Source organism: Pseudomonas sp. NPDC087342 (assembly GCF_044744265.1).
Classification (GTDB): Bacteria; Pseudomonadota; Gammaproteobacteria; order Pseudomonadales; family Pseudomonadaceae; genus Aquipseudomonas; species Aquipseudomonas nunensis.
In genome coordinates, this window is record NZ_JBIUXZ010000001.1 from 666,310 (window position 1) to 723,980 (window position 57,671).

Annotated in this window: 45 protein-coding genes, 1 pseudogene and 2 riboswitches (1 of these 48 running past the window's edge); of the genes and pseudogenes, 21 read left to right on the top strand and 25 right to left on the bottom strand. The window is 59.8% G+C overall.

Annotated elements, in window-relative coordinates; translation table 11 throughout:
- Positions 1-1,594, bottom strand: a pseudogene (locus ACIOYV_RS03080) (homocysteine S-methyltransferase family protein); the annotation flags it as partial.
- A gap of 155 nt (positions 1,595-1,749) precedes the next feature.
- Here ACIOYV_RS03080 and ACIOYV_RS03085 point away from each other — a divergent pair.
- The 3 genes from ACIOYV_RS03085 to nfuA all read left to right on the top strand — a co-directional run bounded on the left by ACIOYV_RS03085 (position 1,750) and on the right by nfuA (position 5,887).
- The gene (locus ACIOYV_RS03085) at positions 1,750-4,032 is read left to right on the top strand and encodes a fatty acid cis/trans isomerase (RefSeq protein ID WP_401320723.1); all 2,283 of its coding nucleotides are present in this window, start codon (positions 1,750-1,752) and stop codon (positions 4,030-4,032) included.
- A 178-nt stretch (positions 4,033-4,210) separates the two neighbouring features.
- Complete coding sequence (locus tag ACIOYV_RS03090; protein ID WP_401320724.1) at positions 4,211-5,245, top strand: acyltransferase family protein; 1,035 nt, start codon at positions 4,211-4,213, stop codon at positions 5,243-5,245.
- A 57-nt stretch (positions 5,246-5,302) separates the two neighbouring features.
- Positions 5,303-5,887, top strand: coding sequence for a Fe-S biogenesis protein NfuA (gene nfuA, locus ACIOYV_RS03095; RefSeq protein ID WP_054050953.1), 585 nt, complete (start codon positions 5,303-5,305; stop codon positions 5,885-5,887).
- Positions 5,888-6,089: 202 nt separating this feature from the next.
- Here nfuA and cobM read toward each other — a convergent pair whose 3' ends face one another.
- The 4 genes from cobM to ACIOYV_RS03115 all read right to left on the bottom strand — a co-directional run bounded on the left by cobM (position 6,090) and on the right by ACIOYV_RS03115 (position 8,251).
- Positions 6,090-6,836, bottom strand: a complete 747-nt coding sequence (cobM, locus tag ACIOYV_RS03100; RefSeq protein WP_401320728.1) for a precorrin-4 C(11)-methyltransferase — start codon at positions 6,834-6,836, stop codon at positions 6,090-6,092.
- A gap of 82 nt (positions 6,837-6,918) precedes the next feature.
- Positions 6,919-7,332 carry a cobalamin biosynthesis protein gene (locus ACIOYV_RS03105; RefSeq protein WP_163909836.1) on the bottom strand — a complete coding sequence of 138 codons (414 nt, stop codon included), beginning with the start codon at positions 7,330-7,332 and terminating at the stop codon, positions 6,919-6,921.
- Positions 7,329-8,036: a CbtA family protein gene (locus tag ACIOYV_RS03110; protein ID WP_163909837.1), complete on the bottom strand. Its 708-nt coding sequence runs from the start codon at positions 8,034-8,036 to the stop codon at positions 7,329-7,331. Before ACIOYV_RS03110 ends, ACIOYV_RS03105 begins: the two co-directional genes overlap by 4 nt.
- An 11-nt stretch (positions 8,037-8,047) precedes the next feature.
- Positions 8,048-8,251, bottom strand: a complete 204-nt coding sequence (locus ACIOYV_RS03115; RefSeq protein WP_054050945.1) for a CbtB-domain containing protein — start codon at positions 8,249-8,251, stop codon at positions 8,048-8,050.
- Positions 8,252-8,368: 117 nt separating this feature from the next.
- A riboswitch (cobalamin riboswitch) is annotated at positions 8,369-8,598 on the bottom strand.
- Positions 8,599-8,792: 194 nt separating this feature from the next.
- Positions 8,793-9,005, top strand: a riboswitch (cobalamin riboswitch).
- Between the two features lie 95 nt (positions 9,006-9,100).
- On the opposite strand from ACIOYV_RS03115, the gene cobW reads away from it, so the two are divergent.
- The 5 genes from cobW (at position 9,101) to ACIOYV_RS03140 (ending at position 17,671) form a co-directional block, all read left to right on the top strand.
- Positions 9,101-10,162, top strand: a complete 1,062-nt coding sequence (cobW, locus tag ACIOYV_RS03120; RefSeq protein ID WP_401320731.1) for a cobalamin biosynthesis protein CobW — start codon at positions 9,101-9,103, stop codon at positions 10,160-10,162.
- A gap of 3 nt (positions 10,163-10,165) precedes the next feature.
- A complete protein-coding gene (gene cobN / locus ACIOYV_RS03125; protein ID WP_401320733.1) occupies positions 10,166-14,032 on the top strand; it encodes a cobaltochelatase subunit CobN in 3,867 nt (1,288 codons plus the stop codon).
- A 142-nt stretch (positions 14,033-14,174) separates the two neighbouring features.
- The gene (locus tag ACIOYV_RS03130) at positions 14,175-15,176 is read left to right on the top strand and encodes an ATP-binding protein (protein ID WP_401320735.1); all 1,002 of its coding nucleotides are present in this window, start codon (positions 14,175-14,177) and stop codon (positions 15,174-15,176) included.
- A gap of 53 nt (positions 15,177-15,229) precedes the next feature.
- Positions 15,230-15,841 carry a VWA domain-containing protein gene (locus tag ACIOYV_RS03135; protein WP_401322575.1) on the top strand — a complete coding sequence of 204 codons (612 nt, stop codon included), beginning with the start codon at positions 15,230-15,232 and terminating at the stop codon, positions 15,839-15,841.
- Between the two features lie 186 nt (positions 15,842-16,027).
- Positions 16,028-17,671, top strand: a complete 1,644-nt coding sequence (locus tag ACIOYV_RS03140; RefSeq protein WP_401320738.1) for a phospholipase D-like domain-containing protein — start codon at positions 16,028-16,030, stop codon at positions 17,669-17,671.
- Positions 17,672-17,808: 137 nt separating this feature from the next.
- Here ACIOYV_RS03140 and poxB read toward each other — a convergent pair whose 3' ends face one another.
- Positions 17,809-19,533: a ubiquinone-dependent pyruvate dehydrogenase gene (gene poxB, locus ACIOYV_RS03145; protein WP_401320740.1), complete on the bottom strand. Its 1,725-nt coding sequence runs from the start codon at positions 19,531-19,533 to the stop codon at positions 17,809-17,811.
- Positions 19,534-20,032: 499 nt separating this feature from the next.
- A complete protein-coding gene (locus tag ACIOYV_RS03150; protein ID WP_401320741.1) occupies positions 20,033-21,256 on the bottom strand; it encodes an NADH:flavin oxidoreductase/NADH oxidase family protein in 1,224 nt (407 codons plus the stop codon).
- 78 nt (positions 21,257-21,334) lie between these two features.
- On the opposite strand from ACIOYV_RS03150, the gene ACIOYV_RS03155 reads away from it, so the two are divergent.
- A complete protein-coding gene (locus ACIOYV_RS03155) occupies positions 21,335-21,745 on the top strand; it encodes a MerR family transcriptional regulator (RefSeq protein WP_163909844.1) in 411 nt (136 codons plus the stop codon).
- A 254-nt stretch (positions 21,746-21,999) separates the two neighbouring features.
- On the opposite strand, the gene ACIOYV_RS03160 is transcribed toward ACIOYV_RS03155, so the two are convergent.
- The 4 genes from ACIOYV_RS03160 to ACIOYV_RS03175 form a co-directional block, all read right to left on the bottom strand.
- On the bottom strand, positions 22,000-23,199 hold the full coding sequence (locus ACIOYV_RS03160; protein WP_401320743.1) for a hypothetical protein: 1,200 nt from the start codon (positions 23,197-23,199) through the stop codon (positions 22,000-22,002).
- Between the two features lie 138 nt (positions 23,200-23,337).
- Positions 23,338-23,670 (bottom strand): short-chain dehydrogenase, encoded by a 333-nt coding sequence (locus tag ACIOYV_RS03165; RefSeq protein ID WP_401320746.1) that lies wholly within the window; start codon positions 23,668-23,670, stop codon positions 23,338-23,340.
- Complete coding sequence (locus ACIOYV_RS03170) at positions 23,667-23,951, bottom strand: DUF3077 domain-containing protein (RefSeq protein WP_401320749.1); 285 nt, start codon at positions 23,949-23,951, stop codon at positions 23,667-23,669. The genes ACIOYV_RS03165 and ACIOYV_RS03170 overlap by 4 nt, the downstream gene beginning before the upstream one ends.
- A 361-nt stretch (positions 23,952-24,312) precedes the next feature.
- Positions 24,313-25,854 (bottom strand): MFS transporter, encoded by a 1,542-nt coding sequence (locus ACIOYV_RS03175; protein WP_401320751.1) that lies wholly within the window; start codon positions 25,852-25,854, stop codon positions 24,313-24,315.
- Positions 25,855-25,995: 141 nt separating this feature from the next.
- Here ACIOYV_RS03175 and ACIOYV_RS03180 point away from each other — a divergent pair, with 141 nt between their 5' ends.
- Positions 25,996-26,862, top strand: coding sequence for a LysR family transcriptional regulator (locus tag ACIOYV_RS03180; RefSeq protein WP_401320753.1), 867 nt, complete (start codon positions 25,996-25,998; stop codon positions 26,860-26,862).
- A 373-nt stretch (positions 26,863-27,235) separates the two neighbouring features.
- Positions 27,236-28,792 (top strand): transporter associated domain-containing protein, encoded by a 1,557-nt coding sequence (locus tag ACIOYV_RS03185; protein ID WP_401320754.1) that lies wholly within the window; start codon positions 27,236-27,238, stop codon positions 28,790-28,792.
- A 144-nt stretch (positions 28,793-28,936) separates the two neighbouring features.
- Here ACIOYV_RS03185 and ACIOYV_RS03190 read toward each other — a convergent pair whose 3' ends face one another.
- Together ACIOYV_RS03190 and ACIOYV_RS03195 are read right to left on the bottom strand one after the other, a co-directional pair.
- Positions 28,937-29,359, bottom strand: coding sequence for a thioredoxin family protein (locus ACIOYV_RS03190; RefSeq protein ID WP_401320755.1), 423 nt, complete (start codon positions 29,357-29,359; stop codon positions 28,937-28,939).
- A 78-nt stretch (positions 29,360-29,437) separates the two neighbouring features.
- Positions 29,438-29,848: a hypothetical protein gene (locus tag ACIOYV_RS03195; protein ID WP_401320757.1), complete on the bottom strand. Its 411-nt coding sequence runs from the start codon at positions 29,846-29,848 to the stop codon at positions 29,438-29,440.
- Positions 29,849-30,298: 450 nt separating this feature from the next.
- Here ACIOYV_RS03195 and ACIOYV_RS03200 point away from each other — a divergent pair, with 450 nt between their 5' ends.
- The 8 genes from ACIOYV_RS03200 to ACIOYV_RS03235 all read left to right on the top strand — a co-directional run bounded on the left by ACIOYV_RS03200 (position 30,299) and on the right by ACIOYV_RS03235 (position 37,129).
- A complete protein-coding gene (locus tag ACIOYV_RS03200) occupies positions 30,299-31,147 on the top strand; it encodes a transporter substrate-binding domain-containing protein (RefSeq protein WP_054615007.1) in 849 nt (282 codons plus the stop codon).
- A 173-nt stretch (positions 31,148-31,320) separates the two neighbouring features.
- Entirely contained in the window at positions 31,321-31,983 is a 663-nt protein-coding gene (locus ACIOYV_RS03205; RefSeq protein ID WP_054046642.1) for an amino acid ABC transporter permease, read from the top strand.
- Between the two features lie 9 nt (positions 31,984-31,992).
- Positions 31,993-32,655: an amino acid ABC transporter permease gene (locus tag ACIOYV_RS03210; RefSeq protein WP_054046640.1), complete on the top strand. Its 663-nt coding sequence runs from the start codon at positions 31,993-31,995 to the stop codon at positions 32,653-32,655.
- A complete protein-coding gene (locus ACIOYV_RS03215) occupies positions 32,652-33,443 on the top strand; it encodes an amino acid ABC transporter ATP-binding protein (RefSeq protein WP_054615006.1) in 792 nt (263 codons plus the stop codon). The genes ACIOYV_RS03210 and ACIOYV_RS03215 overlap by 4 nt, the downstream gene beginning before the upstream one ends.
- A 36-nt stretch (positions 33,444-33,479) precedes the next feature.
- Positions 33,480-33,869, top strand: a complete 390-nt coding sequence (locus tag ACIOYV_RS03220) for a RidA family protein (protein ID WP_401320760.1) — start codon at positions 33,480-33,482, stop codon at positions 33,867-33,869.
- Between the two features lie 146 nt (positions 33,870-34,015).
- Positions 34,016-34,780 (top strand): IclR family transcriptional regulator, encoded by a 765-nt coding sequence (locus tag ACIOYV_RS03225; RefSeq protein ID WP_163909852.1) that lies wholly within the window; start codon positions 34,016-34,018, stop codon positions 34,778-34,780.
- A 39-nt stretch (positions 34,781-34,819) separates the two neighbouring features.
- Positions 34,820-36,037: an amino acid deaminase gene (locus tag ACIOYV_RS03230; RefSeq protein ID WP_401320762.1), complete on the top strand. Its 1,218-nt coding sequence runs from the start codon at positions 34,820-34,822 to the stop codon at positions 36,035-36,037.
- Positions 36,038-36,193: 156 nt separating this feature from the next.
- On the top strand, positions 36,194-37,129 hold the full coding sequence (locus ACIOYV_RS03235) for a sugar kinase (protein ID WP_401320764.1): 936 nt from the start codon (positions 36,194-36,196) through the stop codon (positions 37,127-37,129).
- A gap of 163 nt (positions 37,130-37,292) precedes the next feature.
- On the opposite strand, the gene ACIOYV_RS03240 is transcribed toward ACIOYV_RS03235, so the two are convergent.
- Together ACIOYV_RS03240 and ACIOYV_RS03245 are read right to left on the bottom strand one after the other, a co-directional pair.
- Positions 37,293-37,568 carry a peptidylprolyl isomerase gene (locus ACIOYV_RS03240; protein ID WP_007898282.1) on the bottom strand — a complete coding sequence of 92 codons (276 nt, stop codon included), beginning with the start codon at positions 37,566-37,568 and terminating at the stop codon, positions 37,293-37,295.
- 65 nt (positions 37,569-37,633) lie between these two features.
- Positions 37,634-40,171, bottom strand: a complete 2,538-nt coding sequence (locus tag ACIOYV_RS03245; RefSeq protein ID WP_401320765.1) for a PAS domain S-box protein — start codon at positions 40,169-40,171, stop codon at positions 37,634-37,636.
- 131 nt (positions 40,172-40,302) lie between these two features.
- On the opposite strand from ACIOYV_RS03245, the gene ACIOYV_RS03250 reads away from it, so the two are divergent.
- Both ACIOYV_RS03250 and ACIOYV_RS03255 read left to right on the top strand, forming a co-directional pair.
- A complete protein-coding gene (locus tag ACIOYV_RS03250; protein ID WP_401320768.1) occupies positions 40,303-41,412 on the top strand; it encodes a PilT/PilU family type 4a pilus ATPase in 1,110 nt (369 codons plus the stop codon).
- A 183-nt stretch (positions 41,413-41,595) separates the two neighbouring features.
- Positions 41,596-45,402, top strand: a complete 3,807-nt coding sequence (locus tag ACIOYV_RS03255; protein ID WP_401320769.1) for a hypothetical protein — start codon at positions 41,596-41,598, stop codon at positions 45,400-45,402.
- A 16-nt stretch (positions 45,403-45,418) separates the two neighbouring features.
- Here ACIOYV_RS03255 and ACIOYV_RS03260 read toward each other — a convergent pair whose 3' ends face one another.
- The 10 genes from ACIOYV_RS03260 to ACIOYV_RS03305 form a co-directional block, all read right to left on the bottom strand.
- On the bottom strand, positions 45,419-47,374 hold the full coding sequence (locus tag ACIOYV_RS03260) for an acetoacetate--CoA ligase (protein WP_401320771.1): 1,956 nt from the start codon (positions 47,372-47,374) through the stop codon (positions 45,419-45,421).
- A 122-nt stretch (positions 47,375-47,496) separates the two neighbouring features.
- Positions 47,497-48,270 (bottom strand): 3-hydroxybutyrate dehydrogenase, encoded by a 774-nt coding sequence (gene hbdH, locus ACIOYV_RS03265; protein WP_401320773.1) that lies wholly within the window; start codon positions 48,268-48,270, stop codon positions 47,497-47,499.
- A gap of 7 nt (positions 48,271-48,277) precedes the next feature.
- Positions 48,278-49,669, bottom strand: a complete 1,392-nt coding sequence (locus ACIOYV_RS03270; RefSeq protein ID WP_265045338.1) for a GntP family permease — start codon at positions 49,667-49,669, stop codon at positions 48,278-48,280.
- Positions 49,670-49,969: 300 nt separating this feature from the next.
- On the bottom strand, positions 49,970-51,385 hold the full coding sequence (locus tag ACIOYV_RS03275) for a sigma-54 interaction domain-containing protein (RefSeq protein ID WP_401320776.1): 1,416 nt from the start codon (positions 51,383-51,385) through the stop codon (positions 49,970-49,972).
- A 153-nt stretch (positions 51,386-51,538) separates the two neighbouring features.
- Complete coding sequence (locus ACIOYV_RS03280) at positions 51,539-53,113, bottom strand: ABC transporter ATP-binding protein (protein ID WP_054614996.1); 1,575 nt, start codon at positions 53,111-53,113, stop codon at positions 51,539-51,541.
- A 14-nt stretch (positions 53,114-53,127) separates the two neighbouring features.
- A complete protein-coding gene (locus ACIOYV_RS03285) occupies positions 53,128-54,150 on the bottom strand; it encodes an ABC transporter permease (RefSeq protein ID WP_163909861.1) in 1,023 nt (340 codons plus the stop codon).
- On the bottom strand, positions 54,150-55,211 hold the full coding sequence (locus ACIOYV_RS03290; RefSeq protein ID WP_054046607.1) for a microcin C ABC transporter permease YejB: 1,062 nt from the start codon (positions 55,209-55,211) through the stop codon (positions 54,150-54,152). The genes ACIOYV_RS03285 and ACIOYV_RS03290 overlap by 1 nt, the downstream gene beginning before the upstream one ends.
- The gene (locus ACIOYV_RS03295) at positions 55,211-57,079 is read right to left on the bottom strand and encodes an extracellular solute-binding protein (protein ID WP_401320779.1); all 1,869 of its coding nucleotides are present in this window, start codon (positions 57,077-57,079) and stop codon (positions 55,211-55,213) included. Before ACIOYV_RS03295 ends, ACIOYV_RS03290 begins: the two co-directional genes overlap by 1 nt.
- A gap of 137 nt (positions 57,080-57,216) precedes the next feature.
- A complete protein-coding gene (locus tag ACIOYV_RS03300) occupies positions 57,217-57,498 on the bottom strand; it encodes a peptidylprolyl isomerase (protein ID WP_003445034.1) in 282 nt (93 codons plus the stop codon).
- A gap of 121 nt (positions 57,499-57,619) precedes the next feature.
- Positions 57,620-57,671, bottom strand: the final stretch of a protein-coding gene (locus ACIOYV_RS03305) for an esterase/lipase family protein (protein ID WP_401320781.1). 830 nt of this gene lie beyond the right edge of the window; 52 of the gene's 882 nt are visible here — the last part of the coding sequence; its start codon lies off the right edge, out of view; its stop codon occupies positions 57,620-57,622.

Here is a 57,671-nt window from a genome sequence, read left to right on the forward strand (position 1 = left end):
ACGCTCCTACGACATTCGGGTCGAAGATGATGTCTTCCGGCGGGAAGCCGACTTCGTTGACCAGAATGTCGTAGGAGCGTTTGCAGATTTCTTTCTTGCGCGCTTCGGTGTCGGCCTGGCCGGCTTCGTCGAACGCCATTACCACGACTGCGGCGCCGTAGCGCTTGCACAGTTTGGCGTGGTGAATGAACTGCTCGACGCCTTCTTTCATGCTGATCGAGTTGACGATGCCCTTGCCCTGGATGCACTTCAGGCCGGCTTCGATCACTTCCCACTTCGAGGAGTCGATCATGATTGGCACGCGGGAGATGTCCGGTTCACCGGCAATCAGATTGAGGAAGGTCACCATGGCCTTCTTCGAATCGAGCATCCCCTCGTCCATGTTGATGTCGATGATCTGGGCGCCGGCTTCAACCTGTTGCAGCGCGACTTCCAGGGCTTCGGTGTAGTTGTCTTCGCGGATCAGGCGGGCGAATTTGGCCGAACCGGTGATGTTGGTGCGCTCGCCGACGTTGACGAACAACGAGCTGCGATCGATGGTGAACGGTTCCAGGCCGGACAGGCGGCACGCCTTCGGAATCTCTGGAATCTCACGCGGCGCGTAACCGGCCACGGCTTTGGCGATGGCTTCGATGTGCCCCGGCGTGGTGCCGCAGCAACCGCCGACGATGTTCAAGAAACCGCTCTGGGCGAATTCTTCGATGACCTTGGCGGTTTCCGCCGGCAGTTCGTCGTACTCGCCGAATTCGTTCGGCAGGCCGGCGTTCGGGTGCGCGGAAACGTGGGTGCTGGCCTTGTTCGACAGCTCTTCCAGGTACGGACGCAGCTCGCTGGCGCCGAGGGCGCAGTTCAAGCCGACCGAAATTGGCTTGGCGTGGGCCACGGAGTTCCAGAACGCTTCGGTGGTCTGGCCCGACAGGGTACGGCCGGAGGCGTCGGTGATGGTGCCGGAGATCATGATCGGCAACTCGACGCCCAATTCCTCGAACACCCCTTGCACGGCGAAGATCGCGGCTTTGGCGTTCAAGGTGTCGAAAATGGTTTCGATCAGGATCAGGTCGGCGCCGCCCTCGATCAGGCCTTTGGTGGCCTCGGTGTAGTTTTCCACCAGCTCATCGAAGGTCACGTTGCGGTAGCCGGGGTTGTTCACGTCCGGCGACAGCGAGCAGGTGCGACTGGTCGGGCCGAGCACGCCGGCGACGAAGCGCGGCTTGTCTGGGTTCTCGAGGGTTTTCGCGTCGGCAACCTTGCGCGCCAGGCGAGCGCCTTCTACGTTCAGTTCGTAGGCCAGTTCTTCCATGCCGTAGTCGGCCATGGAAATCCGGGTGGCGTTGAAGGTGTTGGTTTCCAGAATGTCGGCGCCGGCGTCCAAGTAGGCTTTCTCGATGCCACCAATCACGTCCGGACGGGTCAGGATCAGCAGGTCGTTGTTGCCCTTGACATCGCTCGGCCAGTCGGCGAAGCGTTTGCCACGGTAATCCTGTTCTTCGAGCTTGTAGCTCTGGATCATCGTGCCCATGCCGCCGTCGAGAATCAGGATGCGCTCTTTGAGGGCGTGCTTGAGAGCTTGAAGGCGAACACTGCGATCGGACATTTGGACTACTCGGAAAGACCATGACGAAGGGCCGGGATAATAGCAAACCTGTGCGCTTTTAGAGCATGCCAAGGTTTTGCATGAATATCGCTCATGTTGGTGGCGATGGCAGACCGGTAGAATCGCGGCGATTTTTCATGATCGGGACCAGGGATATGTCGTATCGCGTCATCAGCATTGTTTTGCTGTTTCTAAGCTGGGGCGCCGTTGCGCAGGAACCGGCCATTTCCTACACCCGCGACATTCAACCGATCTTCACCGAAAAGTGCGTGGCCTGCCATGCCTGCTACGACTCCGCCTGTCAGCTCAACCTCGGCAGTGGCGAAGGCGCGGCCCGTGGCGCGACCAAGACGCCGGTCTACGATGGTGAGCGCAGCGTAGCCGCCGCGCCGACCCGGCTGTTTTATGATGCCTTCGGCAAACTTGCCTGGCAGCACAAGGACTTCTATTCAGTGCTCGACGCCCAGGGCAGCCAGGCAGCGCTGATGGCGCGGATGCTAGAACTCGGCCACAAAACCCCGCTGACGCCCAACGCCAAGCTGCCAGAAGACATCGTGCTGGGCCTGAACCGGGAAAACATGTGCGCGATGCCGGCAGAGTTCGATGGTTATGCCGGCGCCCACCCGAAAGAAGGCATGCCGCTGGCGGTCACCGGCCTGACCGATCAGCAATACCAGACGTTGCAGCGCTGGCTCGCGTCCGGTGCGCCGATTGACGAACAAGGCCTGGTGCCTTCCGCGAAGGAAGCCTTGCAGGTGGTGCAGTGGGAAAACCTGCTCAACACCAACGGTTCGCGCGGCAGCCTAGTGGGCCGCTGGTTGTTCGAACACTGGTTTTTGGCGCACATCTACTTCAAGGATGGCGAACCGGGGCATTTCTTCCAGTGGGTGCGTTCGCGCACGCCGACCGGTCAGCCGATTGACCTGATCAACACGCGCCGGCCAAACGACGATCCGGGCACTCAGGTTTATTACCGCTTGTGGCCGGTGCAGGGCGTGATCGTGCAGAAAACCCACATCACCTATCCGCTGAGCGCGGCGAAGCTGTCGCGGGTCAAAAGCCTGTTTTTCAGTGGCAACTGGCAAGTCAACGCCTTGCCGGGCTACGGCCCGGAACGTCGGGCCAATCCGTTCACTACGTTCGAAGCGATCCCGGCCCAGGCGCGCTATCAGTTCATGCTCGATAACGCCGAGTACTTCGTGCGCACCTTTATACGCGGCCCAGTGTGTCGCGGGCAGATCGCCACCGACGTGATTCGTGACAACTTCTGGGCGCTGTTCCAGGCCCCGGAACACGATCTGTACATCACCGACCCGAACTATCGCGGCCAGGCCACGCCGTTGCTGGCGATGCCGGGGCAGAACGACGATGTCGGCAGCGTCCTGAGCCTGTGGCACAACTACCGCGACAAACGTAATGAATACGAAGCCCTGCGCCGGGACAGTTATGCCGATGCGCCGGCGCCGAGCTGGTCAACATTGTGGGCCGGAAATGACAACGCGCTGCTTTCGATCTTCCGCCACTTCGACAGCGCTTCGGTGAACAAAGGCCTGATCGGTGATGTGCCGCAAACCATCTGGTTGTTCGATTACCCGTTACTGGAGCGCACCTATTACCAGTTGGCAGTCAACTTCGACGTGTTCGGCAACGTCTCTCATCAGGCCCAGACGCGCCTGTATTTCGACCTGATCCGCAACGGCGCCGAGCAAAATTTCCTGCGCCTGATGCCCGCTGATTCCCGCGATGACTACCTCGACGATTGGTACCAGAGCAGCGGCAAATTCAAGATGTGGCTGGATTACGAAGCCATCGACAACGACAAGCCAACCGCGCTGAAGCTCGACGAAAAAGACCCAAAACGGGATTTCGCCATGCAGTTGCTGGCCCGTTACGGCGACCTGAACGCCAAGCCTGACCCGATCAACCGCTGCGACGGCGCGTATTGCTCGCGGCCGAACATTGATCCGGCGTTGCAGAATGCCGAACAGGCCCTGAGTCGCCTGACCTCAAGGCCGGCTGCCGGGTTGAAAGTCATCGACCAGTTGCCCGAAGCGACCATGCTGCGCATCGAAACTGCCAGCGGCAAACGCGAGATCTATAGCCTGCTGCGCAATCGCGCCCACAGCAACGTGGCGTTCCTGCTCGGTGAGTCCCTGCGTTATCAGCCGGGGCTCGACACGTTGACCATTTATCCGGGCGTGCTCAGTAGCTATCCGAACTTCATGTTCAACATTCCGGTCGAGCAAGTGCCTGATTTTGTGGATGCGATGGAGAACGCCAAGGACGCCCATCGCTTCGAGAAAATCGTCGAGCGCTGGGGGATTCGCCGTAGCCATCCGCAGTTCTGGTTTTACTTCCATGACCTGAGTACCTACGTCCACGAAACCGATCCGGTGGAAGAGGGCGTGCTGGACATGAATCGGTACGAGAATCTTTGATCGACTTTTGAAGATCGCTCGGTGTCCCACCTTTAATGCACCGCCAATCCCCTGTAGGAGCGAAGCTTGCTCGCGAAGAGGCCGTCACATTCAACATTGATGTCGACGGTCAGACCGCCTTCGCGAGCAAGCTTCGCTCCTACAAGGGCTATGAGGTGCTTGGAGGAGAGGGCGATTGATGTTGATTTCAGTACAAGCCCTGCGCGCCATCGCAGCCTGGGCGGTGGTCTGCCACCATTTCATGCAGATTTTCTTCGACTTCCAGGCCCGTGGGCCGGTGGGGCAGGCGTTCATCGACAAGGGCGCAGTGGGCGTCGACATCTTCTTCGTCATCAGTGGCCTGGTGATTTTCCTCTCCACTGAAGGCAAATCCCTGCCGCCTGCGCGATTCCTGTTGTATCGGCTGTTTCGGATCGTCCCGGCGTACTGGCTGTACACCGCGCTGATGGCGTTGGTGGTGTTATTTGCTCGACCGGTATTTCCCGATCAAACCGTCGACTGGTCGCATTTCCTGCTGTCGCTGTTGTTTATTCCTACGGAGAACCCCGGCGGTTACGGGATTTATCCGACCCTCAACGTCGGCTGGACCCTCAACTACGAAATGCTCTTTTATCTGTTGTTCGGCTGGGCGCTGCTGTTCCGCCTGCATTTCAGGCTGCTGATCGTTGCGGCGTTGCTGTTCGCGGTCTGCCAGGCGTGGACCGGTTATGGCTGGGTCAGCGAGTTTTACCGTTCGGACATCGTTTATGAGTTTCTGCTGGGGATCGCGATCGGCATGCTGTACCGGCGCGGCTGGATCAAACCAGGATTGTGGCTACCGCTGCTGGGGATAGGCGGCGCGTTGCTGGCGATTTATCACTGGGCGCCAGCGCCGCGTTTCCTGACCTGGGGCTTGCCGAGCGCGGTGCTGGTGATAGCGTGCATCGCGCTGGAGCGTTTTTTCGAGAACAATCGGGTGTTCGAGCTGCTGGGCAATTGTTCCTACTCGGTGTACCTGATGCATGTGCTGGTGCTGTCCGCCGGGGGATTTGTCGCACAGCGCTATGGCGTGAATCCCTACGTGATGTTCGTCGTTTGCGCGGCGACTATCGGTCTGGCGTCCTGGGCCAGTTACGAATGGGTGGAAAAACGCAGCTATCGGTGGCTTAAAGCCCGGATTGACGGCGAAACGGTTGCTCAACCCGCGCTGGCGCTTTCCCGACAAAAATACTAGGACTTTGTGCGGCGCGATGATTGGCGTAAACTGCGCCCAAGCCTGCGAGGAGTTTCCATGACCGCTATTACCATCACTGACGCCGCCCACGATTATCTGGCTGATCTGCTCTCCAAGCAGAACACCCCAGGCATCGGCATCCGCGTCTTCATTACCCAGCCTGGCACCCAGTACGCCGAAACCTGCATTGCCTACTGCAAGCCGGGCGAAGAAAAACCTGAAGACACCGCGTTGGGGCTCAAAAGCTTCACCGCGTACATCGATTCGTTCAGCGAAGCTTTCCTGGACGACGCGGTAGTCGACTATGCCACCGACCGCATGGGCGGCCAGCTGACCATCAAGGCGCCAAACGCCAAAGTCCCGATGGTCAACGCCGACAGCCCGGTCAACGAGCGCATCAACTACTACCTGCAAACCGAGATCAACCCGGGGCTCGCGAGCCACGGCGGTCAGGTCAGCCTGATCGATGTGGTCGAAGACGGCATTGCCGTGCTGAAGTTCGGCGGCGGTTGCCAGGGCTGCGGCCAGGCAGACGTGACCTTGCGTGAAGGCATCGAGCGCACCTTGCTCGAGCGCGTTCCCGAGCTCAAGGGCGTTCGCGACGTGACCGACCACACGCAGAAAGAAAACGCCTACTACTAAGGTGTTCGTCTGCTGAAAGTAAAAAACGGCACCCGTGAGTGCCGTTTTTTTATGGGTGAACAGTTACCTGTGGCGAGGGGGCTTGCCCCCGTTGGCCTGCGAAGCGGCCCCTGCATTTTTCAGGCATACCTTGTATGCAGGTTTTGCGACGGCTTCGCCGCCGGACGGGGGGCAAGCCCCCTCGCCACAGGGGGTGGTTGGCTCAAGGCCTGTAAAGATGCGCATGCCCCGCGCGGTACAACGACGACTCACCAAAGTGATCGCTTCCCAACACCCGACCCACCAGAATCAACGCCGTGCGCCGAAACCCCTTGGCCTCGACCTTCCCGGCGATATCCGCCAACGTCCCGACCACCCAATCCTGATCCGGCCACGTCGCCCGGTGAATGACCGCAATCGGACAGTCCGCGCCGTAATGCGGCAGCAACTCGGCCAGAATCTTCTCCAGATGATTGACCCCCAGATGAATCGCCATGGTCGCCCCATGCTGCGCCAAACTGCCCAGCTCTTCGCCGGCCGGCATCGCGGTTTTGTCGGCATAACGAGTCAGAATCACACTTTGCGAGATATCCGGTAACGTCAACTCAGCCCCGAGCAACGCTGCACAAGCCGCGGTCGCCGTGACGCCAGGAATGATTTCAAAGGGAATCCCCAGCTCACGCAGGTAGCGAATCTGCTCGCCAATCGCGCCATACAGACTCGGATCGCCAGAATGCACCCGCGCCACATCCTGCCCGTTGGCGTGGGCGGTCTTGATCAGTTCGATGATCTGTTCCAGGTGCAGCTCGGCGCTGTTGACCAGCGTTTGCGCCTGGTGGCCTTCGAGCACCGCAACCGGCACCAGGGAGCCGGCGTAGATGATCACCGGGCAGCTGCGAATCAGCCGCTGGCCCTTGACGGTGATCAGTTCCGGGTCGCCGGGACCTGCGCCAATGAAGTAGACGGTCATCGTCAGTTCCTATGGAAAAAAGGGGCTGGGCAAGGCTTCAGATGAAGATTGCTCATGATCGAGGCGGGGATTATCGGGGATTTTACGCAGCACTGGCCAATGCGAGGGTGGCCTGGGCGTATTTTTGTCGGGAAATCAGCAGCTTCGCCGGTGCCTGGGCCAGGTGTTCAGCCAGGGCCAGGGCAGCGCTTTCCGCTACGCCGTAGCAGCCGGTGCGTTCAAACGCGATCTGCGATTGATGGCTCAGTTGCGGTTGATACCCGGCCAGTTGCTCGCTGCTGAAATACATCACCTGCAGCCCCAGCTGCGCGGCCAACTCGATCAGGCCCGGTTCATCACGCTTCAGGTCGATGCTGGCCAAGGCCTTGATCTGGCGAAGTTCGATGTGATGCGCCTGCAGTGCCTGATCGAGCAGCGCCCGCAATGTGCTGGCGGGGCAGCCGCGCTGGCAGCCCAGGCCGACCACTAAAGTCGGCGCTGTGCCTGGATCAATCATGCGTTGTATTGACCATCGCTTTTGCGGCGGAACAACCAGGCGCTGATCAGGCCCAAGGCCAGCCAGAACACTACGTTGGTCAACTGCGAAGCGATTTTGAACTGGGATTCCAGAGCTTCCGGAGCCAGCATCGAGTGGACTTCCGGTTGCGGCGCGCCGATGACGTGCGGAACCGCCAGAATCGCCACGCCGAGGATCTTCATCAGCCAATGACGGCTGAACACGATCAGCGCGATGCCGACAGCGGTGGACGCTGCAGTACCGATCCACCAGATCTGCCGTTGCGCCAGATCGGCGGCTGCGGTGCCCGGCAATTCAGGTGGCAGACCGAGAGTCGGCGCCAGCACGAAGGTCGCATAACCGGCCAGGCCCCAGAGCAGGCCCTGAGCAGTTTTGGTCGGGGCGCGCAGGGTGTAGAGGCCAGCGAGCATCAGTGCGAAACCGACCGCAACCACCAGATTACCGCCGGTAGTGGACAGCACGCGCTGCCAGCCGTCTTCCGGCTCCCAGGCTTCGGCGTCGTGGGTGTGCGCAGCCATGGCGCCATCGGCGTGCTCGTGAGCAACTACTGCGGCAGGCTCGGATTTTTCATAGGTTTCCGCCTGGAGAATCAACGGGGCGACCCAGAAACTTTGCAGCAGGGTCAGCAGCAGGGCGGCCAGCAGCCCTGTGAAACCTGCGGTTTGCGCGATACGCTTGATCATGTCGGCAGGTCTCAATGGCACGGGAACGCGGAGCTGTGACGGGTATCGTGCGCGGCGTTGTGCACCGCTTCGATGTGCGAGAAACCGGCGAAATACACCAGGCACGCGCCAAGGATCGACGCACATACGGCGGCGGTCAGACGTTGGCTCAGGGTGGTTGTGGTGCTGGCGGTGGCTTTCTTGGTACTGCTGTCGGTGCTGCTGATGATCGACATGGCGCTTCCCTCTGGTCTGTCAGCGGGTGAATTGAGCGCATGCAAACCCCTGCGAGCGTGCGCGCAGAGGTTCAAACAGCGCCCGCCCACCGCGGGTTTGTTATTCAGTGATCGTACTGGTCACTTTGTGTTGCGGGCCGGTCTCCGGGCTCACGAGGGGTCAAGGCTTGCGCCGAAACCTGCAAGAATCACCTTCCCATGCCGAACTGCCGGCACAGTGGATCTGATTCTTCGCTCGCTTACCGTTGCGGGGGCAGCACCGGACTGACATGGCTTTAGAGTAAAGCACATGATTCACCGGTTTCCCGTTTCACCCTGTGAAGGGCACCCGTAACAAGGCGTACAGGAGAGCATGGGCGGGGCTGGGGAGTCAATTGGCATGGGTTCTCAATGCCAGATCCCGGACCGAGGTGACGCCTTCGCGGGCAAGCCTCGCTCCTACAAGGGCGTCGCGGTCCTGTAGGAGCGAGGCTTGCCCGCGAAGAGGCCCTCACAGTCACCCCTGAACCAAGCTGAACATTGACCCGCCCCCACACCATGCGTAGCCTTGCGCTTTCGAGGTTCTTCGGCGTTTGCCGAAGCTAAGAAGGGAACGCGGTCGATGCCGCGGCTGCCCCCGCAACTGTGAACGGTGATGTTCGCTGCCACGCCACTGCAAACCCCTCCAAAGGGTTCGCGGGAAGGCGCAGCCAACGCCAGTCCAACGACCGGCACACCGTCAGCCAGGAGACCTGCCTCGAAACGAATTCTCACTACAACCGGGCGGGGTGATCCGGTGGCGAAATCTTCCGCGCCTTTATCGCTGCGGTCGTCGTCCCGTATGCCCGCCACCTTGCCAAAGGGCATCCGATGAAAACACTGGCCAAACTCCCCGTCACCATCGTTACCGGCTTCCTCGGCTCGGGCAAAACCACCTTGCTGCGGCACATGCTCGACAACGCCCAGGGTCGCCGCATCGCGGTGATCGTCAACGAATTCGGCGAGCTGGGCATTGACGGCGAAATCCTCAAGCAGTGCTCCATCGGCTGCACCGAAGAAGAGGCCAACGGCCGCGTCTACGAACTGGCCAACGGCTGCCTGTGCTGCACGGTCCAGGAAGAATTCTTCCCGGTGATGCGCGAACTGGTTGCGCGTCGTGGCGACCTCGATCACATCCTGATCGAAACCTCGGGCCTGGCCCTGCCAAAACCACTGGTGCAAGCCTTCCAGTGGCCGGAAATCCGCAGCGCCTGTACGGTTGACGCGGTCATCACCGTGGTCGACAGCCCGGCCGTAGCCGCTGGCACCTTCGCCGCGTTCCCGGACCAAGTGGACGCCCAGCGTAAACTCGACCCGAACCTGGACCACGAGTCGCCGCTGCACGAATTGTTCGCCGACCAACTGGCCAGCGCCGACCTGGTGATCCTCAACAAGGCCGACCTGATCAGCCCGGAAGACCTGGCCCGCGTGCGCCTGGAAGTCGCCGAAGAACTGCCGCCAGCCGTTAAAGTCATCGAAGCCAGCAGCGGTCGTGTGCCACTCGACGTGCTGATCGGCCTCAGCGCCGGTTCCGAAGAACACATCGACAGCCGTCACAGCCATCACGATCACCATCACGAAGGTGAAGACGATCACGATCATGACGCTTTCGATTCGATCTCCATTGAGCTGCCACAAGCCGACGAAAGCCTGCTGATGGACGCGCTGACTCAACTGGTGGTCAAGCACGGCATCCTGCGGGTCAAGGGTTTCGCGGCGATCCCGAACAAACCGATGCGCCTGCTGATCCAGGGCGTGGGCACGCGTTTCGACAAGCATTTCGACCGCCAGTGGGGCGCCGATGAAGCGCGCACCACGCGTCTGGTGCTGATCGGCCAGGAGCTGGACGCTGCTCAACTCGAAGCGCAACTGCGCGCCGCGCTCAGCGTTTAAGCCATGCACCTGCTCAGGACCCAGCCCGGCGGTTTCGTGTCGGATGACAACATTGCCGACCTTGGCCAAACCCCCGCCGAACTGGTGATCCTGTGCAGCGGCGACTCCAGCCTGGCGCTGCTCGCCGAAGCCGCGCAGCAACTGCCCGACGACTACCCGAGCGTGCGCCTGGCCAACCCTATGCAGGTACAGAACCACGCGTCGGTGGACTTGTACGTCGATGAAGTGCTGCGGCACGCCAAGGTGATTCTGATCTCGCTGCATGGCGGCATCGCTTACTGGCGTTATGGCGTCGAGCGGTTGGTCGAGTTGTCCGAGCGCGGTGTGCAACTGATCCTGGTGCCCGGTGATGACCGCCCAGACCCGGAGCTCAGCGACCTGAGCACCGTCGGCGCGGAAGACCGCGACCGGCTCTGGCAGTTTTTGCGTCAGGGCGGCATGGGCAATGCGCTGGATTTTTTCCGCTGTCTGGCCAATCGCTGGCTGGATCGCGATTACGCCTGGGCCGAGCCACAAACCCTGCCGCGCACCGCGATCTACCATCCGCAAAAAAGCCCCGCTGAACTGAGTGATTGGCAAGCCGATTGGCAGGCCGATCAACCGGTGGCGGCGGTGCTGTTTTACCGCTCGCATTTGCAAGCGGCGAACACCGCTTTCATTGATGTTTTCTGCCAGCGTTTGCAAGCAGCGGGGTTGAACCCGTTGCCGATTGCGCTGGCCAGTTTGAAAGAGCCCGGATGCCTGACGGTGGTTGAGGACTTGCTGGATGTCGTCGAAGCGTCGGTGATTCTCAACACCACCGGTTTCGCCCAATCCAGCCCCGAAGCGCCGCACTTGCGACCGTTTCGCCGCAACATCCCGGTGATTCAGGCGATTTGCGCCCAGGACAATGAACCCGGCTGGCGCGCTAGCGAACAGGGCCTTGGCCCACGGGATCTGGCGATGCACATCGCGTTGCCGGAGCTCGACGGGCGCATCATCAGCCGGCCGATCAGCTTCAAGGATCTGGCTTGGCGCAGCGAGCGCAGTCAGTCCGATGTGGTCTGCTACCGGCCGCAACCGGAACGCATGGATTTCGTCGCCGAACTGGCGCGGCGCTGGATCGATCTGGCGCGGGTACCCAACGGCGAAAAGCGCATCGCGCTGATCCTCGCCAACTACCCGACCCGTGATGGTCGCATTGGCAACGGTGTCGGCCTCGACACGCCAGCGGCGGCGCTGAATATCCTGCGTGCGCTGTATAAAGAAGGCTATCCGCTGCCGGCCGAGTTGCCGGACAGCGGCACCGCGTTGATCCAGCAACTGCTCGGCGGCGTCAGCAATGACCTCGACAGCCTCGACCAGCGCCCGTGCATGCAAAGCCTGGCGTTGGACGACTATTTGCTGATGTTCGATGCGCTACCGGAAGCCAATCGCCAAGCGGTGCTGGAACGTTGGGGGCCGCCGCAAAACGATCCGATGTTCCGTGGCGCACGCATGATGATTGCGGGGCTGCGCTTCGGCCTGACCTTCGTCGGCATTCAACCGGCCCGGGGTTATCAGGTCGATCCGAGCGCGGTCTATCACGATCCCGATCTGGTGCCGCCTCACGGCTACCTGGCGTTCTACTTCTGGCTGCGCAACACCTACGGTGCCCACGGTGTGATCCACGTCGGCAAGCACGGCAATCTGGAATGGCTGCCGGGCAAGGGTGTCGGGCTGTCGGAAAACTGCTGGCCGGACGCACTGCTCGGGCCGCTGCCGAACATCTATCCGTTTATCGTCAACGATCCGGGCGAGGGCGCCCAAGCCAAGCGCCGCACCCAAGCGGTGATCATCGATCACCTGATGCCGCCGCTGACCCGCGCCGAAACCTACGGCCCGCTGCGCAACCTTGAACTGTTGGCGGACGAGTATTACGAAGCACAACTGCTCGATCCACGCCGCGCCCGGGAGTTGCAGCGCGACATCCTGCAACTGGTGCGCGACACCCACATCGACCGCGAACTGCAACTGGACGAGAAACTCGACAGCGATGCGGATGCGGCGATCTGGCTGCCGCGTCTGGACACGTATCTGTGTGATTTGAAGGAATCGCAGATTCGCGATGGCCTGCATATCTTTGGCGAATCGCCGACCGGGCGCTTGCGCATTGATACGTTGCTGGCGTTGTTGCGGATTCCTCGGGGTGATGGGCGCGGAGCGCAGTCGAGTTTGCTGCGGGCGTTGGCCAAGGCGTTCGGCCTGGGGTTTGATCCGTTGGATTGTGAGTTGGCCGAGCCGTGGGTTGGGCCGCGTCCCTCCGAATTGCTAGAGATCAGCGACGAAGCGTGGCGCACAGCGGGGGATGCCCGTGAACGCCTGGAGCTTTTTGCCGCACAACTGATCTCGCAGGCTGTGATCCCCTCTCAAGCCAAGCACGAACCCTGTGGGAGCGAGCTTGCTCGCGATGCGGTTTCACATTCAACAATGATGTCGATTGACCCACCGCTATCGCGAGCAAGCTCGCTCCCACAGGAGGCGAGTTGGGGCGAAGTGCATGCCATCCTCGACAATCTGTGTGAGGTGGTCGCTCCAAGACTTGACGCCTGCGGCCCCGCAGAAATGCGTGGCCTGCTCGACGCCCTCAGCGGTCGTTTCGTCCCGGCCGGCCCGAGCGGCGCACCCAGTCGCGGTCGCCTCGATGTGCTGCCCACCGGGCGCAATTTCTATTCGGTGGACGTGCGCAACCTGCCGACCACCACCGCATGGCGCATCGGTTTCCAGTCCGCCAACCTGATTCTCGAACGGCACTTGCAGGACCACGGCGACCACTTGCGTCAGCTCGGCCTCTCGGTCTGGGGCACAGCGACCATGCGCACCGGCGGCGATGACATCGCCCAGGCCATGGCGTTGATGGGCGTGCGTCCGGTATGGGCCACCGGCAGTCAGCGCGTTGATGATTTCGAAATCCTGCCGATCAGTTTGCTCGACCGTCCGCGAGTGGACGTGACCTTGCGGGTGTCCGGGTTCTTCCGCGATGCGTTTGCCAATCTGATTCGTCTGTTTGATGCGGCGGTGCAAGCCGTCGCCGAACTGGATGAGCCGGACGATCTCAATCCGCTGGCCGCCAAGGTTCGCGCCGAGCGTGAAGCCTTGCTGGCCTCTGGTCTGGATGAAGAGTCGGCGCGACGTCAGGCCGGTTGGCGGATTTTCGGGGCCAAGCCCGGTGCCTATGGCGCGGGTGTGCAGGGCGCCATCGACGGTCGCCTGTGGCAAAGCCGCGATGATCTGGCCGAGGTCTATCTGAACTGGGGCGGTTACGCCTATGGCGGTTCTGATGAAGGAACGGCCGCGAAAGAACAATTCGCCCAGCGCCTGAGCCAGGTGCAAGCGGTGCTGCAGAACCAGGACAACCGCGAGCATGACTTGCTCGATTCCAACGACTATTACCAATTCCAGGGCGGTATGCTGGCCGCCGTGGAGAGCCTCAGCGGCGAAGCAGCGGCCAGTTATCACGGCGACCATAGCCAACCCGACTTGCCGAAAATCCGCACGTTGAAGGAAGAGCTGAACCGGGTGATCCGTTCCCGGGCGGCGAATCCGAAGTGGATCGACGGCGTGAAACGCCATGGCTATAAAGGTGCGTTTGAACTGGCAGCGACGGTCGATAACCTGTTTGCGTTCGATGCGACCACGCAGTTGATCGACGATCACCAGTACGCGTTGCTGGCAGATGCGTATTTGCTGGATCCGGCGACTCGGGAGTTTGTCCGTGAGCACAATCCTCATGCCTTGCGTGATATGACGGAGCGGATGCTGGAGGCGCAGCAGCGGGGGATGTGGACGGAGCCGGGTGAGTATCGCGAGGCGTTGGAAAACCTGTTGTTGGATATAGAAGAAGACAGCTAATGCACTGAACCCTGTGGGAGCGGGCTTGCTCGCGAAGGCGGCTGAACATTCAATATTGATGTTGGCTGACACACCGCTTTCGCGAGCAAGCCCGCTCCCACAGGGGAACTGTATTTACCCCGACCATGACCGAGTATTAACGATGACCGACACACCCCATTTCCCGCTCTCCGCCGTGGTCGGCGCCGATGACTTGAAGCTCGCCCTCTACCTCACCGCCATCGACCCGAAAATCGGCGGTGTGCTGATCGAAGGCCCACGCGGCATGGCCAAATCCACCCTGGCCCGTGGCCTCGCGGACCTGCTTGCCAGTGGCCAGTTCGTCACCTTGCCCCTGGGCGCCACCGAAGAGCGCCTGGTCGGCACCCTCGACCTCGACGCCGCCCTGAGCGACGGTCGCGCGCAGTTTTCCCCCGGCGTGCTGGCCAAGGCTGATGGCGGTGTTTTGTACGTCGATGAAGTCAACCTGCTGCCCGATCACCTCGTTGACCTGCTGCTCGACGTGGCCGCCAGCGGCACCAACCTGATCGAGCGCGACGGCATTTCCCATCGGCATTCGGCGAAGTTCGTCCTGATCGGCACCATGAACCCGGAAGAAGGCGAACTGCGTCCGCAATTGCTCGACCGCTTCGGCCTGAACGTCGCCCTCAGCGGCCACACTGCGCCGGCCGAGCGCGGTCAGATCATCCGTCGGCGCCTGGATTTCGACAGCGATCCCCAAGGTTTCTGCGCTGAGTGGGAAAGCCAGCAGCACGCGCTGCGCGAACGTTGCCAGCAGGCACGCAGCCTATTGGCGAGCATTCCCCTTGATGACGCCGCGCTCACGAAGATCACCGAGCGTTGCTTTGCCGCCGGCGTCGATGGCCTGCGCGCCGACCTGGTCTGGTTGCGAGCCGCCCGTGCCCACGCGGCCTGGCGCGGGGCAAGCGCAATTAGCGAGGAAGATATCGATGCGGTCGCCGAGTTTGCCTTGCGCCATCGGCGTCGCGAACATCCTCACGCGCCACCGCAACAAACGCCACAGTCACCGACCGCCGATAATTCCAATCCCAGCGAAGGCCAGGGCCAGTGGGGCGAAATGCCCGCACAGGCCCTGCCGGTCGGCGCCCGACGTGACGTGCCGAGCTGGCCAAAAAAGCCCTAGGCATTCGCCCTCGATCTGACGCGGGGGCGAATGCCAGACCCCGCGCCGGACGGCTGGACAATGGCCGCCAAGGTAAACGTCGTGCCGCCCCGCAAGGCTCGATCAACTGGCCCGGCACATTGCTCAACGGACGCCCGCGTAAGCATGAAGACTTGCTGTTTCATCTGCGCACCCGTTCGGCCCATGAACTGTGGCTGGTGATCGTCGATGCGTCGGCCTCGACTCGACGCCATCAGGCATTGAGCGATGCCAAGGGTTTATTGGCGCAACTGTTCGATGATGCCTACCGCCAACGAGCGCGGTTGGCACTGTTGACGGCCAGCGGCAATGCGCCGAAGTGGCAGGTGCAAGGTTTGAAGGCTTCCAGCGGTTTGCGCACTTGGCTGGATGGCTTGGGCGCTGGCGGCGGCACGCCGATGCTCGCGGCGCTGAACGAGGCGGGGCAGTGGCTGGCCGCCCGACAGAAACGCTTTCCGGCGGAACAGCAGCGTTTGTTGCTGGTGACCGATGGGCGCTTGAAGGAGTGGCCGGGGTTGCCGATGCTGGCGTGTCCGGGGGTGTTGATTGATATCGAGCGCGGGCCGATTCGGCTGGGGCGGGCCAGGGTGTTGGCGGGTGAGTTGCAGGCAGAGTATCGGCATATTGATGATCTGATTCCGGGCTGAAAGTTGTGTTGTCCAGGGCTGGCCTCTTCGCGAGCAGGCTCGCTCCCACACTGAATTCTTGTAACGCCAAAGATCCCCTGTGGGAGCGAGCCTGCTCGCGAAGGCAGCGACTCGGTTTTGGATCATCAAGGCAAATCCGCATCACTGCCCTATGCTCAGCAGGCCAGCCATTCACAGGAGTGAACCATGCGCGTTCTAGCCGCTAACCTTCAGGACGATTTCCGCGTCAAAGCCTACGCCGGCACCAACGGCGTGCTGTTGGCCATGGACCTGGCCGAACCTCGCCGCAAAGGCTTGCTCGGTTTTGCCATCGAAAAACAGTCAGGCACCAAGCCCTGGCTGTTCCTGTTCAACAGCCTGACCTTCCCCGGCAAGGTCCACACCTTCGCGCAATACCACGCCACCCCGAGCGATATCGCGCCGCTGCAGAAATTTCGCTGGGCCGATTACGCGGTCAATCCGGGGACGACCATGCACTACCGCGTCCATCTGGCCTACGGCACACCCGATGCGCCGCAGCTGGGTGAATACCTCGAACTGAGCATCACGTCCGACGATGGACTGCCGCACAACCAGAGCGTGATCTTCAACCGCGCAGTGGCGGCGAGCCAGGCGTTCCAGCGCAAGTTTCCCGAGCTGGATGCGCAGATCAGCGTCAACCGCAACCTGCCCATCGAAGCCTGGCCGATCGCGGCGCAGAATTGGCTGGAGAACGGATTGCTCGGACGTTTGCTGGGGTTTATCCAGCGTGCCGAGGACGACCAATGGGCGCTGGACATTGCGATCTACGAGTATCAATTGCAGTCGATCGTCGATGCGGTGAACGCCGCGTTCGCCCGCGGGGTCAAGGTGCGGGTGCTTTATCACGCGCAGCCGAACGATGAAGACACCACGATGAACGAGGCCAGCCTGGAGAAAATCCCGGCGGCGAACAAGCGCGGGCGCGTCACCCACAACATCTTCCACGACAAATTCATTGTCCTGAGCAAACTGGAGGGCGGGGAGCACCGGCCGCAAGCGGTGCTGTGCGGCAGCACCAACTTCACGCCCAACGGCGTCTACCGCCAGGCCAACGTGGTGCATGTGCTCGACGATGCGCGGATTGGCGCCAGTTACCTGCAAACCTTCGAAGAGGTGTGGGCCAACCCGACGGACGTCGGTGCGACACGCACCTGGCTGACCAAGAACAACCCGATGGACCCGACGCGGCCGCTGTTCGCTGGATTTTCACCGCGCAGCGGCCGCGGGGACCTGCAAGAGTTTGTCGAGATCATCAACGGCGCGAAAAAGGACATCCTGTTCGTCACTGCGTTCGCCTTGCCCGACGACATCCTCAACGCGTTGCTCGGCCAGCCCCACGACGACATCCTGCGCTACGGCCTGCAAAATACGGTCAGCCGCATCACCGGTTTCCACGCCGACCGTAGCGCCGAATTTGCCGCCACGGCGTTGCTTAACACTGGGTTGGAAGGTTGGCTCAAGGAAAACATGAAAGGCCAGAAGGGCAACCTGCTGGTGCATACCAAAGCCATCGTTACCGACTTCACCACCGACACACCGACGATCATCAGCGGCAGCCACAACCTGAGTGCGGCGGCGAGTAATGGCAATGACGAGAACTACCTGATCATTCGTGGTGATACGAATTTGGCGGATCGCTATGGGTTGGAGTTGCTGCGGTTTTATGAGCATTACCGGTTTCGGTATTTTGCGAAGAAACTGGCGTTGAAAGAGGTCTCGCCGTTGGCGGCGGATGACAGTTGGACCAATGATTATTATGTGGCGGGGGATTTGCGGGAGTTGTCCAGGTTGCGGTTTTCCGGGAGGTGATTTGGCATTTTCAAGGGCCTCATCGCGAGCAAGCTCGCTCCCACAGTTGATGGATGTTGATCACAAAATATGTGGCCAACTCAATCCTGTGGGAGCGAGCTTGCTCGCGATGGGGCCAGTTAATTCAACATCAAATCTCAGCGAAACCAGTTAGTCCGCGCCAACTCAATCACTTCATCCCCACGCCCGCTCATCACAGCCTTGAGCATGTACAGGCTGAACCCCTTGGCCTGTTCCAGCTTGATGGTCGGGGGCATGGCCAGTTCCTGGGTTGCGGTGATCACATCCACCAGCACCGGCCCGTCATGCGCCAGCGCCCGGCGCAATGCGGGTTCCAGGGCTTCAGACTCTTCAACGCGAATCCCCAGAATGCCCATGGCATTCGCCATCGCCGCAAAGTCCGGGTTGTGCAAATCCGTGCCGGTGTCGAGCAGCCCGCTGGACTTCATTTCCATCGCGACAAAGCCCAACGACGCGTTGTCGTAGACGATGATTTTTACCGGCAACTTCAACTGCGCCAGAGAGATGAAATCCCCCATCAACATGCTGAAACCGCCATCACCGGACAACGAAATCACCTGCCGATCCGGGAACGCAGCCTGGGCGCCAATCGCCTGGGGCATGGCGTTGGCCATCGAGCCGTGGTTGAACGAACCCAGCAGCCGGCGTTTACCATTCATTTTCAGATAACGCGCCGCCCATACGGTTGGCGTGCCGACGTCGGCGGTGAAGATCGCGTCCTCATCCGCCAGTTCGCTGAGCAGGCGGGTGAGGTATTGCGGGTGAATCGGCCGGCCCGGCGCGGAAGGCTGCGCCAAGTCATCGAGGCCTTGGCGCGCTTTCTCGTAATGCTTGAGCGAGGATTCGAGAAAGCTCCGGTCACCGCGATAGGGCAGGCGCGGCAGCAGCGCGGCGAGGGTTTCGCCGACGTCGGCGACGATGCCCAGGTCCAGCGCGGTACGACGGCCGAGCGCCTCGGGGTTGTGGTCGATCTGAATAATGGTCGCGTCGGTGGGGTAGAACTGCCGATACGGGAAGTCGGTGCCGAGCATTACCAGGGTGTCGCAGTTGAGCATCGCGTGATAGCCGGAGCTGAAGCCGATCAGCCCAGTCATGCCGACGTCGAACGGGTTATCCCATTCCACGTGTTCCTTGCCGCGCAACGCATGCACTACCGGCGCGCCGAGGGCATCTGCCAGCGCCACCACTTGATCGTGAGCCCCGGCGCATCCGGCGCCGCACATCAGGGTCACGGCTTTGCTTTGGCTCAGCAGTTCGACCAGTCGATCCAGGTCCTGCGGCGCGGGCAGGGTGCGCGGCTTGGACAGGGCTGGCCACGGCTTGAGGTTGTCTTCGACTTCCTGCAACGCCACGTCACCGGGAATCACCACCACCGCGACGCCACGATTGAGGATCGCGCTGCGCATCGCCCGGTGCAGCACCTGCGGCATCTGCGCCGGGTTGCTGACCAGTTCGACAAAGTGGCTGCACTCTTTGAACAGCACCTGCGGATGGGTTTCCTGGAAATAGTCGAGGCCGACTTCCGACGAAGGAATCTGCGCCGCGATGGCCAGCACCGGCACATGATTCTTGTGGCAGTCGAACAGCCCATTGATCAAATGCAGGTTGCCCGGCCCGCAGCTGCCGGCACACACCGCCAGCTCCCCGGTGACCGCGGCTTCAGCCCCGGCAGCGAATGCCGCGACTTCTTCGTGACGCACGTGCATCCACTCGATGCTGTCCATGGTGCGCAGGGCTTCGGTCAGGCCGTTCAGGCTGTCGCCGGTCAGGCCCCAGATACGTTTGACGCCGGCCTGTTCAAGGGTGGTTGCCAGTTGCTGGGCAATGGTGATTTTCGCCATGAATGAGGTGCTCCAGTAATCGATGAATTGTCCTCGGGGTTAAAAGAGGACAACTCAACGGCACCCATGACTCCCTTGGATTTGCGCTTACTTGGCCAAGCGCGCCCACCGTAGCAGCAGCCGACGCACGAGGCTGCGTCGGGGTTGTAGCAACTGTCGACGCACGAGCCTGCTTCGGGGTGTAGCAGCTGTCGAGGCACGAGGCTGCGTCGGGGGTGTAGCAGCTGTCGAGGTACGAGGCTGCGTTCGGCTGCGCAGCAGTCGTGAAATCAGACGATGCGGTGCATCAGGAAGACCGCGTGCTCAGGTTTGGCGACTGCTTCGCAGCCGAACGCAGCCTCGTACCTCGACAGCTGCTACGCGTCGAACGCAGGCTCGTACCTCGACAGCGGCTACGAGCGAACGCAGCCTCGTGCCTCGACAACTGCTACGAGCGAACGCAGCCTCGTGCCTCGACAGCTGCTACGAGCGAACGTAGGCTCGGCGGCGGCTACCCGGGTCAAGCGGCCATCGCTTTTTTGTACTGGCGGGTGCGCCGGGCGATGTAGATCTGGTCGCGGATCAACGCCCACAGGGCTGAGACCTGAGGGCGGGGCTGATGCCCACGGCTCAGGCGATGCAACTGGAATTTCACCACCGCCATGGTCGCCAGCGCGGCCAGGGGTTTGCGCTTCCAGTGGATCGGCGGCAGTTGCGGGTGGCTGTTCTTGCCTTCACGCCAGTGTTTGACCAATTGTGGTTCAACCGCCATCGCGGTGCCGATCCCGGCCATGGCGATACCGCTGTCGAGGACTTGTTCGACGATCGCCAGACGGCGGATGCCGCCGGTGACCATCACCGGCATGCGCGCCACGCTGGCCAGTTCGCCGGCCATTTCCAGAAAGTAGGCTTCCCGCGCCAAGGTCCGGCCATCACGCGCTTCGCCTTGCATGGCCGGGGCTTCGTAGCTGCCGCCGGACAATTCCAGCAAGTCGATCTGCTGTTCGTTGAGCCACTGGATCACCTGCCTGGCATCGTCGGCATCGAAGCCGCCGCGCTGAAAGTCCGCAGAGTTGAGCTTCACCGACACACAGAACTGCGGCGACACTGCGTTGCGCACGGCGCTGACCACATTCAGCAGCAGGCGTGCACGATTCTCCAGGGAACCGCCCCATTGATCGGTGCGGCGATTGGTCAGCGGTGACAAAAACTGGCTGAGCAAATAGCCGTGGGCCGCGTGAATCTGCACCCCGGTGAAGCCGGATTTTTCCGCCAGCGCCGCGCTGGTGGCGAAGCGCTGGATCACCTCGTGGATATCGCTTTCCGACATCGGCTTGGGCTCGGCGAACATCTTCGAGAACCCGCCCAGATCCAGCGCTACCGCCGAAGGTGCCCAGGCTTGCTGGCCAAGATTGGCCATGGTCTGGCGCCCCGGATGGTTGAGCTGCACCCAGAACTGCGCGCCACCAGCCCGGCCAATCGTCGCCCACTGGCGGAAGCGTTCCAGATGCTGCTCGTCTTCCAGCACCACGCCGCCGGGGCCGGTCATAGCACGACGGTCGATCATCACGTTACCGGTCAGCAACAACCCGGCTTCGCCCTCGGCCCAGGCTTGATACAAGCGCAGCAATGCATCGGAAGGCGCCTGTTGCCGGTCCGCGAGGTTTTCTTCCATCGCGGCTTTGGCAATGCGATTGCCGATGGTCTGGCCGTTGGGCAAATTCAACGCTTGGAAGGGCGACATGGCTTGACTCCTCATCAGTAATGCGTGGAGGCTAAGCTTAAAGTTAACTTTAATGTCAAGCAGGCAAATGAGGCGCTGATGAAGATTGGTGAATTGGCCGAGTTAAGCGGGTTCAATCCGTCGCGCATTCGGTTTTACGAGGCTCAGGGGCTGATCCAGAAAGTCGAACGCCGGGCCAACGGTTACCGGCATTACCCCGAGCAAGTGTTGCAGACGCTGTACCTGATCCAGTGCGCGCAGCAGGCCGGTTTCAGCCTCGAAGAGTTGAAGCTGTTGATGCCGGATGCGGCGACCGGTGAGTTCAAGCACGACGAACTGCTGGCGGGCCTGACACGTAAAGTCGAGCAGATCGAAGAAATGCAGCAGCACTTGGCGCAGAGCAAGGCAAAGCTGCTGGCGGTGATCGACGATATCCAGGCGAAACCCGAAGGCATGGGCTGCGATGCGAATGCCGAGCGGGTGCTTTCGTCGTTCAAACAGCCGCGCTGATCGCTGCATGGAGGGCCTCCTCGCGAGCAGGCTCGGTCCCACAGGGGATCATCGTCGAACACAAATTCTGTGCCCACCGCAGATCCCCTGTAGGAGCAAAGCTTGCTCGCGAAGGCGTCGTGTCAGCCTCCATCAATGTTGAATGTGAAACCGCCTTCGCGAGCAAGCTTCGCTCCTACAGGTGATGGGTTTGCAACTAACTGAAGCCACTCTTTTTTCAGTCGCCGGCAATCCGTGCGCCTTCAGGGATTGCATTACCAGGTAGGTAACTCGCGGAACAAAACTCCTCGCTTCATGTTAGAGCTGGTGATATACGCACGGGTATTGTCTGCAGTAATCGCAACTCCAAGAGCGCCTGCAAACAGCATTTCCCCCACAATTTCATTTGTTTGCGTATCAATCGCCAAGACTTTGTCTTCGAAGGAACAGGTGGCATATAAGTAACGACCATCTGGGCCGAAGGTCATGTTATGCACGCCAGCCGACTCGATTTCCTTTACTTTTTGATGGGTGCTCGTATCAATTACGAACACATTTCGAAAGTCACCGCGGGCGGCATAAACAAACTTGCCATTGGGTGAAATGGCGAGACGCATTATGCTGCGTCCGATGTCAATTGAGGTCTCCAGCGAATGTGTATCGGTATTAACAACTAGCAGTTCTCGGCTTGGGGCTTGCGATACATACAGAAAAGGGCTGTTGGGGCTAATGACACAGTCAATCGGCCAATGCCGAGTGATCGGAATTCGAGTCTCGATATCCTGTGTTGCGGTATCAATAACCAATACTTCATCTCTAACGACTAGTTCATCGTACGGCATGGCATACAGATGTGTGCAGTCGGGGCTAAGCGCTAACTTCGAGACTGAGTAGCCCGGGTCGATTTCTCCTATGCGTTCAAGGGTTGTCGTATCAAATATCCAGACGCCTTCTTGCACGCCGAGATAGGTGTGATTGGTAAGCGGGTTAAAGACAATAGGATTGGGGTTCCTGAAATTGGTGACTTCCAGCACCTTTTTCACTTCATTGCGCGCGGTATCAATCACCAAGAGCACCCCGTTATTGAATTGGGCGACCCACAATTGGGTGCCATCCGGGCTAAGGACCGCGATGTCGTTTTGAACCATGTTTTTGTCGAGGATTTCCCCCAGGCTAGCGTGCTTATTAACTGTCACGCTGGCGATGGCGGTCTGTTCACTGCTGCGGGCCACCAAGGAATAGGGGCCAGGGGTCGTAACGCCTTTTACTTCATTGACCACTACCTTGCCGTGTTCGTCGGTGGTGAAATTACGAACACCAGTGCCACCATCGCCATAGGTAAATCCCGTTGGTAACGACAATGTCACTTCAGTGCCGGGCAGAGGTACGCCGCTGTGATCGGTGAGGCTCAGTCGAATATTGTTGAGCTGAGCGGCTGGTGCGAGTGAGTACTGTGTATTGTCGAAGCTGAGCATGGCAAAGTCCCTGTCTGTAATTGAGGGTGTCAGAGTGATTAAAAGTGCAGAGGGCTAAACTGGCTACTGTCAGAAATTACAGGTACGGGTTTTTTTGCGACGAATGGGCGCGTCTTTGGAATCGGTAGATTGACCGGTTCAGCTTGCTCGCGAAGTGGCCCACCCATTCACCATCAATTCAAGCCATAAAACCCGCGCCCGAATCTGCCGCCCCAATCCATCCATCCCATCACACCCATCACACCCATCACGCCCATCGCCTAACAACATCGCCGCCGCATGTGCCAGTTGCTGCACGTCAGCGCCCTTGGCCTGGGTGATATCCAGACTGGCCAGACTCTCCATCATCTGCGTCCCCGCCAGAAATCGCGTCGCAGCATTGATGTGCAACACATCCAGCGGCGCTTGCGTGACCACCAGCAACACCGGGATGTCGCAGTCGTTGTTGGTCATCGGCATATGCGCATTCATGCCTCACCTCCCGCTTGGGCGGAACGCATGCCATCGATAGAAGCCTGGAGCAGCGAACTCGCAGTGCCGAGCATTTGCTTGCTGGCCCAGCGTAGCGTCGCGATGTGTTCCGGGCGGGTTGCGTTGGGGGCTTGATGGGCGAGGGCTTCGGCGCAACTGAGGTAGACCGAGGCGTGTTCCAGGGCGTCGAGCAGCGGGATGCCGGGTTGTACGGCGAAGAGGTGATGGTCGACGTGATCGCAGGGGGCGAAGGGGGTGGATTTTGTGGTTGCGTCTGTCATGGGAAACTCCTTGATGATGGAGCCGCCCCGATTCGCTGCGAAACGAATAAGGTGGCAGCTGTACGCAGGTTCGCAGACCGGGCATCAAGGAACCCGGCAGACCCGAAGATCTCCCGCGCACAGCTGCCGTAACGCATCCCAGCAGGCGAAGAAAAAACGCCAAGTGGAAGGAAACGGTAGCGCTGTGCGCCTTGATGAGCACGGGCTGCGAAACCCGATCGCTGATTGGTCAGCGACCCGGAAACGATAAAACCCAGGCCCAAAGCGCACAAGCCGGCGGATTCTGGCGTAGCTGTAGGCAGCGACGCAAGGCGATGTAGGTCGAGAGAGTGTCTGGAGATGTCGAATTAAACATTCATGTTTATTGTTGTAGGACAGATCTCTCCGGCAGGTGGTTTGAAGGGACCGGAATCGGATTACGCATCAACGTACCCACCACCACCGCACCCAGCAGCGCCAATAACCCCGCAACCAACAGCAACAAACTGAACCCGCCTACAAACGCCTGCCGGGCCAACGGTTCAACCACACCGCGAGCGGCATCCGGTAACAAGCCCAGCGCCGCCGTCATATCCCCGGCCACCACCCGCGAAGCGATGCCGCGCGTTTGCTCGAGCCATTGCCCCGACAGACTATTACGCAGCAACAACTCGGTATGACTGGCCAGCAACGCGCCGTACACACCGATGGCCAGCATGATCGCGCTGAAGCGCATCGTGGTGCTCATGCCCGACGCCATGCCGGCGCGGTCCCGTGGCACGCAGGCCATGATGTTTTTCTGCGTGTCGCCATTCAGCAGTCCGGCGCCGGCACCGGTCACGGCAATCGCCAGGGCGAAGGGCAGGTAGCCGCCGGCGTTGACCGCCCAGGCGCTGAGCAGATTGCCGCTGCCGACCAATGTCAGCCCGGCCGCCATCAAGGTCGCGGGGGCAAAGCGGCTCGCCAGCCTTGCGCCGATGCGCGGGCAGATCAGCATTGTCACGGCAAACGGCAACATCCCCAGTCCCGAGGCGATTGCCGAAAAGCCCAGGCCGTTTTGCAGGTAGAACGGCAGCATCGTCATCATCACCTGGGCGCAACCGGCGTAGGCGAACATCCCTAGCAGCGCGCCGATAAAGCGCGGATGCTTGAACAATTGCAGGTCAACCATGGGCCGCTGCTGCATCCGCTCGATCACTACGAACAACCCGAGCAACAGTGCGCCGCCGATCAATCGCGCGTAAGTCAGTGGATTACTCCAGCCGATACGGTTGGCTTCGATCAAGCCCCAGATCAGGCACAACAAACTCGCACTGAAGGCCAGGCTGCCCCACGGATCGAGGCGGGAGGATTGAGTGTCTCGGGATTCCGGCACGTTGCGCCAGACCATCGCCATCAGCAGCAAACCGACTGGCAAGTTGAGGTAGAAAATCCAGCGCCAGCCGATGTATTCGGTGATCAGCCCGCCCAGGGTCGGCGCGGCCGTCATCGCCACGCCCATGCACGCACCCCAGAACGCCCAGGCCTTGGCTCGCTCCACCTCGTCGTGAAAGGCATGGCCAATCGAGGCTAGCGCCGAGGTCAGCAACAGCGCCGCGCCAACTCCTTTGATCGCCCGGGCAATGTCGAGAAACAGCGCATTCGGCGCCGCCCCGCAACCGAGGGAGGCGAGGATGAAAATCCCCAGGCCCCAGAGCAGGGTTTTCTGCCGGCCAAAGCGGTCGGCAATGCTGCCCGCTGGCAACAACAACGCGGCGAACGCCAGCATGTAGGCGCTGACCACCCACTCGATGTCGGCAAAATTGGCGCCCAGGTCTCGGGCAATGGTCGGCAGGGTGACGGCGACGATATTCGTGTCGAGGACAATCAGCGAACACACCCCGGAGGCGGTCAGCAGTGTCAGGCGCGGGCTGACCCGGTTCATAAGGAGATTGCCTTTTGAGTAAGGTGTTTGACGGACATGGTTTCGGCTCTCTACTGTGGCTGCACCGAAAGCTTATCCCGGTCGCCATCAGGCTTTGTTAGCTGGCAGTCGGGACTTCATTACCTTTGAGCTAATCCAACGATGGACATACGCCATTTCCGCTACTTTCTGGCCGTTGCCCGGCAGCGCAATTTCACCCGCGCCGCCGAACAACTGGGCATCGCGCCGCCGACGTTGAGCCGGCAGATCCAGGACATGGAAACCGAACTCGGCACCCGATTGTTCTTGCGCCAGCAACGGGAAGTCAGCCTGACCGAAGCTGGCGCCGCGTTGGTGATCGAGGCCGAGGCCACGGTGCGCCAGTTCGAATTCGCCCAGCGCAATGCTCAACGTGCCGGACGTGGCGATATCGGCCATATCGAACTCGGTTACGTGGCCTCGGCGGTGTACTCGGGGCTGTTGCAAAAACAGGTTCAAGCCTTTAGCCGCGAGTGCCCGGACGTCAGCCTGAATGTGCGAGAAAGCCCGATGGCGGCGTTGCCGGGCCTGGTGATCGAGGGACGTTTCGATATCGGTTATGTCCGTTCGCCCATGCCTTTACCCGACGGGTTGGAGGCGATTCGACTCGATGCGGAAGGCTTTGTGCTCGCTGTGTCGAGCGAATCCTGGCTGTGCCGCCTGCCGCAGATCAGCCCAGCGCATTTACAAAACGAGACCTTCATCCTGCCGGAGCAAATCAACGGCACTTTGCAGGTCGCGGCCCAAGGCGGATTCGCGCCGAAACTGGGGGCGCAGCCGGGCGGGCTGGTCGCGGTGATTGCCTTGGTGTCGCTGGGGCAGGGCGTGGCGGTGGTGCCGGAGTCGGTGGTCGGGCATGTCGGGTTGCCCGGGGTGGTGTACCGGGAGATCGAGGCGTGTGCGGCGAGTTCGTGGTTGTCGCTGATTTATCGGCGGTTTGAGAAGTCGCGGGCGGTGAGCCGGTATATCGAGCGGGTTCGGAACAGCTAAGGGCAAAAGCTTCGCGAGCAGGCTCGCTCCCACAGGGGATTTCGGCGTGCACAAGTCCAATGTGGGAGCGAGCCTGCTCGCGAAGGCGTCTTCCAAAACAACGCTGTTACAGATTTTGTAATGATTTCCTGCTGTAGGAAAAGTCCTCACCACCTGTACGCTCCAAGTCCTTTTTCCTTTCAGGACTTGCATGAACACCCTCTCGGAGCCTCCCAGTCAGCCCTTTATCTCGCGCATCTGCGCAATTCTGACGCACCTCAAACACCCGGTTTTCCGACCTCTGTCTATTTCTGTATCTACAACCCCACGGCACTCGCGCCGCACCTTGCCGTGCCCGGCATTCTGAATTCGCTGAACAGATCGAGACTTTTTTATGGAATGGATAGTTGACCCCACCGCCTGGCTGGGCTTGTTGACGTTGATCGTGCTGGAGCTGGTGCTGGGCATCGACAACCTGGTGTTTATCGCGATCCTGGCGGACAAGTTGCCGCCGCATCAGCGCGACCGTGCGCGGATCATCGGTTTGTCCCTGGCGCTGCTGATGCGTCTTGGCTTGCTGGCGAGTATTTCCTGGCTGGTGACCCTGACCCAGCCGCTGTTCGAGGTGTTCGACAAGAGCTTCTCCGGGCGTGACTTGATCATGCTGTTCGGCGGTGTGTTCCTGCTGTTCAAGGCCACCATGGAACTGCATGAACGACTCGAAGGGCATGTCGGCCAACGGGCGAGCAATGCGGTTTATGCGATGTTCTGGCCGATCGTGGCGCAGATCGTGGTGCTCGACGCGGTGTTTTCCCTGGACGCGGTGATTACCGCCGTGGGCATGGTTGATGAGCTGGCGGTGATGATGATCGCGGTGATCATTTCCATCGGCCTGATGATCGTCGCGAGCAAGCCGCTGACCCGTTTCGTCAACGAACACCCGACCGTGATCATGCTGTGCCTGGGCTTCCTGATGATGATCGGTTTCGCCCTGACCGCCGAGGGCCTGGGGTTCCACATTCCCAAGGGTTACCTGTACGCGGCCATCGGTTTCTCGATCCTGATCGAAGTGTTCAACCAGATCGCGCGTGCCCGCCGCAAGCGCTCCATGCAGGGTTTGCGGCCGATGCGCGAACGCACGGCGCATGCGGTGATGCGTTTGCTCGGTGGTCGCCGGTTGGCGGTGGAAGAGGTCGGCGAAGAGATTGCCGACCTGTTGGATAACGGCGAGGCGCCGAGTGAAGTGCTGTTTGACCGCCGTGAGCGCGTGATGATCAGCGGCGTGCTGCAACTGGCCGAGCGGCCGATTCGTACACTGATGACGGTGAGGGCTGATGTCGATCACATCGATCTGGCCGACGATGCCGAGACCATTCGTACACGCCTGATGCACTCGTCCTACTCACGCCTGCCACTGATTCGCGATGGCGCGGTGGATGAACCCCTGGGCTTCGTGCATAAAAAGGAACTGCTGAAGGAGTACCTGGCCGGCAACGACCCGGAACTTGAAGACCTGGCGCGCCAGACCATCAACTTGCTGGACAGCTACTCGATCCTCAATGCCCTGGAGCAGATGCGCCAGGCCTCGACTCACATCGCTTTCGTGGTCAATGAATTCGGTGATTTCGTCGGCGTGCTGACCATGACTGACATTCTCGAGTCGATTGCCGGCGAACTGCCGGATGCCAGCGAAATCGAAGGCCCGGATGTGGTTGAAGAGCAGGGCGGGTTTATGGTCAGCGGCGCATTGAGCCTGGCGCGGGTGCGGCAGTTGACGGGGTTCGGTGCTGAACCTACCGACGATTACCAGACCTTGGCCGGGTTGGTGATAAGTGTGCTGGATCGGTTACCGATGATCGGTGACCGGCATGAACGGGATGGCTGGAGCATGACGGTGATGGCGGTTGAAGAGCGGCGGGTGGTGCGGGTGTTGCTCAAGCGTACTGGCTAGTGATTTGTGGTGGATTTCAGGGCCTCATCGCGAGCAAGCTCGCTCCCACATTTTGATCGAGGGGTGACCACAAAGTTTGTGGTCCCGAAGAACCCTGTGGGACCGAGCTTGCTCGCGATAGCGATCTACTCAACTACAAAAATCTCAAGCCCCAACCAGGCAACGCGCCCGAGACACCATACACAGCCCCCGCAACGTCCGCCGCAACCATCCCAAATCATGCCTCGGTTTTCGAGCCGCAAAACGGGGCTTCACCTTCCCGATATGCCCCACGAAATCCGCCGCCAGCGTTTGTTCAGTACCAATCCCCTCAAGCTTTTTCACCAGTGTTCCATCCTTGTAAAACAGCACCGTCGGCGTCCCCGTGACATTCGGATGCCGGGGCGACTCACTGGTGTTCAACATATAAATGTCCGCCCGATGCCGGTACCTCTCGGCAATCTCACGAAAAACCGGCCCGGCCTCTTCACAAGCGGGACAGTGTTGATTGCCAAAGTACAGAATCACCGGGCGCCAGGTTTTCAGGGCTTTGCGGTAGGTAGGGGCCAACGCCATTGTCGAGGTCATCGAAACTCCCGGTTCAGTAGTCCGTCACAACAGCTAATGGCTGGTGAACGGGACTGCCGCTCGCCAGCCATTGCGGTTTTAACGGGTTTCGAGCCTTGCATCATCGAAATGCGAGCCAAAGATCAGTTCCTGGCCGTCGTTGGCTTCCAGCTTGACCGTGATTTTGGTGGTGCCGGCAGGGGCTGTGAAGTTTACGTGATGGGCGCCCCAAGGCTGGCCGCTGCCAATATTGAGAAATTTGCTCTCATTTGAAGGGTGTGCCAGCACCTGTGCGCGGCAAGCTGAACCCGGGTTTGATTTCATTTTCACGGAGAAACGGTATTCCGCTCCCGTGGCTGTTACATCCTGAGTAATCGAGGCGGGTGCCTTCAGGGCGCAAGACTTGTCTTCAAAGTCGGCGTGGCCCGGGTTGGTTACTGTCCAGTGCTGGCCCTTACTCGAGAAATCACCGTTTTGCAGCAAGTTGGCTTTTACGTTTTGTTCAGACATTGGGGAACTCCTGTAATTAGCGGTTGAATCCCGCTCGCGGCTAGTCGGCGTTGTGCGACGGTCAGAGGCGGGACTGACGATATTGAGCGCCCGACAACGGCAAGCCACAACTGTCAGATCTGACAGGTAAAGCCAGGAATTCGACGAGCGGTGAGTTGCAGACACGACATTCCTGCACCGTTGTCGGCCCCGTGTACTGCGTATTTCTGGCGCACCTCATGCACTCAAATGTGGCCCCGCTACTCACCACTGTGGCCTGCGGTAGCGCTTACCTGTGTGCCCTGGACAAACACGGCCCACCGCGCAATTTTTCTATCTATTTGAATTTATTAATCTTTAAGAATCGAGCGGACTTCACGTCGATCCTATGGCACACTTTCTGCTGTCTATTCCGTTGTTACACACCTATATCCGGTATAACGGAATACACAACACTCTGGAGTGCTTGCCATGCATCGCCGACCTTCCTTGTTCAAAGCGTGTGTTTTTATCCTCGCGGCTTCGGCTGCTGCCATGGGTGTTGCCCAGGCGGCGGACAGCAAGCTCGATAGCGTGCTGGCCCGTGGCAAATTGATTGTGGGCACCGGCAGTACCAACGCGCCGTGGCATTTCCAGGGAGCGGACGGCAAGTTGCAGGGTTTTGATATCGACATCGGGCACATGATCGCCAAAGGCTTGTTCAATGATCCGAGCAAGGTTGAGTACGTGGTGCAGTCGTCCGATGCGCGGATTCCGAACCTGCTGACGGACAAGGTCGATATCAGTTGCCAGTTCATCACCGTCACCGCCAGCCGCGCGCAGCAAGTGGCGTTCACCCTGCCGTACTACCGCGAAGGCGTCGGCCTGCTGCTGCCAGCCAACAGCAAATACAAGGAAATCGAAGACCTCAAGGCCGCTGGCGACAGCGTGACCGTGGCCGTGCTGCAGAACGTGTACGCCGAAGAACTGGTGCACCAGGCGCTGCCAAAAGCCAAGGTCGATCAGTACGACAGCGTCGACTTGATGTACCAGGCCGTGAACTCCGGCCGTGCCGATGCCGCTGCCACCGATCAGTCCTCGGTCAAATACCTGATGGTGCAAAACCCTGGCCGCTATCGCAGCCCGACTTACGCCTGGAGCCCGCAAACCTACGCCTGCGCCGTCAAACGTGGTGATCAGGACTGGCTGAACTTCGTCAACACCGCGCTGCATGAAGCCATGACCGGCGTTGAATTCCCGGCTTACGCGGCATCCTTCAAGCAATGGTTCGGTGTCGATCTGCCCACCCCAGCCATCGGTTTCCCTGTCGAATTCAAATGAAAACTACTGCGCTCAGAAATACTGCGTTGAAAACAGACTCGAAATGCTCATTGGCTAAAGCCAACTCCGCTTTCTCGCCTGTTTTCGCCTTGTCTTTTCTTCGCTCGCGACGTTTCCATTTTTAAAATGAGCGGGGCGGCTGTGATAGCGCCCCATTCAAGGTACTGCTGACCATGAACTATCAGTTGAACTTTGCCGCCGTGTGGCGCGATTTCCCCAGTTTGCTGGCGGGGCTCGGTCTGGGCCTGGAGCTGGCGCTGGTGTCGATCGCCATCGGTTGCGTGATCGGCCTGATGATGGCGTTTGCTTTGTTGTCGAAGCATCGCGCATTGCGGGTGCTGGCGTCGGTGTACGTGACGGTGATCCGTAACACGCCGATTCTGGTGTTGATTCTGTTGATCTACTTCGCCTTGCCGAGCCTGGGCATTCGGCTGGACAAGATTCCTTCGTTCATCATCACCCTGTCGCTGTATGCCGGGGCGTACCTGACCGAAGTGTTCCGTGGCGGGCTGTTGAGCATTCCCAAAGGGCAGCGCGAAGCCGGGCTGGCGATTGGTCTCGGCGAGTGGCAGGTCAAGGCCTACGTCACCGTGCCGGTGATGCTGCGCAACGTGCTGCCGGCGCTGTCGAACAACTTCATTTCGCTGTTCAAGGACACCTCGCTGGCCGCCGCGATTGCGGTGCCGGAGCTGACCTATTACGCGCGCAAGATCAATGTCGAGAGCTATCGGGTGATTGAAACCTGGATGGTGACCACAGCGCTCTATGTTGCGGCCTGTTACCTCATTGCCATGATGCTGCGTTACCTCGAACAGCGTCTGGCGATCCGCCGATAGGAGCCTCCCATGTACGAATCCCCGAGTTGGTTGCACGAGTTATGGGTGGCGCGAGAAGTCCTGTGGCAAGGATTTCTGACCAGCGTGCAGTGTTCGGCCCTGGCGATTTTGCTCGGTACTCTGATCGGCATTGTCGCCGGTCTGGTGCTGACCTACGGCAATGTCTGGATGCGCGCCCCGTTTCGTTTCTACGTCGACCTGATCCGCGGCACGCCAGTGTTTGTGCTGGTGCTGGCCTGCTTCTATATGGCGCCGGCATTGGGCTGGCAGATCAGCGCGTTTCAGGCTGGCGCCCTGGGGCTGACACTGTTTTGTGGCTCCCACGTCGCCGAGATTGTGCGCGGTGCGCTGCAAGCGTTACCTCGCGGGCAGATGGAGGCGAGCAAGGCAATCGGCCTGACGTTTTATCAATCCCTGGGTTACGTGTTGTTGCCCCAGGCGTTGCGGCAGATCTTGCCGACGTGGGTCAACTCGTCCACCGAGATCGTCAAGGCCTCGACCTTGTTGTCGGTGATCGGCGTCGCCGAGTTGCTGCTCAGCACGCAACAGATCATCGCCCGGACCTTCATGACCCTCGAGTTTTATCTGTTCGCTGGTTTCCTCTTTTTCGTCATCAACTACGCCATCGAATTACTCGGCCGGCACATTGAAAAGCGGGTGGCTTTGCCATGACTCAGACTTCTACTGCACCAAACGGCCAGGCCCTGCTGGACATTCGCGGCCTGCACAAACAATACGGCAAGCTTGAAGTGCTCAAGGGCGTCGACCTGACCATGCAGCGCGGTAACGTGGTCACGCTGATTGGCTCCAGCGGTTCGGGCAAGACCACGCTGCTGCGTTGCGTAAACATGCTCGAAGAATTCCAGGGCGGGCAGATCCTGCTCGACGGCGAATCCATCGGTTATGACGAGGTCAACGGCAAACGCGTGCGTCACGCCGAAAAAGTCATCGCCCGCCATCGTGCGATGACCGGCATGGCGTTCCAGCAGTTCAACCTGTTTCCGCACCTGACCGCGTTGCAGAACGTGACCCTCGGTCTGCTCAAGGTCAAGAAGCTGCACAAGGATGAGGCCGTGGCGCTGGCCGAGAAATGGCTGGAGCGAGTCGGCCTGTATGAACGTCGCGATCACTATCCCGGCCAGTTGTCTGGCGGTCAGCAACAGCGCGTGGCGATTGCCCGGGCGATTGCGATGAACCCGAGCCTGATGCTGTTCGACGAAGTCACCTCGGCCCTCGACCCGGAACTGGTCGGCGAAGTGCTGAACGTGATCAAGGGCCTGGCCGATGAAGGCATGACCATGTTGCTGGTGACTCACGAAATGCGCTTTGCCTTCGAAGTCTCGGACAAGATCGTGTTCATGAATCAGGGCCGGATCGAAGAGCAGGGGCCGCCGAAAGAATTGTTCGAACACCCGAAATCGCCGCGACTGGCGGAATTTCTCAAGAACACTCGTTTCTGATTTTTTCAAAAGAATTTTCAAGCAGGAGAAACACTCATGAGCATTACTCGTTACGGCACCGGCAGCACTGCCGCTGGCGGTCAGCCTCGTCCTTTCGCCCGCGCCGTTGAAGCCGATGGCTGGCTGCACGTGTCCGGGCAGGTGCCGGCGCTGGACGGCGAGATCATCACCGGCGGCATCGTCGAACAGACCCACCAGACCATGAAGAACCTGATCGCGGTTCTCGAAGAGGCCGGCTATGGCCTGGAAGACGTGGTGCGTGCTGGCGTGTGGCTGGAGGATCCGCGGGATTTCACGAGTTTCAACAAGATCTTCTCCGAGTACTTCAAACCCGAACACGCCCCGGCCCGGGCCTGCGTACAGGCGCACATGATGGTTGATTGCAAGGTTGAGATTGACTGCGTGGCGTACAAGAAAAAGGCTTGAGATGTGCGGTGACTGCTTCGCGGGGAAGCCTCGCTCCTACATGAAACCGCATTCCCTTGTAGGAGCGAGGCTTGCCCGCGAAGGCGCCCTAACAGTCACCACCATACTCTGGTTAAACTCCCGGCACTTTTATGGGAACTGATGACATGACCGAAGACACCATCAAGCGCCGGGCACGTGGTCTGGACCGGGCGTTCGATATCCTCGATTTTCTCAAGGAAATCGGCCAGCCCCTGCGCCCGAACGAAATCGCCAGTGGCATCGGCAGCCCGAAATCCACGGTCTACGAACTGGTGGCCTCGCTGCTGGAACGACGCATCCTCGAACCCGTGGGCAAGGACGGTCACGTCTACCTGGGTCGTCAGCTTTACTTCCTCGGGCAGGCGCACTTGCGTCACTTCGACCTGACCCGCGAGGCCGATCACGCCTTGCAGGAAATCGTCAGCCAGACCCGCGAAACCGCGCAGATGTGCCTGCTCAACGGGCGCAAATACACGGTGGCGTTGATGAAAGAGGGCGAGCGGCATTTCCGCATTTCCTCGGACATTGGCGAAAACGCGCCGATCCCCTGGACTGCATCTGGGCGCCTGTTACTGGCGCACCTGAGCGACGACGAAATCGTCGACCTGATCGACCACGACGACTTCATCCTGCCCAACGGGGAACGCCTGCCGCTGGAAACGTTTCTCCAGGAAATCCGCCAGGCCGGGATCGACGGGTTTTTCTCTTTCGATAGCGTCGCCGACACCTTCACCCATTGCTTCGCCGCCCCGGTCAAAGACCCCAACGGCGTGGCCATTGCGACCCTGTGCATCGTCGCCCCACGGGCGGATGCCAAGAACAATTACAACGACTATCGTCGGGTACTGATCGACAGCGCCAACAACCTGGCCCGACGTATCAACGAATAACAGCGGCTGCCTGCGGCCGCGAATGTAAGGAGTTCGAACATGTCTTCTGCCGAATCCACTGCTGCCGTAGAAAAAGGCTTTGCGCACACCGGTGCTCATCTGGTGCGCGACGTCAGCCTGCCGGCGCTGGTGTTGCACCGTGAAGCGCTGGAACACAACATCCGCTGGATGCAGGCGTTCGTGCGCAACAGCGGCGCGGAACTGGCGCCCCACGGCAAAACCAGCATGACCCCGGCGCTGTTTCGCCGCCAACTCGACGCTGGCGCCTGGGGCATCACCCTGGCCAGCGCCACCCAGACCCGCGCGGCCTATGCGCATGGCGTGCGTCGGGTGTTGATGGCCAACCAACTGGTCGGCACGCCGAACATGGCGTTGATCGCTGATTTGCTGGCGGACCCGACCTTCGACTTCCATTGCATGGTTGATCACCCGGACAACGTCGCCGACCTGGGGGCGTACTTCGCTTCCCGTGGCGTGCGCTTGAACGTGATGATCGAGTACGGCGTGGTCGGCGGTCGTTGCGGTTGCCGCACCGAAGCCGAAGTGGTCGCGCTGGCCCAGGCCATCGCTGCACAACCGGCGCTGGCGTTGACCGGGATCGAAGGTTACGAAGGCGTGATTCACGGCGATCACGCGGTCAGCGGCATCCGTGAGTTCGCCGCGTCGTTGGTGCGTCTGGCGGTGCAGTTGCAGGACAGCGGGGCGTTCGCGATTCCCAAGCCGATCATCACTGCTTCCGGCTCGGCCTGGTACGACCTGATCGCCGAATCCTTCGAAGCCCAGAACGCCAGCGGACGCTTCCTCAGCGTGTTGCGCCCCGGCAGTTACGTGGCCCACGACCATGGGATTTACAAAGAAGCGCAATGCTGCGTGCTCGACCGTCGCAGCGATCTGCACGAAGGCCTGCGCCCGGCGCTGGAAGTCTGGGCGCACGTGCAGTCGTTGCCGGAACCGGGCTTTGCGGTGATCGCCCTCGGTAAGCGCGACGTGGCGTACGACGCCGGTTTGCCGGTGCCGTTGTTGCGTTACAAGGCGGGTGTGATTCCGGCGGTTGGCGACGATGTCAGCGCCTGTAAAGTGACGGCAGTGATGGACCAGCATGCGTTCATGACGGTGGCAACCGGGGTTGAATTGCGGGTCGGGGACATCATTTCTTTCGGCACTTCGCATCCGTGCCTGACGTTCGACAAATGGCGCACGGGGTGTCTGGTGGACGAGCAGTTGCAGGTGATTGAAACCATGGACACCTGTTTCTAAGGTTCCAGACCGAGGCGCCGCCTTCGCGGGCAAGCCTCGCTCCCACATGGAAGGGGGTTGTCGCGGGATCGAGTCCCGGCACAAAACCTGTGGGAGCGAGGCTTGCCCGCGAAGACATCCTCCCAGACAACATCGCACCACCAGAGACCCCACAACATGAACACCATCAACACCCTCGGCCCCAACACCCCGCGCATCGCCCTGATCGGCGAGTGCATGATCGAGTTGCAGCAGCGCCCCGACGGCAGCCTGCAACAAAGCTTCGGTGGCGACACCTTGAACGCCGCCGTCTACCTGTCCCGGGAACTGGGTGAGGGCGGCACAGTGGACTACGTCACCGCCCTGGGCGATGACAGCTTCAGCGACGCCATGTGCCAGAGCTGGGCGGCCGAGAACATTGGCCTGGAAATGGTCCAGCGCTTGCCCGGTCGTTTGCCGGGTTTGTACTGCATCCAGACCGACGCCGCCGGCGAGCGCCGGTTTCTCTACTGGCGTAACGAAGCGGCGGTGCGCAGTTGCTTCACCACCCCGGCGGCCGCGCCGATTCTGGCGGCATTGCCGGATTACGACGTGCTGTATTTCAGCGGCATCACCCTGGCAGTCCTGGGCGAGCAAGGTCGGGAAAAGTTACTGGAAACCTTGATCGAAGCCCGGCAGCGGGATGCGCGAATCGTGTTCGACAACAACTATCGACCGCGTTTGTGGGCCTCGCTGGAAGAAGCTCGGGCGGCGTATCGCAGTGTCCTGCCGTACGTGGACCTGGCGTTGCTGACAGTCGATGACGAGCAGGCGCTGTTTCACTTCTCCGATGCGAACGCGGTATTTGAAGCCTACGCGCAAATTGGTACGCCTGAAGTGGTGCTCAAGCGTGGCGCTGAGGCGTGCTTGATTCGCTGTGATGGCGAGTCGTTCGAAGTGCCGGCGCAGAAGGTCGAGCGCGTGGTGGACACCACGGCAGCGGGGGATTCGTTCAGTGCGGCGTACCTGGCCAGTCGGCTCAAGGGCGGCAGCCCGGTCGAGGCGGCAGAGGCGGGGCATCAGTTGGCCAGCAAGGTAATTCAAGTGCCGGGAGCGCTGATCCCCAAAACCTGAAACGCAATACTGTGGCGAGGGGACTTGCCCCCGTTCGGCTGCGCAGCAGTCGTAAAACCTATAAGTGCGGTGTGTCAGGTAAACCAGGCTGGCAGGTTTTGGGGCGGCTTCGCCACCCAACGGGGGCAAGCCCCCTCGCCACAGGGGCCCTAAAGCCAACCGCTCAATCCCGGTAAAACACCTGCACCAGGTGATACCCGAACTTGCTCTTGATCGGCCCATGCACCACTCGCAGCGGTTTCTTGAAGATCACCGCGTCGATCACCCCGACCATCTGCCCCGGCCGCACTTCACCCAAATCGCCGCCGCGTTTGCCGGACGGGCAGGTGGAGTACTTTTTGGCCAGCACATCGAAGGCTTCGCCCTTGGCGATGCGTTGTTTGAGCTGCTCGGCTTCTTCCGAGGTTTTCACCAGAATATGGCGGGCTTGAGCTTTCATTAGGCAGACCTTGTAACGGTGGTGGCTATGTTGGAGCCAGCGGGGGCGCGCGATTATGCCTTAACTCACTCCGGTTGGCCGATCATCGTGCGAATCTTGTTGGCCAACAGGTCGATGGAAAACGGTTTGGCTACCATGTCCATGCCTTCCTCCAGAAAGCCTTGGCGCTCGGCGGCTTTCTCCGCGTAACCGGTCATGAACAGCACTTTGAGGTCCGGCCGATGCTGGCGGGCGATTTCCGCCAGTTGCCGGCCATTCATCCCCGGCAGTCCGACATCGGTCACCAGCAAATCCACGCGCAGGTCGGATTCGAGCAAGGGCAGGGCAGCCCTGGCGTCTTCGGCTTCATGCGCGTGGTAACCCAGCTCATTCAGTAAATCGAGCACCAGCATGCGCACCGCTGGATCGTCTTCCACCAGCACCACGGTTTCACCGGCAATCGCCGAGGGCGCTTCGCCGGTGGCCGGCATCAAGGTGTCCTGTGGCGCGCCGAGGTGCAGGCGCGGCAAGTACAGACGCACGCAAGTGCCTTGGCCCGGTACGCTGTCGAGGCTGACATGCCCGCCCGATTGCTGGGCAAACCCGTAGATCATCGACAACCCGAGGCCCGTGCCCTGGCCGATGGGTTTGGTGGTGAAGAACGGATCGAACGCCTTGGCCAACACCGATGCGGACATGCCGGTGCCATTGTCGCTGACGGCAATCATCAGATAGTCGCCAGCCTTCACCGACTCCAGGGGTGTGAGGTCGTTGCCGTCGAGGTAAACGTTAGCGGTTTCGATCAGCAACCGACCGCCATCGGGCATGGCGTCGCGGGCGTTGATCACCAGATTGAGCAAGGCGTTTTCCAATTGACTGACGTCGGTGCTGACCGGCCACACCTCGTTCGCCAGTTGCAGCTTGAGTTCGATGTGGTCGCCCTTGGTGCGGCTGAGCAGGTCTTCCAGGGAATGAATCAGGTCATTGGCATTCAGCGGCTTGCGGTCCAGCGACTGACGCCGGGAGAACGCGAGCAGGCGGTGGGTCAGGGCTGCCGCGCGGTTGGCCGAGGACACCGCCGCTTCGGTGAACCGGCCGATTTCGGCGGTGCGCCCGTCGGCGATGTAGCGCTGCATCAGGTCGAGGCTGCCGATGATCCCGGTGAGCATGTTGTTGAAGTCATGGGCGATGCCGCCGGTGAGCTGGCCGACCGCTTCCATTTTTTGCGCATGCCGTAGTGCGTCTTCAGCGCGCTCGCGTTCGAACATCTCGTTTTGCAGGCGCTGATTGGCTTCGGCCAATTGTTGAGTGCGGGCGATCACGCGCTCTTCGAGGGTTTCATTGAGGTTGCGCAGGGCTTCTTCGGTCTGTTTGCGCTCGGTTTCGTCGATCACGAAGATGTAGAAACCATTGATCGCGCCGTCCGCACCATGGCGCGGCAGGTAATTCATCAGAGCGCTGCGGATGCTGCCGTCACGGTGCGCGGCATCGATGCTGAAACAGCAAGGTTTCCCCGCCAACGCGTCGGCGATGTGCTCGGCGCGCAGGCCGTAGGCTTCTTCGCCAAGCACTTCACGGATGGTTCGGCCGAACAACTCTTGGGGCGTCAGGCCGTACCAGTCGAGGTACGCGGCGTTGTTCAGGCGAAAGCGTTCCTCGCGGTCCACGTAGCTGATCAGGATCGGCATCGCGTTGATGATCAACTGCAATTCGGTCTGGCTTTGACGCAGCGCCTGTTCGGTGTGTTTGCGTTCAGTCAGGTCCAGGGCGGCGCCGAGGAAACGCGTCGGCCGGCCGTGGTGGTCCTTGTAGCAACGCCCCCGGGCAAACACCCAGCGCAACTCGCCATCAGCCTGCAGCAAGCGGTATTCCTCGGCGTACTCGGTGCCGTGGGTGATGCAGTGCTTGATGCTGCGGGCGACCATGCCGCGGTCTTCGGGATGCACGCCGTGCAGGTATTCGCTGATCGGCAACTGGCTGGCCATCGCCGGATCAACGCCGTGCAATTGCGCGAAGTGGGCGTCGGCGATGAAACGGTCTTCGCCAATGTCCCAGTCCCAGGTGCCGACCGCATCGGTTGCGGCCAGGGCCAGTTGCAGGCGTTGTTCGGTTTCGTGCTGGGCCTTGAGGCTGGCGGCGGAGCGCTGTTCGAGTTCGAGGGCGATCCGTCGTCGTTCGTTGGTTTCGATGGCGGTGACCAGAATCCCGGCCACCTCTGCGTGTTCATCGCGAATCGGGCTGTAGGTCAAATCCAGCCAGAAGTCGGAATCCTGCCCATCGCGCTGCAAGGTGAAGCGTTGTTCACTGTAGGTCCGCACCTGGCCTTGTAGGACGGCGCTGTAGATCGGGTCAGTAAAGTCTTTTAATTCGGGCCAGATCAGGTGTGTTGGCTGTCCGAAAGCGTGCGGATGCTTGCTGCCGGCCAGCAGGGCGAAGCCGTCGTTGTAGATCTGCGTGAGCTGCGGGCCCCACAGCAAGAGCATGGGCATCGGCGAATGAATCACGATGTCCACCGCGGTACGCAGGCTCTGCGGCCAGGCACTGGCGGCGCCCAAAGGGCTACGGCTCCAGTCCAGTCGTGCGATCAGGGTCTGGGCATCGCTGCCGGTCGGTGATGCGTTCATCAAGATGTCCTGCACGTCAGTCGGTGTGGCTACGTCTACTATCCTTGCAAGGCAGTAGACGCTGGATGGTCCGATGGGTCACGGTATCGGGCCATATCCGTTCATTGAATGCTTCGCGGGTGCTTTTTGCCATGGAAATCGATTTATTGTTGCGGCAACTGGCCAGCCAGGAGGGCTCCGATCTTTACCTCTCCACCGGCGCGCCACCCAGTGCGCGGTTCGATGGCGTGCTCAAACCCTTGTCCGAACGGCGGTTCAAACCGGGGGAAATCGCGGCCATCGCCGAGTCCATCATGGACGCCGAACAGCGGCTGGAGTTCGATCGGGAACTGGAAATGAACCTGGCGATCTCCCTGGCCGGGGTCGGACGCTTTCGGATCAACCTGTTCAAACAGCGCAATGACGTGTCGATCGTCGCACGTAACATCAAGCTCGATATCCCGCGCTTCGAAGACCTCAACCTGCCGCCGGTGCTGCTCGAAACCGTGATGCTCAAGCAAGGGCTGATGCTGTTCGTCGGCGCCACCGACTCGGGCAAGTCCACCTCCCTGGCGGCGCTGATCGATTACCGCAACCGCCACAGCAGTGGCCATATCATCACCATCGAAGACCCGGTGGAGTATATCCACCGACACAAAAAGTCGATCATCAACCAGCGTGAGGTCGGCGTTGATACCCGCAGTTTTCATGCAGCGTTGAAAAATACTCTGCGCCAAGCGCCGGATGTGGTGCTGATCGGCGAAATTCGCGACCGCGAGACCATGGAACACGCGCTGACCTTTGCCGATACCGGTCATCTGGTGATCTCCACCCTGCACGCGCACAACGCCAATCAGGCGCTAGACCGGGTCATCAACTTCTTTCCCCAGGAGCGCCGCGAACAACTGCTGCACGACCTGGCCAACAACCTCAAGGCGTTCGTATCCCAGCGCCTCGTGCGCACCCGCGACGGCCAGCGCCGGGCGGCGGTGGAGGTGATGCTGGGGACGCCGACCATTGCCGACCTGATCCGGCGCAATGCGTTTGACGAACTTAAAGGGATCATGGAGAAGTCGGTGGAGTTGGGGATGCAGACATTTGACGGAGCGCTGTATGCGTTGGTCGTGGAAGGTGCGATCAGTGAGGAGGAGGCGTTAAAACATGCTGATTCAGTGAATAACTTGCGGTTGCGCCTGAAGTTGCATGTCGAAACATTACCTGATCAGCCAGGATCTTCAGGAGAATGGGGGTTGGTGGATTAAGCGTATTTATTAGGTAAGCCCAGGGCGTCGTATTGTTTTAAGTGGCGCAGCTGCGCAGGCTGCCGCTATTCATTGTTGGTTGAAACGTTATCTAATAGAAGTTGGCTTGAGGGTCTTTCTGTTGTGGGTAAGTATCTTGCTCTCAATAATTATGCCGGCAGAAAGTTGGTAGGAAGATCCGTGATGATAACCAGAAATAAATCGAATTCTATTGGCTCGGTTGCTGCCGAAACACATAACCTGCGCATGAGTGAAGACTCTTTCGAGAAGCAACTGTTATTGGCTGAGCTGCAAGAACTTGTAGAGAAACATGGCGGTGTCGATACACAGGTGGTCGATTTGGATAACAAGCCTTTTCAACTGCGTGAGGGGTCCTCGCTTTATCAGGCGCACACCCCGGCCAAAGTTCTGTTGGAAGAAATGCTTAAGTTCAAGTCGATGATCGGGGTACGCGCGCGCTATCAAACTAAAGAAACAGATGAATTCTGCATCACCGGGCGTGGCGAGGTCATTATTTTCGTTGGCCAGGAAAAGCACGACATTTCGCAATGGCTGGATGTTGATCCGAACGCCATCGAGCGAATTCGTCTATTGACCGGGTTTGCGAAGGTGACGGGGGAGTTTGTATGGGACTCTGATGAAGTGGTGCTGTCTCAGTGGCTGAGGTTCCACGACCTCTATGTGCCTTCAACGATCGCCGGGGTGAAGAATCTGGTTGCTTTCCTGACGCTGAAATTGCCGGATGTTGAGCCGCTCGGTAATTATTGGGGGCAGCTCGTCGCTGAGGACGATTCGTCGGCCGTATTAACCGATGAAGAAATACAAAGAGTCAGGGCGCTCACGACGAAGACCCTTTCTCAAAAGGGAAAGCTCCTTGAAAAGTTGTACGCTGACAGTGTGAAAGCGTTACCAGACCCATATGACCGGCAGGCTGGCAGCCGGTTAATCATGGAAATGTTGCGCCACTCCACTTCCCAGGCTCTCGCAAAAAAATACATCAGTGAGTTGCAATGGTATGGCGCCAACCCGGGTGAAAACGTATCCGCCGAAGAACTTGCCCAAGTACTCGTTACTGCGGTCCTTCTAGATCTTTATCAGCACAGTGGCCGGGATTCTCGGCGAAACCACATCTGCGGCTACGATCTTTATCAGCCTGCAAATGCTGATTTACCGCACTTCCTGATTCTTGATGATCTTGAGCGTTATCTGTTGAGCAACCAGATTGTTTCAATGGGACTCTCGCGGTTGGCGATTCATCTGTTATTGGCTAAAACGGCACCGGAGTTCTTGGTCAGGGATATTCCAGATCAGTTGCTGGTGGGCTCGGTGGGCTGGGTCAGTTTTTGCAGTGCAGTGGCAACCCTCGAACTGAAGGCATCGGGCTGCTCGCGATCAATGACTTATGATCAAGTGATGGCATTCGCCGGGATCGAGCCTGTCGGTCCGTGGATTGAAAAGCTTCAAGGGTTGGCGGCGATCCCGTCAATTATCGATTGGGGCCTGATCAATAAACTGATTACCCATGAGCAGTTAACCGAGTCCGAAAAAGACACGTCGATCATCGCAGTGACCGCGTATGACGGATACGCGACGTCGATTGCTCAGGCGGCCGAGACATTCTCGACAGTAATGCCTTCTCGAAAGCAGGTTGCTCTGAAAGCGCTGAAGGACGCTGCACCGGGTTGTAATCTTGAGGAACGTTCACTTTTCACCCGCAAGGACAGGGACTACAAGCAAGGTACCAATACGCGAAACTGGTCCCCCCGTCCTGATGAACAACCGGTCTCGATTTACCGCCCGACTGGCCATCCGCTATCGATGGTCGATGCACATATCGGCGGGTATCTGGTCGGTGGTAATTGGGACAGGCTTGACGGTGAGAGTATTTTTAAAACCTGGCCGGGTTTATCCGAGCTGGACAATATAGATGATCAGTTTGATCGAGAGCTGACGGCGCATTACAGCAAAATGAACAGTGCGCACGTCACGATTTTGAAGTTGGCGATGTCTTCGATGATGGACGCCGACCGGGTTATTTTCCAAAACAGCAAAATCGGTTTTTTTACGCTGCGTCCATCCGTGGCGAAGAATCATATTCCCGAGGTGACCTCCGGCTTGATAGGCAGTAGTACACCGGGGCGAAATTATCTGGCAGAAACCCAAGCGGAGAAGGACGCTGCTACGGGACGCTATGGCGTGGTGATGTGCGCCTTTCACGGTAAGGATCAAATTACCTGTTATGAGGTTTTCATACTGCTGGGCAAGTGCCAAAAAAACACGGAGTTGGGCGTACTGATTGGAAATACACAAAAAATGCGCACCGCAGCCAGAGTGGATTTTTCCGGTGATATGTCAGAGAAAACACGGGCGATCCCTACGACTGCGGATATTCCTGTTGATATCAGGAATTACACCCATGGCGTGCATAGCAATACGAAGGTTTACAGCACTGCTGTTATAGAAAAACTTGGCGAAATTGCAGGGCCGAACATTCGGGCTTCGCGCGGGCATAGCATCTACAAGAATTACGCAAGCGTACAGTTTGACAATATCGCGACATTTATCATGAAGAACCGTCCGTTGGTGACCTACGAAGAGCTTAAGGAAATCGCCACGGAATTGACCTGGATGGAGGAGAAGATCCTCACTCAGAAGGCGCAGACGGAATTTCTTGTCAATTTGATCGTGCCGTTCAAAAGCTGCATTGATGACCTGAGTTCTGGCGATAAAAATCGGGTTGCCGATGGGGCTTTTGGTTGCATCATGGATACCCTTGCGTTGTTCGGTACAGCGGTAGGTGTCGCAAGCAAAGTCATGAGCGTCGCCGCCAGAGGTGTTTCGATGGCATCCAAAGTTGCCAGCCTGGCGAAATTTGCCATCACCACGACTGTATCGATGTTCAATCCTCTGGATGGGGCGGGAACGGTTGGGCGAAGCGCGGGGAAACTGTTTCACAAGGGATCCTTGATGTTAGGCGCGGGCGCTCTTCAAACGTTTGAAACCGCGACCTTCCAGCTACGCAAAATTGCGGGTAGCGCCCAATCTTATGATCTGATCAAGGCTGCCGATTATTCACACATCGGCCAAGGTCTGTGGCGCCCGCTGGAGAATGGCGGCGATGCAGTGAGTATTTGTGCGATTGCCCAAAAGGAGCGTTGGTTTGCCATGAATCGACTGGGTAAACCATGGGGGCCGAAACTGAAACGCTTTGACTTCACTCAGTCGCTCAGCGTGCCCAGGTTTCACAAACTATTGCCTACGGATTACACCCATCTGATTCTGCGCAAAAGTTTGCCGATTGCCCGTTCTAAAATCGCAAATGCACTAGTGACATTGGGCGATCATTCCAACAGTCTGGATACCAATCTGGTGATCGGGTTGTTGTTTGGCAGTACGGCAAAGGGGCGAGATCAGACGCTGAATTTCCTGAAAATAATCAAGACTGACTTTGATGGCTTATCTGGCAGAAACTTCGTCCTGGCGGCGGTAAAGGATGACATCACCACGGCCTCCCTCATGCCGGTGGAATACAAGGCATGGAAAAAAGACGGCGCGGTTGCCGGGGTAGATCAGCCGGTGATTACGGTCTACTGCGACAACCTGAATGATCATTTTTACCGGGAAAAGCTCAACTACGAGGTCATCGCCATCGATCTGGTGCATGAAATGTTCAGGGGGGGGCCAGATGCGAAAGATTTGAGCTACGCACTCGACCCGCAGACAGAGAGTCCGGACACTTATCAATTGAATGTCGCGCCGTTACTGAATCTTGCCTTGGGCGAACTTGCGGTTTCGTTAGAGTCACCAGTGCAAAAGCATGACAGCACCAAGTCTTTGGAAAATGCGGACACCTTCAGTCTTGCGGTTGTGTTGTTCGACCAATTGATGACCGATAAATCAAGGTTTCTGCAGAACACCCGGATCATGTCTGCGGCTGTTGAACGACGTCGCAGCGGTGCCATAGAGGGAGAGGTTCTGATCAGCCTCTGATCCCTCTTGATGGGTGTTAGTCCACCAACTCCGGTCGATCCCGAAACTGCTCCAGCGCTTCAGGATTGGCCAGTGCATCGGTGTTTTTCACGGGCTGCCCATGCACTACATTTCTCACGGCCAACTCCACCACTTTGCCGCTGATGGTGCGCGGAATGTCCGTCACGCTGAGGATTTTCGCCGGCACATGCCTCGGCGTGGTATTAGCGCGAATGACCTGGCGAATCTGCTGCTGCAATGCTTCATCAAGCGTGACGCCGTCCTTCAGACGCACAAACAGCACCACGCGCACGTCATCCTGCCATTGCTGACCGATCGCTACGCTGTCCAGCACCTGCGGCACTTTCTCGACCTGACGGTAAATCTCCGCCGTGCCAATGCGCACGCCGCCGGGGTTGAGCACGGCGTCGGAGCGGCCGTGAATCAGCATGCCGCCGTGGGGCAGTTGCTCGGCGTAATCGCCTTGGGCCCAGACGCCGGGGAACTGGCTGAAATATGAAACGCGGAGTTTTTCGCCCGTAGGGTCATTCCACAAACCAATGGGCATCGCCGGAAAGTGCCGGGTGCACACCAGTTCGCCTTTTTCGCCGACCACCGGTTGCCCGGCGTCGTTCCAGACCTCCACCGCCATGGCCAGGCTTTTGCCCTGGATTTCCCCACGGCGCACCGGTTGCAGCGGATTGCCGACCACGAAGCACGAAACGATGTCGGTGCCGCCGGACATCGAGGCCAGGCACACGTCCGGTTTGACGTCGCGATAGACGAAATCGTAACTCTGCGGTGACAGAGCCGAACCGGTGCAGAGCAGGGTTTTCAGGCTGCTCAGGTCGTGGCTCTGACGAGGTTTCAGGCCGTTGCTTTCCAGGGTCGCAAGGAACTTGGGGCTGGTGCCGAAGACGTTGATGCGTTCGTCATCGATCAGGTCGATCAAGCGCTCGGGGCCGGGATGAAACGGCGAGCCGTCGTACAACACCACGGCGCTGCCGACCGCCAGGGCCGACACCAGCCAATTCCACATCATCCAACCGCAGGTGGTGTAGTAAAACAAACGGCTGCCGGGGCCGAGATCGCAATGCAGGCCGTGTTCCTTGGCGTGTTGCATCAGCACGCCGCCGGTGCTGTGGATGATGCATTTCGGCACGCCAGTGGTGCCGCTGGAATACAGGATGTACAGCGGATGGGCGAACGGCACAGGGACGAAATCCGGCTCGCCGCCGATGTCGTAGAAGTCATCCCACAGCGTCACGTTGGCCTGGGTGTGAAAGTCCTGGATGTGCGCGTGGGGCCGGGCGTAAGGCGCCATGATCAATTGTTGCAAGGACGGTAGGCGTTCGAGGATTTCGTTGACCTTGGCGGTCTGGTCGATCTCCTTGCCAGCATAGCGATAGCCGGCGCAGGTGATCAGGACCTTTGGCTCGATCTGACCGAAACGATCGATCACCCCTTGGGTGCCGAAGTCCGGCGACGAACAGGACCAGATTGCCCCGAGGCTGGTGGTGGCCAGCATCGCCACCAGGGTTTGCCAGGTGTTGGGCATGCACGCCGCGACCCGGTCGCCGAGGCCGACGCCGGCGGCTTTCAGGCTGTTCTGAAAACCGGCGACATGGCTGGCCAGTTCGGCCCAGGTCAATTGCTCGCGCTGACCGTTTTCCGCAATCGCGACCACCGCCACGGCATCGTCGCGACGCCGTAGCAGGTGTTCGGCGAAGTTCAGGGTTGCACCGGGGAACCATTCGGCGCTGGGCATCTGCGGGCCTTCACGCAGCACCGCGTCGGGCTGGTCGTGGAAGCGGATGTCGAAGAAGTCGACGATTGCCTGCCAGAACGTTTCGCGCTGATCGATGGACCATTGGTGCAGGGCAGGGTAGTCGTCGATCTTGAGGTGATGGCGCTGATTGACGAAGCGCCGGAACGCCTCCATGCGGGTCTTGCCGATGCGTTCGGCGCTGGGTTGCCAGAGGATGTCGGACATGGCTTGCCTCTTGTTCTGTCTTCAGGCCCATTCGCGGGCAAGCCTCGCTCCTACAAAAGCAGCGCTGTACCTGTAGGAGCGAGGCTTGCCCGCGAAGAACGATAACGCGGTTCGTCGGCGGATTACTGCGCCAACCACCCACCATCAATATTCCACGCCGCACCGCGCACCTGGCTACCGGCCTCGCTGCACAAGAACAGCACCAGTTCACCCAGTTGCGGCGGGGTCACGAATTCCAGCGAAGGCTGTTTCTCCGCCAACAAATCATGCTGCGCCTGCTGCGGGTCGATCCCGGTGGCCGCGCGATCGTCGATCTGCTTCTGCACCAGCGGCGTCAATACCCAGCCCGGGCAAATCGCATTACAGGTGACCTGGGTGGTCGCGGTTTCCAGGCCGACCACTTTGGTCAACCCGATCACCCCATGCTTGGCGGCGACGTAAGCCGCTTTGCCCACCGAACCGACCTGGCCGTGAACCGACGCGATGTTGATGATCCGTCCCCAGTTCTTGGCGCGCATACGCGGCAGGCACAGACGCGTGCTGTGAAACACCGACGACAGGTTGATCGCGATGATCGAATCCCAGCGCTCCAGCGGAAAGTCCTCCACCGCCGCCACATGCTGGATCCCGGCGTTGTTGACCAGAATATCCACGCCACCGAACTCACGCTCGGCGTAGGCAATCATCTCGGCGATCTGTTCCGGGTTGCTCACGTCGGCCGGGTGATGCCCGACCTTGCCGCCAAACTGTTGCAATTCGGCGATCACCTTGGAGGCATCGCCAAAACCGTTGAGCACCACGTTGGCGCCAGCCTTGGCCAGGCTGAGGGCTATGCCCAGGCCGATGCCGCTGGTGGAGCCGGTGACCAATGCGGTCTTGCCTGTAAGAGTCGTCATGAATACCTCACACAATGCCAGTGGCGTAGAAAGTACCGATCACCACAAAAACCGCCAGGGTTTTGATCAGCGTAATACAGAAAATGTCTTTGTAGGCTTCGCGGTGCGTCAGGCCGGTGACCGCGAGCAGAGTAATCACCGCGCCGTTGTGCGGCAGGGTGTCCATGCCGCCGCTGGCCATCGCGGCCACTCGGTGCAGCACTTCCAGCGGAATGTTCGCGGCATGGGCCGCGGCGATGAAGTCATTGGCCATGGCCGCCAGCGCAATGCTCATGCCGCCGGACGCCGAACCGGTGATGCCGGCCAGCAAGGTCACGGTAACCGCTTCGTTGACCAGCGGGTTGGGAATGCTTTTCAGCCAGTCGGCCAGTACCAGGAAGCCCGGCAAGGATGCTATCACCGCGCCGAAACCGTATTCCGACGCGGTGTTCATCGCCGCCAGCAACGAACCCCCGACCGCGCTTCGACTGCCTTCGGCCAACTTGCCGCGAATCGCCTGGAAGCCGAACACCAACACCATGATGATCCCGACCAGCAACGCGGCTTGAACCGCCCAGATCGCCGTGAGTTTGGCGATGTCGGTGGTCACGGGCGTGGCCATGCCCGGCAGAGCGAGGCTGTGAGTCTTGCCGTACCACTGCGGGATCCACTGGGTGAACAGCAGGTTCATGATGCCCACCGCCAGCAGTGGCGACAGTGCAATCCAGGGATTTGGCAGTTTGATATCGGCAGCGGTTTCTGGCTCGTTGCGCAGCTCGGTGCCGTAGCCTTCACCAGCACGCTGGGCCTTGTTGCGTTGGCGCTGCAGGAACAGCATGCCGGCGCAGACCACAAAGATCGAGCCGATCAAACCCAGCCACGGCGCCGCCCAAGCGGTGGTGTTGAAGAAGGTGCTGGGGATGATGTTCTGGATCTGCGGGGTGCCGGGCAGGGCGTCCATGGTGAAGGAAAACGCGCCGAGGGCGATGGTTGCCGGGATCAGGCGTTTCGGGATGTTGCTCTGGCGGAACATCTCGGCGGCAAACGGATAGACCGCGAACACCACCACAAACAGCGACACGCCGCCGTAGGTGAGCAGGGCGCAGACCAACACGATCACCAGCATCGCCTGGCGGGTGCCGAGCAAGCGAATCGCCGCCGCGACGATGGAGCGGGAGAACCCCGACAACTCAATCAGCTTGCCGAACACCGCGCCGAGCAGGAACACCGGGAAATACAGTTTGATGAAGCCGACCATTTTCTCCATGAACACCCCGGTGAAAGCAGGGGCGACGGCAGAAGGGTCAGTTAGCAGGACGGCGCCGAGGGCGGCAATCGGGGCAAAGAGGATAACGCTGTAGCCACGGTAGGCAGCCAGCATCAGCAGCGTGAGAGCTGCCAAGGCAATGATCACACTCATGGGTGTGTCTCCTGGGATTGTTATTTTTGTAGGGTGGATCTTTTGTGGGAGAGGGCTTTAGCGGGAATCGTGCCAGATTGTTAAGCTGTTGAAATATAAGGAAATTATATTGTCAGGAGATGATTTTTGGGGTTTTTGTCTCTGTTTTGAGATTGTTGGTGGGGTGGAGGATGCCTTCGCGGGCAAGCCTCGCTCCTACATGATTTGTATTGCACGCTGGAAATGAAAGAAACGCATCACCTGTAGGAGCGAGGCTTGCCCGCGAAGAGGCCATGTCTAACAATCGAGATCTATGTCTCTTTATTGAGACTCGGCAATCCCCAACGCCACCATCTTCTTGTACAACGTCGACCGCCCAAGCCCCAACCGCGCCGCCGCCTCAATCACCTTGCCCCCGCATTGCGCGAGAGCAGAATCAATCAACTGCCGATCAAACCGCTCACGAGCCTCGCTGAACGTCTCATGCGCGCTGGATTCAATCGCGAGGTTGGGTGTGCGCTCAACTGGGGTAAATTTGCCAATCGCCGCGCGGATGTCCGCCGCGTTCAGCATCAAGTCATCACTGAGCAACGCCGCGCGCTCCAGCACGTTGCGCAACTCGCGAATATTTCCCGGCCAGGCGTGTTGGTCCAAAAGGTCCAGGGCTTCGGGGTTCAATTCGTGCTGACTGCGCAGTTCTTCAAGGATCGCTTCACTGAGAGCGGGGATATCGTCGAGCCGGTCGCGCAGCGGTGGAACCTGGATCGGCAGGACATTGAGGCGGTAGTACAAGTCCGCGCGAAATTCGCCACGCTTGATCGCCGCTTCCAGGTCCGTGGACGTGGCGGCAATCACCCGCACGTCGCTCTGGATCACTTCATTGGAGCCCACTGGCTCGAACTCTTTTTCCTGCAACACCCGCAGCAGCTTGCTTTGCAGGGGCAAGGGCATGTCGCCGATCTCATCGAGAAACAGCGTGCCGCCCTGGGCGATCTGCAACTTGCCGACCCGACCCTTGCGGTCCGCGCCGGTAAACGCGCCGGGGGCGGTGCCGAAGAACTCCGCTTCGAGCAATGACTCGGGAATCGCCGCACTGTTGATGCTGACAAACGCCTTGTGCGCCCGGGGCGAAGCGCCATGGATGGCCTGGGCCAGCAACTCCTTGCCGGTGCCGGTTTCTCCGAGCAACAGCACAGGCGACTCGGCACTGGCACTGCGTCGGGCCCGGCGTTTGACTTCCAGGCTGGCGGCGCTGGTACCGATGAAGTGGGCGAAGTTGTATTTGGTTTGCCGTGCGCGCAGCAGCGAGCGGGTGGAGGCCAGTTCTTCCTGCATGCTCAGGTAGCGCTTGAGCATCGGCGACAGACTGCGCAGTTCGTCGAACAGGGCAAAACCGATCGCGCCGATCACCGCGCCAGCGTCGTCATGAATTGGCAGGCGCATCACCACCAGCGGTTCTTTGGGCGTGTCCTGCATGTCCAGCAAAATCGGCCGGCCGGTGCGCACCACTTCGCGCAGCAGACTGCCGGGGATAACGCTTTCGCAGGCCTTGCCGATCGCGACTTCCGCCGATTCCAGGCCGAAGCGCCGGGCGTAGCGTTCGTTCATCCAGACAATATTCGCGTCGCGGTCGACAATCACCGTGCCTTCGCTCGACTGCTCGATGATCTCGAACAACGAGCGGATCGCCAGCATGCGAACGCGCTGGTAGTCCTTGAGGCTTTCGGTGGTGTTCATGTCTGTCATGTCCGGAATGTGTGTTGTCTGTCAGGGCCTCTTCTCGGGCAAGCCTCGCTCCTACAGGATTTAAGTTGCATGCCGGAAATGGGCGCAACGCATAATCTGTAGGAGCGAGGCTTGCCCGCGAAGGCTGCGCCTCGGTTCAAAGGCCTACCCCGGATGCGCCGCCGCCAACAGTTCCTTGGTATACGGATGCTGCGGCGAGTCGAATACATCATGGCTGGCGCCGCTTTCCACCACTTTGCCGTCCTTGATCACGATCATGTCATGCGCCAGGGCGCGTACCACCGCCAGATCATGGCTGATAAACAGGTAGGTCAGGCCGTGTTTTTCCTGGAGATCCCGGAGCAGGGCGACCACTTGTTTTTGCACGGTGCGGTCCAGCGCCGAAGTCGGTTCGTCCAGCAGGATCAGCGCTGGCTTGAGCACCAGTGCCCGGGCGATGGCGATGCGTTGGCGTTGGCCACCGGAAAACTCATGCGGATAGCGATGGCGGCTTTGCGGGTCGAGGCCGACTTCAACCAGTGCCCGAATCACTTCAGCCTTACATTCCTCGGCGGTCAGTTGGCTATGCACTTCCAACCCTTCGCTGATGATCTGCGCCACGGACATGCGTGGGCTCAAGCTGCCGAAGGGGTCCTGGAACACCACCTGCATCTTCTTGCGCCACGGTCGCAGCTGTTTTTGCGTCAGGCCATCCAGCGCCTCGCCCTGAAAGCGAATACTGCCTTCGGAGTCGAGCAAACGCAGAATCGCCTGGCCCAAGGTGGACTTGCCTGAGCCGGACTCGCCGACGATGCCCAGGGTTTTGCCGCGCTGGACATGCAGGCTGATGCCATCCACCGCGTGCAACCAGGTCTTGCGCTGGAACAGCCCGCCGCCAAGGGCAAACTTGACGTGCAGGTTGTCGACTTCCAGCACCTTCTCGCGCTCATCCCGGGGCAGGGCTTCACCTTCCGGTTCGGCGTTCAGCAGCACGCAGCTGTAAGGATGCTTCGGCTCGGTGAACAGCGTCTCGCAAGGGGCCTGCTCGACAATTTCCCCGGCCTTCATCACGCACACCCGCTGGGCAATGCTGCGCACCAGATTGAGGTCATGACTGATCAACAGCAATGACATGCCAAGCCGTTGTTGCAGGGACTTGAGCAGCAGCAGGATCTTGCGCTGCACCGTCACATCCAGCGCGGTGGTCGGTTCGTCGGCGATCAGCAACTCCGGCTCGCAGGCCAGGGCCATGGCGATCATCACCCGTTGCCGCTGGCCGCCGGACAGTTGATGCGGGTAAGCCTTGAGCCGTTCCTTGGGTTTCTTGATGCCAACCAGTTCCAGCAGTTCGAGAATCCGCGCTTGCGCCGCTTTGCCCGCCAGGCCCTTGTGCAGCAGCAGGGTTTCGCCGATCTGCTTTTCGATGCTGTGCAGCGGATTCAGCGAGGTCATCGGTTCCTGGAAGATCATCGCGATCCGGTTACCGCGCAACTGGCGCAGTACCTTGGCATCGGCACCGACCAGTTCCTGGCCGCGATAACGAATACTGCCACGGGTTTCCGTGCCTTCTTCAGGCAGCAATTGCAGGATCGAATGCGCCGTCACTGATTTGCCCGAACCCGACTCGCCCACCAGCGCCAGGCATTCGCCGGGGCGGATGTCCAGGCACAGGTTACGCACCACCGTCTGGCCGCTAAAGGCTACGTTGAGGTCACGGATTTCGATCAGGTTGTCACTCATGTCTACCGTCCGTTTCATGATCTTGGATCAAAGGCATCACGCAACGCCTCGCCGATAAATACCAGCAAAGAAAGAATCAACGCCAGGGTGAAAAACGCCGTCAGCCCCAGCCACGGTGCTTGCAGGTTCTGCTTGCCCTGGCCGATCAGTTCGCCCAGGGAAGCACTGCCTGCCGGCATGCCGAAGCCGAGGAAGTCCAGCGCAGTAAGGGTGGAAATCGCCCCGGTCAGGATAAATGGCAGATAGCTCAAGGTCGCATTCATGGCATTCGGCAGGATGTGCCGCACGATCACTTTTTGGTCGCTCAGGCCCAGCGCGCGGGCAGCCTTGACGTATTCCAGGTTGCGCCCGCGCAGGAATTCGGCGCGCACCACGTCCACCAGGGCCAGCCATGAAAACAGCGCCATGATCCCCAGCAACCACCAGAAATTCGGCTCGACGAACCCCGACAGAATGATCAGCAGGTACAGCACCGGCAGCCCCGACCAGACTTCCAGCAAGCGCTGGCCCAACAGGTCGACCCAGCCGCCGTAATAGCCTTGCAGTGCACCGGCGGCAATTCCGATCAGTGCGCTGACTAAGGTCAGCATCAGGGCAAACAGAATCGACACCCGGGCACCGAAAATTACCCGGGCCAGTACGTCTCGTGCCTGGTCGTCGGTGCCCAGCCAGTTGACCTTCGTCGGTGGGCTCGGCGCCGGTTTGTTCAGGTCATAGTTAGGGGTGTCGTCGCTGAACGGGATCGGCGGGAACAGCAGCCAGCCGCCGTCCTTCTTGATCAGCTTCTGTACGTAGTCGCTGCGGTAATCGGCCTGGAACGGCAGTTGCCCGCCAAACTCCTGTTCGGTGTGGCGCTTGAACGCCGGGAAGTACAGCGAGCCTTCGTAACTGACGATCAACGGTTTGTCGTTGGCGATCAGTTCGCCACCGAGGGTCAGCAGGAACAACCCGATAAACAGCCACAGCGACCACCAGCCCCGACGGTTTTTCTTGAAACGTTCGAAACGGCGCCGGCCCAGCGGCGAAAGCTTGAACATCAGGCGTTCCTCGCGGCGAAGTCGATACGCGGGTCGACCAGGGTGTAGCAGAGGTCGCCGACCAGTTTTATCAGCAGGCCGAACAAGGTGAAGATGAACAGCGAACCGAAGACCACCGGGTAGTCCCGTGATACGGCGGCTTCGTAGCTCATGCGACCCAGACCGTCGAGGGAGAAGATCACCTCGATCAGCAGGGAGCCAGCGAAGAACACGCTGATGAAGGCCTGCGGAATCCCCGACACCACCAGCAACATCGCATTGCGAAACACATGGCCGTACAAAACCCGTCGCTCACTCAAGCCTTTGGCGCGGGCCGTGACCACGTATTGGCGGGTGATTTCATTAAGGAAGGAGTTTTTGGTCAGGATGGTCAGGGTGGCAAACCCACCGATTACCAGCGCGGTGACCGGCAAGACCAGGTGCCAGAAGTAATCGGCAATTTTGCCCAGGGTCGACAGCGACTCGAAGTTATCCGAAACCAACCCGCGTACCGGGAACCAGTTCAGCGACGTGCCGCCGGCAAACACCACGATCAGGAACATCGCGAACAGGAACGCCGGCATGGCATAGCCGATGATGATCGCGGTGCTGCTCCAGATATCGAAGTGGCTGCCGTGGTGCACCGCTTTGCGAATGCCCAAGGGGATCGACACCAGGTAAGTGATCAGCGTCGCCCAGAGCCCGAGGGAAATGGTCACCGGCATTTTTTCCAGGATCAGGTCGGTGACGGTGGCGCCGCGGAAGAAACTCTTGCCGAAGTCCAGCCGAGCGTAGCTTTTAAGCATCAGCCACAGACGTTCCGGTGCCGGTTTGTCGAAGCCGTATTGTTTTTCGATCTCCTTGATCAGTTGCGGGTCGAGGCCGCGACTGGCCCTGGACGTGCCATGCATCGTCTCGCTGGAGCCACCGCCGACCGTCGCGCCGCCGATGCCTTGCAGGTGCGCGATGGCCTGTTCCACCGGACCGCCGGGCGCGGCCTGGACGATCACGAAGTTGACCAGAAGAATGATGACCAGCGTCGGAATGATCAGCAGCAAACGCCGCAGTATGTAAGCCCACATCAATGCGGCCCTCCGGATTTGCCGCGCTTGATCAGTTCGGCGGTCATCTGTTCGTTGGTCAGTGGCGTGGAGCTCACTTCCCACCAACTCTCGATGGCTTCGTCATTGCTCGCTTGCACATTGGGAATGCCGAAGCGGTTCCACCATACGGTTGAGCTGCCGGGCGGGTAATAGTTGGGAATCCAGTAGTAGTTCCATTGCAGCACGCGGTCCAGGGCATGGGCATAGCGCAGCATTTCGGCCTGGGTGTTGGCGCGGATCAGACCGTTGATCAGCGTATCGACCGCCGGGTTCTTCAACACCATGTAATTGTTGGCGCCGGGGTCATTGGCCGAGGCCGAGCCGAAGTAGTTGACCAGTTCGCCGCCCGGGGAGGTGGTCACGGGGTAGCCAGTGATGACCATGTCATAGTCTCGGGACATCAGGCGGTTGACGTATTGGGACGAATCGATGCGGCGGATATTGAGGTCGATGCCGATCTGTTTCAGCGTGCGCTTATAGGGCAGCAGCAATCGGTCGATGCCGTTCTGGCTGGTGAGGAAGGTAAAGCTCAGCGGCTCGCCCTGGGCATTCACCAGTTGATCGCCATCGGGTTTCCATCCGGCTTGTTCCAGCAGATCCAGCGCTTGCAACTGCTTGTCGCGAATCACGCCGCTGCCATCGGTCTTCGGTGCCTCGAAGACCTGGGTGAAGACCTCGTCGGGAATTTGCCCCCGAAGCGGTTCGAGAATCGCCAGTTCGGCGGCATCTGGAAGCTTTCGAGCGGCGAGGTCAGTATTGGAAAAGAAGCTCTGCTGGCGGATGTACAGGTCACGCATCATCTGCCGGTTGCTCCATTCGAAATCCCAGAGCATGGCCAGGGCCTGGCGCACACGACGGTCCTGGAACATCGGGTTTTGCAGGTTGAAGACGAAACCCTGGGCTGTTTGCGGTGCGTCGGTTGCCAGATGCGCTTTGCGCAGGCGACCGTCGCTCAAGGCCGGGCCTTCGTAACCGATGGAATAACCGGTGGCGGAGAATTCACGGTTGTAGTCGTAGGCGCCACCGCGCAATACCTGACGGGCGACGTCGGTATCGCCGAAGTACTCGATGCTGAAATGATCGAAATTGTAGAGGCCACGACTGACCGGCAAGTCCTTGCCCCACCAGTCGGCGTTGCGCTCGAAGGTGATGCTGCGCCCGGAATCGACCTTGCCGACGCGGTACGGGCCGCTGCCTAGTGGCGCCTCGTAACCGCCGCCGCTGGCGAAGTCGCGGGTCTTCCACCAATGCTCGGGGAAGACTGGCAGAGTCGCGATGTCCAGGGGCAGGGTGCGGTTTTCGTTGCTTTTGAAGTCGAACCGGATGGTCAGGGGGGATTCGATTTCGGTGCCTTTGACATCGGCGAACTGGGTGCGATAGCGCAGGCTGCCCTGAGTCATCAGCAAGTCATAGGTGTAGCGCACGTCTTCGGCGGTGATCGGCGTGCCATCGGCGAATCGGGCCTTGGGATTCAGGTAGAAGCGCAGGGACAAACCATCCTCGGACCGCTCCATCTTCTCTGCCACCAGACCGTACACCGTGTAAGGCTCATCCTGCGAACGCTGGGCCAGGGGCGAATAAAGCAGGCCATCAATCTGGTTCACACCGATGCCCTTGTCGATGTAGGGCAGGATATGGTCGAAATGCCCGATCTCGATGGCCGAGCGGCGCATCGTGCCGCCCTTGGGGGCTTGCGGGTTGGTGTAGGCGAAATGACTGAAACCGGCGGGATACTTCGCCGGTTCGCCATACACGGTCAACGCATGTTGCGGTGCAGCATTCACACCAACGGCGCTTAATAGCAGAGCCACGGCAGTGAATATCGAAGTGGGGAAAAGCAGTCGCATTGTCAGCCTTAGAGCCGGGTGATCGATAAGCGCAATTTGTACGCTAGCCGCGCGTCACTCGCCAGCCGAATCACGTAACCAAATACACAACGGCCCACCAAAAGGCGGGCCGTTGTATTAAAAACTCAACCGCTGGATCAGTCCTGGCGGCTGGTCACTTCCAGCAGGTGATAACCGAACTGGGTTTTGACCGGGCCTTGCACGACGTTGATTGGCGCGCTGAAGACCACGGTGTCGAATTCCTTGACCATCTGGCCTGGACCGAACGAACCCAGGTCACCGCCCTGACGGCTGGACGGGCAAGTGGAGTTGGCTTTGGCAACTTCGGCGAAATCAGCGCCACCTTCGATCTGGGCTTTCAGTTCGTTGCACTTGTCTTCGCTGGCAACAAGGATGTGACGGGCAGTGGCTTTAGCCATGGGAAAATTCTCCATTCAGTGTTCAGTAAAGTGCTGAGCCTACCGGATTCAGTGGCCTATTTCTTCTCAAAGTTCCATCTGAAGCCGGGCGGGCAATGGCAGCTCCGTATAAAGGAAGGGTTTAAAGGCCGGCGTTTCTCAAACGCTCGGCGTGCTCGACGTACAGATCGATC

Coding starts and splice junctions, on each gene's coding strand:
- ACIOYV_RS03085 (WP_401320723.1), top strand. CDS start 1,750: ATGTCGTATCGCGTCATCAGCATTGTTTTGCTGTTTCTAAGCTGGGGC.
- ACIOYV_RS03090 (WP_401320724.1), top strand. CDS start 4,211: ATGTTGATTTCAGTACAAGCCCTGCGCGCCATCGCAGCCTGGGCGGTG.
- nfuA (WP_054050953.1), top strand. CDS start 5,303: ATGACCGCTATTACCATCACTGACGCCGCCCACGATTATCTGGCTGAT.
- cobM (WP_401320728.1), bottom strand. CDS start 6,836: ATGACCGTCTACTTCATTGGCGCAGGTCCCGGCGACCCGGAACTGATC.
- ACIOYV_RS03105 (WP_163909836.1), bottom strand. CDS start 7,332: ATGATTGATCCAGGCACAGCGCCGACTTTAGTGGTCGGCCTGGGCTGC.
- ACIOYV_RS03110 (WP_163909837.1), bottom strand. CDS start 8,036: ATGATCAAGCGTATCGCGCAAACCGCAGGTTTCACAGGGCTGCTGGCC.
- ACIOYV_RS03115 (WP_054050945.1), bottom strand. CDS start 8,251: ATGTCGATCATCAGCAGCACCGACAGCAGTACCAAGAAAGCCACCGCC.
- cobW (WP_401320731.1), top strand. CDS start 9,101: ATGAAAACACTGGCCAAACTCCCCGTCACCATCGTTACCGGCTTCCTC.
- cobN (WP_401320733.1), top strand. CDS start 10,166: ATGCACCTGCTCAGGACCCAGCCCGGCGGTTTCGTGTCGGATGACAAC.
- ACIOYV_RS03130 (WP_401320735.1), top strand. CDS start 14,175: ATGACCGACACACCCCATTTCCCGCTCTCCGCCGTGGTCGGCGCCGAT.
- ACIOYV_RS03140 (WP_401320738.1), top strand. CDS start 16,028: ATGCGCGTTCTAGCCGCTAACCTTCAGGACGATTTCCGCGTCAAAGCC.
- poxB (WP_401320740.1), bottom strand. CDS start 19,533: ATGGCGAAAATCACCATTGCCCAGCAACTGGCAACCACCCTTGAACAG.
- ACIOYV_RS03150 (WP_401320741.1), bottom strand. CDS start 21,256: ATGTCGCCCTTCCAAGCGTTGAATTTGCCCAACGGCCAGACCATCGGC.
- ACIOYV_RS03155 (WP_163909844.1), top strand. CDS start 21,335: ATGAAGATTGGTGAATTGGCCGAGTTAAGCGGGTTCAATCCGTCGCGC.
- ACIOYV_RS03160 (WP_401320743.1), bottom strand. CDS start 23,199: ATGCTCAGCTTCGACAATACACAGTACTCACTCGCACCAGCCGCTCAG.
- ACIOYV_RS03165 (WP_401320746.1), bottom strand. CDS start 23,670: ATGAATGCGCATATGCCGATGACCAACAACGACTGCGACATCCCGGTG.
- ACIOYV_RS03170 (WP_401320749.1), bottom strand. CDS start 23,951: ATGACAGACGCAACCACAAAATCCACCCCCTTCGCCCCCTGCGATCAC.
- ACIOYV_RS03175 (WP_401320751.1), bottom strand. CDS start 25,854: ATGAACCGGGTCAGCCCGCGCCTGACACTGCTGACCGCCTCCGGGGTG.
- ACIOYV_RS03180 (WP_401320753.1), top strand. CDS start 25,996: ATGGACATACGCCATTTCCGCTACTTTCTGGCCGTTGCCCGGCAGCGC.
- ACIOYV_RS03185 (WP_401320754.1), top strand. CDS start 27,236: ATGGAATGGATAGTTGACCCCACCGCCTGGCTGGGCTTGTTGACGTTG.
- ACIOYV_RS03190 (WP_401320755.1), bottom strand. CDS start 29,359: ATGACCTCGACAATGGCGTTGGCCCCTACCTACCGCAAAGCCCTGAAA.
- ACIOYV_RS03195 (WP_401320757.1), bottom strand. CDS start 29,848: ATGTCTGAACAAAACGTAAAAGCCAACTTGCTGCAAAACGGTGATTTC.
- ACIOYV_RS03200 (WP_054615007.1), top strand. CDS start 30,299: ATGCATCGCCGACCTTCCTTGTTCAAAGCGTGTGTTTTTATCCTCGCG.
- ACIOYV_RS03205 (WP_054046642.1), top strand. CDS start 31,321: ATGAACTATCAGTTGAACTTTGCCGCCGTGTGGCGCGATTTCCCCAGT.
- ACIOYV_RS03210 (WP_054046640.1), top strand. CDS start 31,993: ATGTACGAATCCCCGAGTTGGTTGCACGAGTTATGGGTGGCGCGAGAA.
- ACIOYV_RS03215 (WP_054615006.1), top strand. CDS start 32,652: ATGACTCAGACTTCTACTGCACCAAACGGCCAGGCCCTGCTGGACATT.
- ACIOYV_RS03220 (WP_401320760.1), top strand. CDS start 33,480: ATGAGCATTACTCGTTACGGCACCGGCAGCACTGCCGCTGGCGGTCAG.
- ACIOYV_RS03225 (WP_163909852.1), top strand. CDS start 34,016: ATGACCGAAGACACCATCAAGCGCCGGGCACGTGGTCTGGACCGGGCG.
- ACIOYV_RS03230 (WP_401320762.1), top strand. CDS start 34,820: ATGTCTTCTGCCGAATCCACTGCTGCCGTAGAAAAAGGCTTTGCGCAC.
- ACIOYV_RS03235 (WP_401320764.1), top strand. CDS start 36,194: ATGAACACCATCAACACCCTCGGCCCCAACACCCCGCGCATCGCCCTG.
- ACIOYV_RS03240 (WP_007898282.1), bottom strand. CDS start 37,568: ATGAAAGCTCAAGCCCGCCATATTCTGGTGAAAACCTCGGAAGAAGCC.
- ACIOYV_RS03245 (WP_401320765.1), bottom strand. CDS start 40,171: ATGAACGCATCACCGACCGGCAGCGATGCCCAGACCCTGATCGCACGA.
- ACIOYV_RS03250 (WP_401320768.1), top strand. CDS start 40,303: ATGGAAATCGATTTATTGTTGCGGCAACTGGCCAGCCAGGAGGGCTCC.
- ACIOYV_RS03255 (WP_401320769.1), top strand. CDS start 41,596: ATGATAACCAGAAATAAATCGAATTCTATTGGCTCGGTTGCTGCCGAA.
- ACIOYV_RS03260 (WP_401320771.1), bottom strand. CDS start 47,374: ATGTCCGACATCCTCTGGCAACCCAGCGCCGAACGCATCGGCAAGACC.
- hbdH (WP_401320773.1), bottom strand. CDS start 48,270: ATGACGACTCTTACAGGCAAGACCGCATTGGTCACCGGCTCCACCAGC.
- ACIOYV_RS03270 (WP_265045338.1), bottom strand. CDS start 49,669: ATGAGTGTGATCATTGCCTTGGCAGCTCTCACGCTGCTGATGCTGGCT.
- ACIOYV_RS03275 (WP_401320776.1), bottom strand. CDS start 51,385: ATGAACACCACCGAAAGCCTCAAGGACTACCAGCGCGTTCGCATGCTG.
- ACIOYV_RS03280 (WP_054614996.1), bottom strand. CDS start 53,113: ATGAGTGACAACCTGATCGAAATCCGTGACCTCAACGTAGCCTTTAGC.
- ACIOYV_RS03285 (WP_163909861.1), bottom strand. CDS start 54,150: ATGTTCAAGCTTTCGCCGCTGGGCCGGCGCCGTTTCGAACGTTTCAAG.
- ACIOYV_RS03290 (WP_054046607.1), bottom strand. CDS start 55,211: ATGTGGGCTTACATACTGCGGCGTTTGCTGCTGATCATTCCGACGCTG.
- ACIOYV_RS03295 (WP_401320779.1), bottom strand. CDS start 57,079: ATGCGACTGCTTTTCCCCACTTCGATATTCACTGCCGTGGCTCTGCTA.
- ACIOYV_RS03300 (WP_003445034.1), bottom strand. CDS start 57,498: ATGGCTAAAGCCACTGCCCGTCACATCCTTGTTGCCAGCGAAGACAAG.